This is a genomic window from Streptomyces sp. R44 (assembly GCF_041053105.1).
Taxonomy (GTDB): Bacteria; Actinomycetota; Actinomycetes; order Streptomycetales; family Streptomycetaceae; genus Streptomyces.
Window position 1 is genome coordinate 1,970,760 of sequence record NZ_CP163444.1, and the last position, 55,085, is coordinate 2,025,844.

A 55,085-nucleotide genomic window follows, 5' to 3' on the forward strand; every position below is an offset into this window, starting at 1 on the left:
CGAACCACGCCTGGGCCGAGCGGCGGGGGTACACGCGCAGCCGCAGCGCGCACTTCCTCCGGCTCGACCTGGCGAAGGCCGACCTGCCGCCGCTCCAGGACCCGCCGGCCGGCGTCGAGCTGCGCACGGCCGAGGACTTCGCGGCCGACCCGCGGCCGCTGTTCGAGCTGGACGCGGTGACGACCGCGGACGAGCCGGGCGACGTGGGCGCCGAGCTGGCCGACTACGCGCACTGGCGGGAGACCACCTGGGAGCATCCGCTGCTCGACCGGGCGCTGACGACGGTCGCGGTGGTGGACGGGGTGCCGGCGGCGTTCAGCGCGGCGCAGACGGACGGCCTGGGCCGGTACTCCTCGGGGATGACCGGCACCGCGCCGGCGTTCCGCGGCCGTGGGCTCGCCAAGCTCGCCAAGAACGCCTCGCTGCACCGGGCCAGGGCCGCGGGCTGCGTGGAGGCCTTCACGGGGAACGACGCGGGGAACGGCCCGATGCTGGCGATCAACGAGTGGTTCGGTTACGAGATCGGCGCGACGGAGGTGCGGTATGTCCGGACGATCGGTTGAGATCACCCTGACGAAGGCGGGCCGGACGAAGATCCGGTACCCGGCCGAGGTGCTCACGGAGGAGGGTGCCCGGCTCTCGGTGCGCGCCCCGTGGGCGGCCGAGGGGGTGCGGGACTTCGGCTTCGTGCGGTTCGAGCCGGGTGACGTGTTCGTGGAGCACTACTGGCGCGACCGCTGGTTCACGGTCAAGGAGGTGCGGTCGGCGGACGGCGCCCTGAAGGGCTGGTACTGCGACATCACCCGGCCGGCCGTGATCGAGGGCTCCGCGGTGGTGATCGAGGACCTGGACCTGGACCTGTGGGTGTCGGCGGACGGCAGCGAGGTGCTGCGGCTCGACGAGGACGAGTTCACGGCGAGCGGTCTCGCCGCCTCCGACCCGGAGGCGGCGGCCCGTGCCGTGGAGGCCCTCGACGAGCTGGAGGCGCTCGGCCGGGAGGGCCTGATCGAGCTGCTCGGTCAGCGCGGTTCGACGTCCGCCTGATCGAGCTGCTCGGTCAGCGCAGTTCGACGTCCGCCTGCTCGGCGGCGAGGAAGCCGGGCAGCGGCAGGCCCGACGCGCCGGCCGTGAGCTGCAGCAGGCTCGCCTCCACCCGGGCGGCGCCCGGCTTGTAGGCGGGGTCCTTCACGACGGCGCTGTTGGCCCAGGTGTGGAGGTGTCCGTCGCAGACGGCCCGGGTGCCGCCGATGCCGATGGAACGGCTCCCCTGCTTCAGGGTGGAGCTGACGAAGACGGGCCCCTCGCTGTCGTCGAGGCAGCGGTACGTACCGGAGACGGTGACCGTCGCGTCGGCGGCGAGGGTCCCGTACGCGTCGACGGTGAGGCCGTCGGCCCCTCCCGCGTGGGCGAGAGGGGCGACGGCGGCGGTGAGCAGGGCCGCGGCGGCGAGGACGAGGCGGACGCGCATGGGCGGGGTCCCTTCGGGGGTGGGGGGGAAGACGCTGCCCGCCAGGGATACCGGATCCGGCCGCCGACCGTCCGAATCTCACCCCATCGGGGGCGCGTTGGCGGCCGGTACGCATACCGTCGTACGGTCAGTGCGCGGCGCGCCGGGCGGTCGCCTTCCTCACCAGGGGCCAGGCGAGCAGGACGAGCACGACCGTGTAGACGGTGACCGAGAACGGGGTGTTCACCAGGCCCGTCAGGGAGCCGTCGCTGATCTGGAGGGCGCGGCGCAGCTGCTGTTCGGCGGCCGGGCCGAGGATGACGCCGATGACCGCCGGCAGCACCGGAAGGCCGTAGCGCCGCATCCCGAGGCCGATCAGACCGATGACGAGCAGCACGATCAGGTCGAACGCCTCGCCGCCCACCGCGTACGCCCCGACGGCGGCGAAGAAGAGGATGCCGGCGTACAGGTACGGGCGCGGGATGCGCAGCAGCTTGGCCCAGACGGGCGCGAGCGGCAGGTTCAGCGCGAGCAGCAGCACCATGCCGACGAACAGCGAGGCGATGAGGCCCCACACCAGCTCGGGTTCCCGCTCGAAGAGCAGCGGGCCCGGCTGGATCCCGTACTGCTGGAACGCGGCCAGCATCACGGCGGCGACCGCCGTCGTGGGCAGCCCGAGGGTCAGCATGGAGACGAGCGTGCCGGCGGCGGAGGCCGAGGCCGCGGACTCGGGGCCGGCGACGCCCTCGATGGCGCCCTTGCCGAACTGGTCCTTGTGCTTCGAGAGACGCTTCTCCGTGACGTACGAGAGGAAGGTCGGGATCTCCGCGCCGCCGGCCGGGATCGCGCCGAACGGGAAGCCGATGAGGGGACCGCGCAGCCAGGACTTCCAGGTGCGGCGTACGTCGTCCTTGGCGAGCCAGGGGCGGCCGACCGGGATGGCCTCCCCCGAGGTGCGGCGCAGGTGCGCGGCGACCCAGAGGGCCTCGCCGATCGCGAAGAGACCGACGGCGACGATGACGACGTCGATGCCGTCGGCGAGCTGGAGCGAACCGAAGGTGAGGCGCTGCTGCCCGGTCATCTGGTCGAGTCCGACCAGGCCGATCGTGAGGCCGATGAGCAGCGAGGCGAGGCCGCGGATGCGGGAGGAGCCGAGGACCGAGGTCACCGCGATGAAGGCGAGGACCATGAGGGCGAGGTAGTCGGGGGCGCCGATGTCGACGGCGAGCGCGGCGACGGTCGGGGCGAGCACGACGAGCAGGATCGTGCCGATCATGCCGCCGGCGAAGTGCCCGACGGCGGCGGCCGCGAGGGCCTGTGCGCCGCGCCCGGCCTTGGCCATCGGATTGCCCTCGATGGCGGCGACGACGGCGGCGCTCTCGCCGGGGGTGTTGAGGAGGATCGAGGTGGTGGAGCCGCCGAACATGGCGCCGTAGTAGATGCCGGCGAACATGATGAACGCGCCGGTCGGTTCGAGCCCGTAGGTCACCGGGAGCAGCAGGGCGACGGCCATGGCGGGGCCGATGCCGGGCAGGACGCCGATGGCGGTGCCGAGGAGCACGCCGATGGCGGCCCACAGCAGGTTCGTCGGGGTGAGGGCGGTCCCGAAGCCGTCGAGGAGGGAGTTCAGGGAATCCATGGGTCAGATCACTCCCATCAGCGGTCCGCCGGGCAGCGGGACGCCGAGCAGCTTGTCGAAGACGGCGTAGGTGAGGAGCGAGAGGGCGGCCGCGATCAGCGGGTCGCGGTGGAGGTGGCGGCTGCCGAGGGCGTAGGCCGCGCCCCAGAAGAGCAGGGCGCCGGCGACGGGGAAGCCGAGGGGGCCGATGAGGACGGCGAAGGCGAGGAACACACCGGTGAGGAGCAGGACGGTGCGCCAGTCGGCGGGTTCGGTCAGGTCGATGTCCTCGCCGGCCTCGGCCTCTCCCCGGCCGCCGCGCAGCACGTCGACACTGAGGAGGACGGCGACGGCGAGGAGGCCGCAGCCGACGACTAGGGGGACGGTCGCGGGGCCGACGGGCCCGCGGCCCGCGATGTCGGCGTCGAGGGTGAGGGCGTCGGTGAGGACGAGGATCCCGAGGAGGAGCAGGAGTGCGCCGACGCCGAGTTCGGACCTCCCGCGCAGCAGAGTCTTCACAGTCCCAGCTCCTTGAGGACGGAGCCGACCCGCCGGTCCTGCTCGGTGAGGAAGGTGCCGAACTCCGCGCCGGGCAGGAAGGCGTCGTTCCAGCCGTGGGTCTTCAGCGAGTCGCGCCACTGCGGGGAGCCGTGCAGCCCGGTCACGAGGGCGACGAGCTTCCCGCGCTCGGCGTCGGAGAGGCCGGGCGGGGCGACGATGCCGCGCCAGTTGGTGAACTCGGTGTCGAGACCGGCCTCGCGGAGGGTGGGGGCGTCGAGGCCGGGCACCCGCTTCGGGCCGGTGACGGCGAGGAGGCGCAGCTCCCCCGCCTTGATCTGGTCGAGGTACTCGCCGACGCCGGAGACGCCGAAGCCGACCTTGTTGCCGAGGATGGAGGCGAGGAGCTCGCCGCCGCCGTCGAAGGGCACGTAGTTGACGTCCTTCGGCGCGATCCCGGCGGCCTGGGCCATCAGCATGGGGGCGAGGTGGTCGGGGCCGCCGGGCGAGGAGCCGCCGCCGACGGGCAGCTTGCCGGGGTCCTTCTTCCAGGCCGCGAGGAGGTCCTGGATCGTCCTGTACGGGGATTCCTTGCCGACCACGACGATGTCCTGCTCCTCGGTGAGCCGGGCGATCGGGGTGGTGTCGGCGAGGGTTCTGGGCGTCTTGTTGGTGTGGACGGCGCCGACGACGCCGAGGCCCATGGACATGGCGAGGCGGCCGTTGCCGCGCTCGCCGACGAGCCGGGTGAGGCCGACGGTGCCGCCCGCGCCGGGCAGGTTGAAGACCTCGACGTCGCCGGTGAGTCCGGCCTCCTCGACGTTCTTCGCGGCGGTGCGGGCGGTGATGTCGTATCCGCCGCCGGGGGTGTTGGGGACCATGAAGCGCAGGCCGGGTATCGCGGTGCCGGTGTCGGAGCCGGTGCCCGGGCTGAGCAACGGCGGGCCGACGAGCACCAGGAGAGCCGCCCCGAGGAGGGCGAAGGGGGTGCGCAACCGCACGGGTGCCGCCTCTCAGACAGGAGGGAAATGGGGGTGTGAGGTGGCCCACATGTTGCCCTCGCGTTAAGAAGCTGTCTCTCTTCCGCAATCAACGGACGTTGTGGTCGTTGTGGTCGGGACCTAGCGTGGGTCGGCGTGACGAAGGTGCTGGTCGTGGACGACGACTTCATGGTCGCCAAGCTGCACTGCCGCTACGTGTCGGCGGTGGCGGGCTTCACCGTGGCCGGGGTCGCGCACAGCGGCGCGGAGGCGCTCCGCGCGGCCGAGCGGCTCCGCCCCGACCTGGTCCTGCTGGACGTCTTCCTGCCCGACATGGACGGGGTCCGGGTGCTGCGGGAGCTGCGCGCGGCGGGTCTGGGCATGGACGCGCTCTTCATCACCGCCGCCCGCGACGTCGGCACGATCCGCTCGGCGCTGCGCGCCGGGGCCCTGCACTATCTGATCAAGCCGTTCACCCAGGCCGCCCTGCACGAGCAGTTGCGTCATGTCGCCTCCCTCCGCAGCCGCCTCGACGAGCTCGACGAGGCGCGCCAGGAGGACGTCGACCAGATCTTCGGCACTCGCCCCCGCGGCTCCCGCGAGCTCCCGAAGGGCCTCGCCCCGCACACGGCCGACCTGGTCGACTCCGTCCTCCGCGCCCACCCGGAGGGCCTCTCGGCCACGGAATGCGCCCAAGCGGGCTCCCTCTCCCGCGTGAGTGCCCGCCGCTACCTGGAGTACTTCGCGGAGACGGGCCGCGCGGAGGTCACCCTCCGCTACGGCGGCACGGGCCGCCCGGAACGCCGCTACCGACGGCTGGGGTAGGCACGGCGGCGGTACGGCGGCGCGTGCGGGGCGGCTCGGAATCGGGGCCGCCCGCCGCCCCGTCACCGGAACCCGCTCAGGAACCGGCCGCGTCCTCGCGGAGGGCCCCGCGGATCGCGTCGCGGGCCTCCTCGTCGAGGGACACGTCCTCGGCCAGGGAGACGAGGGCGGCGCGGGCGGAGGGGAGAGCACGGACGGCGACCAGTGCCAGTCCGGCCTGTTCGACGGCCATCCGCCGCCGGATGTAGAGCGCGGCCAGCTCGGGGAACCAGGGGTCGAGGGCGTCGAGGTCGTCGGCGATGCCGCACCAGTACAGGGCCGGTTCGACGACGAATCCGGCGATCCGCCACGCCCAGCGGCCCTCGCGGAAGTCGGTGGTGTCCAGGCCGTCGGCGACACAGGCGGCCTCGACCTCGGCCAGCTGCCCGACGGTGAGGCGGGGCAGGTCCTTCACCTTCTCGCGCAGGATCTCGTGGCAGAACCAGTCGTCCGGCGGGACCTCGTCGTCGGAGAAGAACTTGAGATCCAGGTAGGAGCGCGGCTCCGGCGCGTCCAGCCGGGCGGGCGGCAGGCCGGCCTCCAGGACGCCCCGGACGAGCGCCCACCGTTCCGGGGTCTCCTCGTCGGGCCAGTGGCCCCAGCTCCTCGGGAGCGCCCGCAGGCCCTCGGGGAAGACGGGGGTGCCGTCGGTCATCCGGCCTCCTTCTCGGCGGTCCCGGGCTCTGTTCCTCAGCCACCTCTTACCTGTGCCTTAAAGCCATCCTAAGAATCCCCGACTCCCCTTCTCCACCGGCTTTTCCGCGGCCGGCGGCGGCTAGCGTGCCGGTCGGTCCCCCACCCCGTCCTCACGTCAGGAGCTGTCCCATGACCTCTCGCCGCACGGCGACGGCCGCCGCCACCGCCGCTCTGGTCCTGTCCGGACTCGCCGCCTCTCCCGCTCTCGCGCACGGGTCGATGACCGACCCGGTGAGCCGGGTCTCGGCCTGTTACGCGGAGGGGCCCGAGGCGCCGAAGTCGGCGGCGTGCAAGGCGGCCGTGGCGGCGAGCGGGGCGCAGGCGTTCTACGACTGGAACGCGGTGAACATCGCCGACGCCGCCGGGCAGCACCAGCGGCTGATCCCGGACGGCAAGCTGTGCAGCGCGGGCAACGACAAGTACCGGGGGCTCGACCTGCCGCGGGCCGACTGGCCGGCGAGCGCCATGAAGGCGGGCGCGCACACCTTCCGGTACAAGGGGACCGCCCCGCACAAGGGCTCGTTCGCGCTGTACGTGACGAAGGACGGGTACGACCCGTCGAAGCCGCTGAAGTGGTCGGACCTGGAGGAGCGGCCGTTCGTGACGGTGACCGACCCGGGGATGCAGAACGGCGACTACGTGTTCCAGGGGACCGTGCCGAAGAAGTCCGGGCGCCATCTCATCTACTCGATCTGGCAGCGTTCCGACTCCCCCGAGGCGTTCTACACCTGCTCGGACGTGGTGTTCGGGCAGGACAACGGCGGTACGGAACCGGCGCCGAGCGCCTCCGCGCCGACCGACGAGCAGATCGAGGCCGGCGCGGACGAGTCCTCCGTCGAGCACGGCGGGCACGGGAAGCACGAGGGCGCCGGTGAGGCGGCCGCGAGCACGGCCCCGGCCCGCACGCCGTCCCCCGACGTCCCCGCTCCCGCCGCCGGTTCGGGTTCCGGTGTGGAGCTGGCGGAGACGGGCGGCGACGCCACCACCCCGTATCTCGCGGTCGGTGGCGCCGCCGTGCTCGCGCTCGGTGCGGCGGTGCTCTTCGGGACGGGCCGGCGGCGCCGGACCCGCGGCTAGCCGATCACCGAGAGGCAGGTCGTCGGGGTCGCGTGGGCCGGGTCGAGGGCGTTGGCGACCTCGTGGAAGGTGACCCGGTCCACCGTGCCGATGGCCACGTGCTCGGAGAGGTCGAGCGCGCACTTGTCCTGGATGAGGACGTTGGTGACGTTCGGGCCGGTCAGGAACTGGGAGCGGTACGGGGTGACGACCTCGTCGTACTGGCTCGCGATGACGTGGTAGCGGACCCCGGGCACGGTGTCGCCGCCCTCGTTGAGCCGGGTGATGAAGGCCGAGCCGGCGATCTGGTCGGCGAGGCCCGGGGTGGTGGAGCTGATGAGGTCCTCGGCGCCGGGGAAGTACGGCAGGAGCTTGGTGAGGCCGAGCAGGGTGGTGCCGTGGTTGTCGGGAGCGATGCCGACGAGCGTGTTCACCTTCTCGGCCCCGCCGAGGAACTTGAGGTACCAGCGGGGCATCATGCCGCCCTGCGAGTGTCCGACGAGGTCGGCCTCGGGGGCGCCGGTGGCGGCGAGGACCCGGTCGACGTAGGTGTCGAGCTGTCCGGCGGACGCGGCGATGGGTCCGAGCCCGTTGAAGAAGGGAACGCCCGGCAGCTGGCCGTAGTCGAGGGAGAAGACGCAGTAGCCCCGGTTGACCAGGTAGGGGGCGAGGGCCAGCCAGTTGTCGACGGAGTTGCCGAAGGTGCCGTGGACGAGGACGACGGGCCGCGGGTGCGCGGCGGACGGCTTGCAGGAGAAGTCGTTCCAGCCGCGGCTGGGGGCGGTGTCGGCCTGGGCGGCGGCGGTGGGGGCGAGGGTGGCGGCGGCGGTGAGGAGCAGGACGGACAGCGCTCTGACCGTGCGCTTCCAGGACTTCGCGGACAGCATCGGGCGATCTCCTTGCGGCTCAAGGGGAAGGTGGGGGTGCTGTGCCCTGCGGTCCGGACCACAAGTGGGGATGCTCTCCAGCCAAGCTACGCACGGGTAGCCTCGACTGGGAAGTTACGCGTCGGTAAAAAGTGGTGTGTCGTCACCAGGACGTCGGCAGGGGCGCGTTCAGGCCGCCAGGGAGCCCGGGACGATCGCCCGCGGGCCGTACTTCGCCCTCGCCCGGTCCGCCACCGCCTCGATCCGCCGGGTCTTCTCGTCGGTCGGGTCGAAGGTCAGCTGATGGGTGGCGTGTTCGGCGGGGGCGAGGCCCTCGGCGCGCAGGGCGATGCCCCGTACCCGGGCCCGCTGGAGGCCGAAGGAGTCGTGGATCGTGTACGCGAGCGCGGTGAGCGCCGCCGAGTGGGCGGTCCGTTCGGGCAGGGTGCGGCTGCGGGTCGTGGTGCTGCGGTCGGCGTACCGCACGGTGACCGCGAGTCCCCGGCAGACCTGGTCCTCGGTCCGCAGCCGGGTGCCCAGTTCCGTGGCCAGGGAGAGGAGGGCCCTGCGCTGCTCGGTCCGGTCGGTCTCGTCGTGCGGGAAGGCGCGCTCGGCGGCGATCGATCGGGAGGCCGCGTTCGGGACGACGGGGGTGCGGTCGATGCCCTGGGCCTTCTCCCACAGCTCGCGGCCGGCCTTCGCGCCGACGAGCCGCTGGAGCACGGCGAGCGGCGCGTCGGCGACGCGGCCGGCGGAGTCGAGGCCGTAGCCGCAGAGGGTACGGGCGGTCGCGCGGCCGACGCCGTCGAGGGCGACGACCGGCCGGTCGCGCAGGAAGGCGGCCGGGTCCTCGACGACCAGGGTGACCCCGGGCCGGGCGTCGCGGGCCGCGAGCCGGGCCAGCATCGGGTTGGGGCCGGCGCCGATGACGCAGTCGACGCCGTGGAGGGCGAGGGCGCGGACCCGGATGACCGAGGCGAGTTCGGCGGGGCTCCGGCCGAAGTAGCGCAGCGCGCCGCGCACGTCGGCGAGCGCCTCGCAGGGCGGGGCGGCCTCGACGACGGGGGTGAACTCGCGGAGCAGGTCGACCAGTCGGGGCAGGATCGCCTCGTCCGTCGGCTCCAGGCGGAATCGTACGCAGAGGATCATCCCGCGCTCCCCGGGCTGCTGTGCCACAGCTTCCGCGACGGCGTCGCGGCGCCTTCCCCGGCCGGCCGGAGGTCGGCCCAGGGGTTCATCTCGTAACCGGTGGACATCGTGATCCGGCGGCCGCTGTCGGCGCTCTCGCCGGCGGGCGCCGTTTCGGCGAGCCGCTCCCCCACCGCGTCCAGGCCGCCGGTGGCCCGCAGTTCGACCAGTTCGGCGAGGTTCCAGGCGGCGGAGCCGACGACGCTGAGGCTGCGCGGGCCGCGCCGCTGCACCACGCCCCGGACGAGCAGCAGCCAGGAGTGGAAGACGGTGTGGGCGCAGGCCTCGTGGGCGTCGTCGAAGAAGGCGAGGTCGACCAGGCCGGTGCCGTCGTCGAGGGTGCTGAAGATGACGCGTTTCCCGGAGCGGATGGGCGGGGTCTGGGTGGCGGCCTTGGCGCCCGCGACGAGGACGGTCTGTCCGTGGGCGGCGGAGCGCAGCCGCTGGGCGGAGACGACGCCGAGTTCGCGGAGGAAGGCGTGGTGGTCGCTCATGAGGTGGCGGGAGGCGTCCATGCCGAGGATGCCCAGCTCGGCGCTGAGGCGTTCGGTGTCGTCGAGGTCGGGCAGGCCGACGGGGGCGGTCTTCCCGCCCTGGGCGAGCGGGAGCTGGCCGCCGTGGGAGGCGGCTCCCCGGTGGATGCGGCGGAGTTCGGTGAGGTGGAGCAGCAGGTCACGGCGGTTGGCGCCGAAGGCGTCGAGGGCGCCGACCTGGGCGAGCCGTTCGGCGACGGGGGTGCGCGGGCGGGCCCGCTCCCAGAAGTCGAGCAGGGAGGCGTAGGGCTGTCCGTCCTCGATGCGGGCACTCTCGGTCTCGCTGATGCCGTGGACGTCGGCGAGGCCGAGCCGGAGCCCCCACACCGCAGGGTTCTCGGACACCAGTTCGATACGGTGGGCGGCCGCCGAGCGGTTCACGTCCAGCGGCAGCACCGGCACCCCGCGCCGCCGGGCGTCCGCGAGCAGCAGCCGCTTGGGGTACATCCCGGGGTCGTGGGTGAGCAGCCCCGCGTAGAAGGCGGCCGGGTGGTGCGCCTTGAGCCAGGCCGACTGGTAGGTCGGCACCGCGAAGGCCACCGCGTGCGCCTTGCAGAAGCCGTACGAGCCGAAGGCCTCGACGATCTCCCAGGTGCGGGCGACGACCTCGGGGGCGTATCCACGCGCCGAGGCCCGCCGGCCGAACCAGGCCTCGATCCGGCCCTGCGACTCGGGGTGCGAGAGCCCGCGCCGGACCTGGTCGGCCTCGGCCCGGTCGCAGCCGGTCATGATCCGTACGATCTCGATGATCTGCTCGTGGAAGACGACCACGCCGTACGTCTCCTTCAGGGTCTCCTCCAGGTCGGGGTGCGGGTAGCGGACGGGGGCGCGGCCGTGCCGGGCCTCGATGAAGGGGCGGACCATGTCGGCGGCGACCGGTCCCGGCCGGAAGAGCGAGATGTCGACGACGAGGTCGTGGAAGGTCGCGGGCTGGAGCCGGCCGACCAGGTCGCGCTGGCCCGGGGACTCGATCTGGAAGCAGCCGAGGGTCTCGGTGGAGCGGATCAGCCGGTACGTCTCGGGGTCGCCCTCCGGGACCGCGTCGATGTCGGGCCGGGTGCCGGTGGCGCGCTCGACCTCGGTGACGGCGTGGGCCATCGCGGACTGCATGCGCACGCCGAGGACGTCGAGCTTGAGCAGTCCGAGGTCCTCCACGTCCTCCTTGTCGAACTGGGACATGGGGAACCCCTCGCCACTGGTGGGGACCACGGGGGTGCGGGTGAGCAGCGAGGCGTCCGAGAGCAGCACGCCGCAGGGGTGCATGGCGATGCCGCGCGGCAGTGCGTCGAGCGCCTCGACCAGCTCCCAGAGCCGGCCGAACTTCGCCCCTTCCCGTCGCGACTCCCCTGCCAGTTCGCGCAGTTCGGGCAGTTCGTCGAGGGCGGCGAGCGCGTCCCGGGCGCGGATGTGCGGGAAGGCCTTGGCGATCCGGTCGGTCTCGGCCGGGTCCAGGGAGAGGGCGGCGCCCACGTCCCGTACCGCGTGGCGGACCCGGTAGGTCTCGGGCATGGAGACGGTGGCGACCCGTTCGGTGCCGAAGCGGTCGATGATCGCCCGGTAGACCTCCAGGCGGCGGGCGGACTCCACGTCGATGTCGATGTCGGGCAGGGCGGTGCGGCGTTTGGAGAGGAACCGTTCCATCAGCAGGCCGTGCTCGACCGGGTCGGCGTGGGCGATGCCGAGGAGGTGGTTGACGAGGGAGCCGGCGCCGGAGCCGCGGGCGGCGACCCGGATCCCCATGGACCGGACGTCGTCGACGACCTGGGCGACCGTCAGGAAGTAGGTGGCGAAGCCGTGGTGGGCGATGACGTCCAGCTCGCGGTGCATCCGGTCCCAGTAGTCGCGCCGCTTCTCGTACCCCTTCAGGACCATGCCGGCGGCGGCCCGGGAGGCGAGGACGCGCTGGGCCGTGCGGTGCTCCGCGCCGACGAGGTACGGCTCCGGGAAGTGCGCGGAGCCGATGCCGAGGTCGTCCTCGGGGTCGACCAGGCACCCGGCGGCGAGCTCCGCGGTCCGGTCGAGGAGCCGGTGGGCGGCGTCCGGGCGGAAGCCCGCCGCCTCGACGATCCGCTCGGCCGCGGCCGCCATGCCGTCGGGTCCTTCGGCGCCCTTGAGCCAGGCCTCTCCGCTGTCGAGCTCCTTGCGGGGGTCGATGGGGACGAGGCGGCGGGCGGAGTCGAGGACGTCGGCGACCGGGCCCTGGCCGGGGTCGGCGTACCGGACGGCGTTGCTGAGGACGGGCCGGACGCCCTGCTCGGCGGCGAAGCCGACGGTACGGGCGGCGAGCCGCAGGGAGCCGGGCCCGGTGCCGGTGCGCCCGTGGTGGACGGCCTCCAGGCGGAGCGCGTCGCCGTACCGCTCGCGCCAGGGGGCGAGCAGCCGGGCGGCCCGGTCGGGGCGGCCGGCGGCGAGGGCTCGGCCGACGTCGGAGGCGGGCCCGAGCAGGACGAACAGACCGTCGCCGCCCAGGGCGGCCCTGGGCAGCAGGGGGTGTTCGGCGCCCCCGGCGTGGGCGGCGGTGACCATCGCGCAGAGGGCGGCCCAGCCGGTGCGGGAGCGGGCGAGGAAGAGGGCCCGGGGCGCGGACTCGTCGACGAAGGCCCCGCCCCGGACGGGGACCCGGCGGGCGGATCCCCGGTCGACGGGGGCGGGCTCGGAGGCGACGGTCTCGTACGCGAGGTCCACTCCGAACAGGGGCCGGACCCCCTCCTTCTCGCACGCCTTGGCGAAGCGGACGGCGCCGGAGAGGGTGTCGCGGTCGGTCAGGGCGAGGGCATCCATGCCCCGCTCGGCGGCGCGGGCGGCGAGGCGCTCGGGGTGCGAGGCGCCGTAGCGCAGGGAGTAGCCCGAGGCGGTGTGCAGATGGGTGAAACCTGGCATGGCCGGCGCACCTCCCGCACTCCCGCATCGAATTCGTACAAGTGTTCCTACCCCCTGGAACCAGCGTAGCCTACTTTCGAACATCCGTACGATAACCCGTTCGGGCGCCTCCCACCTGCGGAAACACCCGTCGCCTCGGAGCCTGGGGGGCATGAGCCTCGTCGATGAACTGAAAAGCGCCGTGACCCCCCGAGCCGCCCTGCTCGTCGTCGGCGTCTTCGCCCTCCAGCTCCTGTTCATCACCTCGTACGTCGGGGCCCTGCACAACCCGAAACCCACCGACGTCCCCTTCGGCGTGGTCGCCCCCGGACAGGCCGCCACCGTCCTCGAGGACCGGCTGGAGAAGCTCCCCGGCGACCCCCTCGACCCCCGCGTGGTCGCGGACGAGGCCGAGGCCCGGGACCAGGTCCTGAACCGGGACATCGACGGGGCCCTGATCGTCGACCCGCGGGGCCGCACCGACACCCTGCTCGTCGCCTCCGGCGGCGGGAAGGTGCTCTCCGCGACCCTGGAGGCGATGATCACGAAGCTGGAGGCGGCCAACCAGCGTCTCGTGCGGACCGTCGACGTGGCCCCCTCCTCCTCCCAGGACTTCAACGGGCTCTCCGCCTTCTACCTGGTCATCGGCTGGTGCGTCGGCGGCTACATCTGCGCCGCGATCCTGGCGATCAGCGCGGGCTCCCGCCCCGCGAACCGGGAGCGGGCGATCATCCGGCTTGGGGTGCTGGCGCTCTACTCGGCCCTCGGCGGCCTCGGCGGCGCGATCATCGTGGGCCCGATCCTCGGCGCCCTGCCCGGCAGCGTCGCGGCTCTGTGGGGCCTGGGCACCCTGGTGGTCTTCGCCGTCGGCGCCGCCACCCTCGCCCTCCAGTCCGTCTTCGGGATCGTCGGCATCGGCCTGGCGATCCTGCTCATCGTGATCGCCGGCAACCCCAGCGCGGGCGGCGCCTTCCCGCTGCCGATGCTGCCGCCGTTCTGGCGGGCGATCGGCCCCTACCTGCCACCGGGCGCGGGCACCTGGGCGGCGCGCTCCATCGCGTACTTCAAGGGCAACGGCATGACCGCCTCGATGGTGGTCCTGTCGGTCTGGGCGATCGTCGGCGCTGCCGTCACCCTGGTGCTGTCCTCGGTGAAGCGGACGCCGAAGGCGGAGCCGATCGCCTCGGAGCTGGGCGAGACCCGGGCCTAGAAAAGGGGAGAAGGCCCCCGCCGGCGGCGGGGGCCTTCTCCGTGCCGGGGGCGGCTTCCGAGGGAGGGTCGAAGGTCCTGGAAAGAGCGTCCCTCCGGCCGCCGCGAGGCCGCCGGAGGGACCGTGTCACCAGGGGATCAGTAGACGCTGACCCCGTACGCGCTGAGCGCCTCCGTCACGGGCTGGAAGAAGGTCGTCCCGCCCGAGGAGCAGTTGCCGCTGCCTCCCGAGGTGAGACCGATCGCCCGGCTGCCCGAGTAGAGCGGGCCGCCGGAGTCGCCGGGCTCGGCGCAGACGTTGGTCTGGATCATGCCGTAGACGATGTCGCCGCCGCCGTAGTTCACGGTGGCGTTCAGGCCGGTCACCGTGCCGCTGTGGATGCCGGTGGTGGAGCCGCGGCGGGTGACGGACATGCCGACGGTGGCGTTGGCGGCGCTGGTGATGTCGACGCTGCCGACCGTGCCGGACTTGGTCACCGAGGTGTTGGTGTAGCGCACGATGCCGTAGTCGTTCGTCGGGAAGCTCGACCCGGCGGTGCTTCCGAGCACGGTGGTGTGCGAGGAGTTGGACCACCAGGTCCCCGCGCCGTCGGTGCAGTGGCCGGCGGTGAGGAAGTAGTAGTTCCCCGCGCTGTCCTTGACGTTGAAGCCGAGCGAGCAGCGCCAGCTGCTCGCGTAGATGGCGTCGCCGCCGGAGATCAGCTTGTTGAAGGTGCCGGGGGTGCGCTCGATGCGCAGCGCACCGGCGTTGGCCCCGGCCCGGCGCTTGATCCTGGCGATCTCCGCCTGCGAGACGGTGGAGTCGACGGTGACGACGACCTGTCCGGTGGCGGTGTCGGTGCGCCAGGCGGTGCCGGCCACGTCGGCGGCGAGGACGGCGTCGCCCGCGGCGGAGAGCTGGGTGGCGCTGAACGTCTGCGCGGAGTCGGCGCTGGCGGTGGGGACGCCGAGCGTCGCGGCGGCGGCGACGAGACCGGCGGTGAGGGCGAGCAGCCGGAACTTCTTCGTGGGGGTGGTCACTTCTTGTTCCTCCTGTGGGGGGGGGATCAGTGGGTGTCCGTGCGGGATCGGAAGAGGATCGGGATCAGAAGAGGCTGACGTTGTACTTGGCGAGGGCCTCCGGCACCGGCTGGAAGAAGGTGGTGCCGCCGGAGGAGCAGTTGCCGCTGCCGCCGGAGGTGAGGCCGAGCGCCTTGGTGCCGTCGTACATCGCACCGCCCGAATCGCCGGGCTCGGCGCAGACGTTGGTCTGGATGAGGCCCTTCACGGTGCCGCCGCCGGAGTAGTGGACGGTGGCGTTGAGGCCGGTGACGGTGCCGCCGCGGGTGCCGGTGGTGGAGCCGGAGCGCTTGACGGACTCGCCCACGTAGGCGTCGGCCGCGGTGAAGCCGCCGGGGTGGGTGAGCGAGGTGTTGTCGTAGCGGACCAGGGCGTAGTCGTTGCCCGGGAAGCTGGAGCCGACGGTGGCGCCGATCAGGGTCGACTGGGCCGAGTTGGTGTACCAGGTGTTGGCGACGTTGCCGCAGTGGCCGGCGGTCAGGAAGTAGTACGTGGAGCCGCTGCGGACGTTGAAGCCGAGCGAACAGCGGTAGCCGCCGCCGTAGATGGCGTCTCCGGCGCCGAGGAGCGGCTTGAGGACGCCGGGGGTGCGCTGGACCCGGAGCGCCGTGGCGTCGGCGCCGGCCGCTCTCCGGATCTTGGCGAGTCCGGCGTCGGTGACGGTGGAGTCGGCTGTGACGACGACCCGGCCCGACGCCTGGTCGACGTACCAGGCGGTGCCGCCGACCCCGGCGGCCTCGACGGCGGCGTCGGCGCGGGCGAGCTGGGCGGCTCCGGCGGGCCCGGGCACGGGGGCGGCCTGGGCGCCGGGCAGTCCGAGGGCGGTCGCGGCGGCGAGACCGGCGGCGACGGCGAGCAGACGGGTGCGGGTGTTCCTCACTGTGCTCCTCACAATTCTCCTTCTGGGAAAAGCGGAGGGGCCCGAGGATGGCGGGCCCGTGAGGCGCCATCAGGTGACGTGTTCCTGACATGCACCGCCAGTGATAGTGGCCCTCCCTGAGCGGACGCACAAGACCGCCGTACGCACGGGCGCCCCCGGCCGTCACGGCCGGGGGCGCCCGTCATCCTCACGCCTGGAGAAAAGAGCCTGGTCAGGCCGGGCTCAGCCGCCGCTCCCCCGCGGACACCGCGGTGTCCAGAGTGTTCCCGGGCGGCGGGAAGGGGCAGATGAAGTGGTCGGCGAAGGCGCACGGCGGCAGCAGCGCGCGGTTGAAGTCGACCGTCACCGAGCCGTCCGCCGCCGGGGCCTCGGGCCGCAGGAAACGGAAGCGGTAGCTGTCCCGGCCGCTCGTGGCGTCCGCGAAGACCGCCCACAGGGTCCCGTCGTCCTCGACGGCCACCTGGAGGACGTGCTCGCCGCCGTGCAGCTCGAAGACCAGCTCCCCGGAGAGCCCGAGGCCGCGCTCCCGGCCGTCGGCGTTCTCCACCCGTACGCTGCGCGTCTCCGCGTACGGACGGAAGACGCCGGGCACCACCCAGCGCTCGTCGTACGGGGTGGCCTCGATGCCCCGGAAGGCGCTGCGCGCCTCCGAACCGGGGTCGAAGTCCCGTACGGCCCACAGCCCTTCACGGCGCAGCACCACGAGCCGCCGGCCCGCCGACTCGACCCGGGACTCGTGGATCGGGCCGTGGTCGGCGGTGAGCCGGACCGTACCGGCGAAGGGCTTGCCGTCGACGGTGAGCCCGTCCTCGGCGCCCGCCGTCAGGACCACCTCGTCACCGTCCTCCCGCCACTCGCCGGGAACGGCCGGAAGTCGCCCCTCGGGGAAGTCCGCGAGCCAGTGGGTGCCCGTCAGGGAGAGCGGGCCGTACGAGGAGGCGACCGCCGCCTCGCGCTGCTCGTGCCAGTGCTGCCAGTCCTGCTGTGGATCCGTGCTCATGGTGTTCAACCTTTCCATACGGGCTCGGGAAGCCCGAGGTGCGACCGCAGCGTGGTGCCCGCGTATTCCGTACGGAAGACCCCGCGTTCCTGGAGCAGCGGGACGACCCGGTCGACGAAGTCGTCGAGGCCGCCGGGGGTGAGGTGCGGGACGAGGATGAAGCCGTCGGCGGCGTCCGTGGCGACGAACTCCTCAAGGGCGGCCGCGACCGTCGACGGGGAGCCCACGAAGGACCGCCGGGTCGTCGTCTCGATGACGGTCTGCCGGATCGAGAGCCCCTTCTCCTCCGACAGCGCCCGCCACTTCCTGGCCACCCCGACCGGGTCGGCGACCCGCACCCGGCCCTGGACGAGGGCGGAGTCGGGGTCGGGGTCGACGTCCGGAAGCGGCCCGTCCGGGTCGTAGCCGGAGAGGTCGCGGCCCCAGATCTGTTCGAGCGCGAGGATCGCGTTCTGCGGGGAGACCTGCTGCCGACGGATCTCGTTCGCCCGCTCCCGCGCGTCGCCGTCGGTGTCGCCGAGGACGTACGTCACGCCCGGCATGATCTTCAGCTCGCCGGGGTCCCTCCCGTACCGGGCGAGCCGCCCCTTGACGTCGGCGTAGAACTCGCGCCCGGCATCCAGGGTCGAGTGCCGGGTGAAGATCACGTCGGCGGCCGACGCCGCGAACTCCCGCCCCTCGCCGGAGTCCCCGGCCTGGATGACGACCGGCTGCCCCTGCGGAGACCGCGGTACGGGGAACTCGCCCGAGATCCGGAACTGCGGCCCGCTGTGCGCGAAGGGCCGCGGCTCGCCGTCCGGGGTCCAGGAGTCCCACAGCTCCCGGACGGTGCCGAGGAACTCGGCGGCCCGGGTGTACCGGTCGGCGCGGTCCAGATAGCCGCCGCGCCGGAAGTTCTCGCCGGTGAAGGCGTCGGAGGAGGTCACCACGTTCCAGGCGGCCCGGCCCGCGCTGAGGTGGTCGAGCGAGGCGAGCCGCCGGGCCAGTTCGTACGGCTCGTTGAAGGTGGCGTTGACCGTGGCGGCCAGACCGAGCCGCTCGGTGACGGCCGCGAGGGCGTTCAGGACGGTGATCGACTCGGGCCGGCCGACGACGTCCAGGTCGTGGATACGCCCCGCGTGCTCGCGCAGCCGCAGCCCCTCGGCCAGGAAGAAGAAGTCGAAGAGACCCCGCTCCGCGGTCCTGGCCAGATGCTCGAACGAGGAGAAGTCGATCTGCGAACCGGACCGCGGATCGGCCCAGACGGTCGTGGAGTTGACGCCGGGAAAGTGCGCGGCGAGATGGATCTGCTTCTTGCCCGACACCCCGCTCACGCTCCGGCTCCCGTCGACGCGTACTGACTGACGGGCCGGACGAGCCCCAGATGATCGCGGAGGGTGGCCCCCTCGTACTCCGTACGGAAGAGTCCACGCTCCCGGAGCCGGGGCACGGTCTCCCCGGCGAACCGCGCCAGATCCCGCTCGGGCACGGCCGGCACGAGATGGAACCCGTCGACGGCGCCGCCCCCGTGCCAGCCGGCGATCAGCTCGGCGAGCGCCCCGGGCCCGCCCTCGTACACGTCGAGATCGACGGCCAGCGAGAGCAGGACGCGCAGCTGCCCGGGGTCCCGGCCGTGCGCCCGGGCGGCCCGGTGCAGTTCGGCGCGGAGGGCGGCGGCCTCCTCCGCCGAGGCGGCCCGGATCAGGGCGACGTCGGCGTGGTGGGCCGCGGTGTCCCGGGCGGCGGGGCGGGTGGCGTCGACGACGGTCACCGGATTGCCCTGCGGGGGCCGGGGCACGATCGAGGGCCCCTTGACCGAGAAGGTCGCCCCTTGGAAGTTCACGTAGTGCAGCTTGCGGCGGTCGATGAACCGTCCGGTGGCCACGTCCCGTATCTCGGCGTCGTCCTCCCAGCTGTCCCACAGCTTCCGGGAGACCTCGGCGACCTCGCCGGCCTCCTGCCAGAGCTCGGCGGTGGGGGGCGCGGGGCGCCGGCCGAGGAGCCTTGCCTCGGCCCCGGTCGGGGAGACCGCGATCCGCCAGCCCGCCCGGCCCCGGCTCACCCAGTCGAGGGTGGCGACGGCGGCCTGGACGTGGAAGGGCTCGGTGTGGGTGGTGGTCACGGTCGGCACGAGACCGACGGAGCGGGTCTCGGGGGCGACGCGGGCGAGGACGGCGAGCGCGTCGAGGCCGGGCCCGGCGAAGGAGTCGTCGTGGGTGAGGAAGTCGAGCGCGGCGGCTTCGGCGGCCCGGGCGAGCGCGACGGTACGGGAGGCGCTGTCGGGCCGCCCGGAACCGGCGACGAGCTCGGCGGCGAGGTGAAGTCGGGTTCTGGTCATACGGGTCTCTCTCACTGCAAGGACGGACCGGAGGACGACGACGGCGGGAGGGGCCGGGGCCGCGGAGGCCCCGGCCCCGGCGGACCACCGGCCCCCGGATCCGGGACGGCGCGCGGGGGTCAGTTCTTGGTGCGGGGCAGACCGGCCGGGTTGATCTCCGACTTCGGCACGGCCTCGGTGCTCAGCCCCCACCGCTTGAGGACCTGCGCGTAGGTGCCGTTCTCGATGAGGTGGTCGATCGCGGCGGCGTACGCGGCGACGAGGCCGCTGTCCTTCTTGGTGGTGGCCGCGATCTTCCCCTGGAGTCCGGCGCCCGCTCCGGAGAACTTGCCGACGGCCTCGGTCTGTCCGGCGGAGGCCACGTGGTACGCGACGGTGGGGTTGGGCCCGAGGTAGCCGTCGATCCGGCCGGACTGGAGGGCGAGGTAGTAGTCGGTCGTGTTGTCGTAGTACTTGATGTCGACGCCCTTGCGGCCGGCCTTCTCGTTCTGCTTGGACCAGTCGACGAGGATCTTCTCCTGGTTGGTGCCGCTGCCGACGGCGATCCGCTTGCCGGACACGTCCTCGGGACCCTTCACCGTCCAGCCGGACCCCTTCTTCGCCTCGAAGGCGAGGTCGTCGAGGCGGTAGGTCGCGAAGTCGTACTTGTCCTTGCGCTCCTCGGTCACGGTGACGTTGGAGAAGACGCCGTCGTACTTGCCGCTGTCCAGGCCGACGAAGAGGTTCTCCCAGGAGACGGGGTTGAACTCGGGCTTCAGGCCGAGGGTGTCGGCGACGAGGGTGGCGAGGTCGAGCTCGACGCCGATCAGCGTCTTGTCGTCGGTGGCGCGGAAGGCGAGCGGCGGGTTGCTCTTGGCGGAGACGCCGAGGATCAGGGTGCCTCTCTTCCTGACGGCCTCGGGCAGCTTGCCGGCGATGGCGTCGACCTTGGCGGTGTGGATCCGGTTCTGGTTCGGGCCGACGTTGATGCCGGTGTCCTTCTGGCCCTCCGGCTTGATCTGCTCGACGGCGGCGTCGCCCGAACCGCAGGCGGTGAGGACTCCGAGAGCGGTGAGCGAGGCGAGGGCGGTGAGAACGGCGCGACGGGTCTTCATGGCGGTACAGCTCCTTCGGATGGGTGGGGGTCAGAGAACCTTGGAGAGAAAGGCCCGGGTCCGCTCGTGGCGGGGGCTGTCGAGGACCTCGGCCGGGGAGCCCTGCTCGACGATCCGGCCCTCGTCCATGAAGACCACGGTGTCGGCGACCTCGCGGGCGAAGCCGATCTCGTGGGTGACGACGATCATGGTGGTGCCGGAGGCGGCCAGGTCCTTGATGACGTCGAGGACCTCGCCGACGAGTTCGGGGTCGAGCGCGGAGGTCGGCTCGTCGAAGAGGAGCAGGCCCGGCTCCAGGGCGAGCGCGCGGGCGATGGCGACCCGCTGCTGCTGGCCGCCGGAGAGCTGCTTGGGGTAGGCCGCCGCCTTGTCGGCGAGGCCGACGCGTTCCAGCAGGGCCAGGGCCGTGGCCTCGGCCTCCTTGCGGGGCCGCTTCAGCGCGGAGACCGGCGCCTCGACGATGTTCTCGAGGACGGTCAGGTGCGGGAAGAGGTGGAAGTTCTGGAAGACGAAGCCGATGCGGGTGCGCTGCTTGAGGATCTCGCGCTCGCGCAGCTCGTAGAGCTTGTTCCCGGAGCGGCGGTAGCCGACGAGGACGCCGTCCACGCCGACCGTGCCGCTGTCGACCTTCTCCAGGTGGTTGATGGTCCGCAGCAGGGTGGACTTGCCGGAGCCCGAGGGGCCGAGGACGACGGTGACCTCGCCGGCCCGGACGTCGAGGTCGATGCCGCGCAGGACGTGGAGGGCACCGAAGCGCTTGTGGACGGCCCGGATCTCGACCTTGGCGGTGGTGGCGGCCTCGGCGGACCCGGTGGTCGTGCCGGCGGGGCCGGCGGCGGTCTCGGTGACGGAGCTCATCGGACGCTCCCCTTCGCGTAGTGGCGTTCGACGTAGTGCTGGACGACGGAGAGCGCGGTGGTGAGCAGGACGTACCAGGCGGTGGCGACCATGAGCAGCGGGACGACCCGGCCGTTGCGGCCGTAGACGACCTGGACCTGGTAGAAGAGTTCGCCGATCGCCATGACGGAGACGATCGAGGTGCCCTTGAAGAGCGAGATGATCTCGTTGGCGGCGTTGGGCAGGATCGAGCGCATCGCCTGGGGCAGCACGATCCGCCGCACCTGCCGGAGCCTGGGGATGCCGAGGGAGGCCGCGGCCTCCAGCTGGCCCTCGTCCACGGCGAGCACGCCGCCCCGGACGATCTCGGCCGCGTAGGCCGCCTGGTGCAGGGCGAGTCCGAGGACGGCGGCGCTCATCTCGCCGACGAGGCCCATGGTGTCGAAGGAGAGGAAGCTCGGCCCGAAGGGGATGCCGATGCTCAGTTCCTTGTAGAGGTAGGCCAGGTTGAACCAGAAGAGCAGCTGGACGATGAGCGGGATGGAGCGGAAGGCCCAGATGTAGCCGAAGGCGACCGACCGCAGGAACGGGCTGGCGGACAGGCGCATGAAGGCGAGGACGATGCCGATCGCGAAGCCGAGCGCGGTGCCGTAGAAGGTGAGCTGGAGGGTGACCCAGACGGCCCGGAGGATCGTCTCGGTGGTGAAGAAGGCGGCGAAGACGTCCCATTCCCAGCCGGGGTTGGTGACGAGCCCGTGGGCGAACTGGACGAGCAGCACGGCGGTGGCGGCGACGGCCACCCAGCGCCAGGGGTGACGCACCGGCACGACGACGAGCTCGGGCGCGGTGGGTTCGGGCTCCTTCGTCACGGGGTCGGTGACGGGCGGATCGCTGGTGAGAGACATGGCGGTTCCTCGGAAACGGGGCACGGGGCACGGACGGGAGCGCGGATCAGGCGCTCAGCGGAGCGGGGAGGCGACACTCCCGGTCGCGCAGGAAGGTCAGGGCGGTCCGCGCGGTGGCGTCGTTCTGCCCGAAGGCGGGTGCGCCGGTACGGGGCCGGGCGAAGCCGCTGCCGGTGCGGGCGGTGGTGTGCGGGCCGAGGGCGAAGCGGCGCGGGTGCGGGCGCCCGTCGTGTTCCAGGATCCGGCCGTCGGCGGGGTCGACGACGAGGAGCCCGTCGGTGGTGGTGCGGGTCCCCTCCTCGTGCAGGGCGCGGAGCAGCGGGCTGCCGGTGAGCTCCAGGGTGGGTTCGGGTATCCGGGCCTCGACGAGGGCGCGGGCCTCGGTCCACTCCCCCGGCGCGGCGGCGGAGGCGGCCCGGAAGAGGCCGCGTTCCTCGTCGGTCTCCAGGGTGACCTGGGGGCCGAGGAAGCGGACGACGCCGGCGCGGGAGAGCGCGAGGAGCTGCCGCAGCCGGGGGCCGGGCGGCCCGGAGGCGAGGTAGCTGAAGAAGCCGTGCCACCAGCCGTCGGACTCCAGCCGCTTGCCGAGCCGCAGGAGCTGGCCGTAGACGGAGAGCAGTCCGGCGAAGACGGCGGCGTCGGGGCTGTGGGCGGGGTCGTGGCGGCGGGTCAGGTCGTCGGTGATGTAGTCGCGCAGGCCCTGCTGGAGGGCTTCCGCGGACTCGTAGCGGATGCCGTCGAGGGGGTGGTCGAGGGCGTCGAGGTCGAGCCTGTCGGCGGTGTCGGGGACGGCGGCGGCGACGACCGCGGCGAGCTCGGCCGAGCGCGGCGGCGCCTCCTCGTAGGCCTTCTCGAAGTCGCTCCAGGCGAGGGTGGTGCGCTCGGGATGGGTGGAGAAGAGCCGGTGGTAGTGGGCCCAGCCGAGTTCCTTGTCGATGAGCGGCCAGACGTCGCGCCGGAAGTGGACGGGCCCGGGGCGGGCGAGCAGGGCGTCGGTCTGTTCGGTGCCGAAGAAGCGGGGCAGCGGGGGCCGTTCGCCGTCGAGGACGTAGCCGATCTTCGAGTGGTACGGGACGCCCCGGCGTGATCCGACGTGCAGCACCGGCTCCTTGCCGGAGGGTAGGTAGACGAGCTCGTCGCCCTCGCCCTCGTACCGTCCGCCGCGGCCCTCGGTGAGCAGCACCATCAGGTCGACGAAGGCGAGGCCGAAGCCGCGGACGAGGACGGGTTCGGCGGCGGGCAGGGCGGCGAGGTCGGCGTCGGCGGTGAAGTCGGGCGGGAGGTGGACGAGCCGGTGGCGGGCGGCGAAGTCGGCGAGTTCGCGCTGTTCCCGGTCGGGTTCGGCGTCGAGGTGGCCGACGGTGAGGACGACGAGGTCGGCGAGGAGGGGCACGGCGCCGCCCTCCAGCCAGACCCGCTGGCGTCCGTCGCGGGGGCCGCTGATCCGCAGGACGCTGGTGCGGTGCTCGTGGACGGTGACGGTGGCGGGCAGCGCGTCGCGGGCCCGCTCGTACACCCAGCGCAGATAGGCGCCCTGCTGCGGACGGGTGGGGAAGGTGCGTCCTTCGATGCCGGCCCATTCGGCGAGGGTGGGTCCGGGGCGGACGGGGCCGTCGAGGGCGACGGTCTCGTCGGTGAACATCGTGACGTCCTCGGCCAGGGAGTTCATCCAGAGCAGCGGGGACTGGGCGGTGCGCCAGATCCGGCCGGGGCCGGGCGGGTGCGGGTCGACGAGGTGGACGTCGAGGGGCTCGTCGCCGTACAGCTCGGGCAGGTTGGCGGCGAGCCGTTCGAGGAAGCCGGTCCCCCGCGGCCCGGCGCCCACGATCACGAGGGAGGGGCGCGGGCTCATCGCGCACCGGCCGTTCCGCGGGCGTAGTGCCGCTCGACGTAGTACTGGCCGATGCCGAGGACCGAGGTGACGGCGACGTACCAGAGGGTGGCGACGAGGAGCAGCGGGATGACCTCGTAGGTGCGGTGGTAGATGAGCTGGGTCGAGTAGAGCAGGTCCTGGACGGCGATGACGGAGACGATCGAGGTGCCCTTGAGGGTGCCGATCAGCATGTTCCCGGCGGGCGGGACGATCGCGCGCATGGCCTGCGGCAGCACGATCCGGGTGAGCCGGCGCCACCGGCCGAGGCCGAGGGACTCGGCGGCCTCGATCTGGCCCCGGTCGACGGAGAGGATGCCGCCGCGGACGACCTCGGCGGCGTAGGCGGCCTCGTGCAGGGTGAGGCCGATGACGGCGACGGCGACGGGGCCGAGGAGGTTGACCGTGTTCACGCCGAGGATCTGCGGGTAGAGCACGCCGATGTTGAACCAGAAGAGCAGCTGGACCAGGATCGGGGTGGACCGGAAGAACCAGACGTATCCCCAACTGACCGCGCGGAGAATGGGGTTGGCGGAGAGCCTGAGGACCGCGAGCAGGGTGCCGAGGGCGAAGCCGAGGGCCATGACGAGGGCGGTCAGCCACAGGGTGAGGCCGAGGCCGCGCAGGACGGACGCGGAGGTGAAGTACTCGGCGACGACGTCCCACTGGAAGGCCTTGTTGCGGACGACCGAGACGAGCGCGAGGGCGAGCAGGACGAGGATGACACCGGCGGCGGTCCACTGGCCGGCCCGGCGGGTCGGGACGATGCGCGGGGGCGGTTCGGCCGGTGGGGCCGTGGAGGGGGTCTTGACGAGGGTCGCGGACATGCGAAGGCTCCGTGGATGCCAGAAGGGCGGACCGGACACGGGGGTGCGCCTTCACACGCGCTGAACCGCGGATCCGAGCCCCTCAGCCCGATCCGCCCTTCGAGGCTATGCGGTCAACAGGCCCCGCTGTCAAGGGTGTCCGCACTGTGAGCCGTACGTCTCACCGTGGTTGACGCGGGAACGGATGCCTGTTCCACTGGGGCCATGCATCCGCAGCAGCTGGTCACGCGCTCCCACATCGACTTCGGTCGCGTGTGGTCCTCTTCCTGTTGAGCCGAACCTCTGCTTCTCCCCGCCCGCGTGCTGTAGTCCGCGGCGCCTTCACACCCAGGCCCCCCGTGAGCGCCTGAGCTCTCCCCTCCCCTCGCTCTTCCACGCTGCCTTCCTTCGTCCTGAAGGACCGTCATGACCTTCGCGTTGTCCGTGCACCGGACCACGACCACCGACCCCCTGGCCCGCCCGCTCCTGGACGAGCTGGCGTACGAGTACACGACCCGGTACGGATCCGCGCACGATCTGAGCCGCTACCCGGCGACGGAGTTCGCCCCTCCGCACGGCGCCTTCCTGCTCCTCCTGGAGCAGGGCCGGCCCGTGGCGGGCGGCGCCTACCGCCGCTACGACGACGACACCGCCGAACTGAAGCGGATCTGGACGCACTCGGCGCACCGCAGGCGCGGCCTCGCCCGCCGTGTCCTCACCGTGCTCGAACGGGAGGCCGCCACCCGTGGCTACTCCCGCATCTATCTGACGACGGGGCCGCGCCAGCCCGAGGCCAAGGGCCTCTACCTGGCCAGCGGCTACCGCCCGCTCTTCGACGTGTCCGCCGATCCCGAGTCGATCGGCCCGCTGCCGTTCGAGAAACTCCTGGAGAACCCGAAACCATGAGAACGCGTACGAGTTCCGGCACCGCACGCACCACCCTCGCCTTCGCCCTGATCACCGCGGCCGCGCTCGGCCTCACCGCCTGCTCGGGCGGCGAGCCCTCGACCGCCCCCGCCGGGGCCACCGGAGCGCAGGGCGCTCTTCCGACCGAGGACGTGGTCGGCGCGGTGAAGAAGAACGAGACGGCGGCGAAGCTGCTCCCCGCCGATGTGCGGCAGCGCGGCAGCCTGACGATCGCCTCCTCGGTGGCGAGCCCGCCCAGCTCCGCCTATCTGCCGGACGGCAAGACGGTCGTCGGGGTGGACGCCGACTTCTCGGCCGCCGTGGCGAAGGCCCTCGGTCTGGAGCTGAAGCGCGAGGTGGTGGGCTTCGAGGCGATCCTGCCGGCGCTCGGCAGCGGCAAGTACGACGTGGGCACCGGGAACTTCGGCGTGACGGAGGAGCGGCGCAAGACGATCGACTTCGTCACGTACATCAACGACGGGCAGGGCTTCGCCGCGCGCGCCGACAGCACCCTGAAGGCGGTGACCGACCTCACCCAGCTGTGCGGTCTGAAGGTGGCCGTGAACGCGGGCACCACCTTCGAGCGGACGCTGGAGAAGAACAAGGACCGGTGCGCGCAGGCCGGGAAGCCGGCGTACGAGGTGAACGTCTACAGCGAGGCCGGGGCGATCTGGATGTCGCTCCAGCAGGGCCGCAGCGATGTCGTGATGAACACGATCAACGGTGTGCGGTACGCGGTGACGCAGCAGAAGAACGTGAAGTTCCTCAACGAGTACCGGCGGCTCGACGTCGGCTTCGCCTTCAAGAAGGGCACTCCGCTGGCGCCGGCCTTCCAGGAGGCGGTGAACGGCCTGAAGGCCGACGGGACGTACGACCGGATCCTGAAGAAGTGGGGGGTGACGGCCTCGGGCATCGCGAAGTCGCAGATCTCCCCGCCGGAGATCCCGGCGCCGAAGAAGTAGCGGCGCGCTGGGCCCCGGCGGGGCGGGGTGGCGGACGGGGCGTCAGCAACCGTCGCAGGGACAGCAGCAGTCGCAGCCGTCACAGCCGCCGCAGTCGCAGTCGCAGTCCCGGCAGCAGCCCTCGCGCTTCTTGCGGGACCAGGGGCCCTCGTACTCCTTGGCACAGCAGATCTGGCAGGTGCAGAAGAGCCAGGTGAACATGGCGCACCCGGCGAGGAAGCCGCGCGGCTTGGGGGCCTGGGGCGCGCCGCCGCCGAACTGTGGAGGGAGGCCGCCGGGGCCGCCGGGCCCCATGGGGCCGCCGCCCCCGTAGGGGTTGCCCCCGCCTCCGTAGGGGTTGTAGGGGCCGGCGCCCCCGTTCGCGTACGGGTTCCCCGGCACCGGTCCCTGTCCCGCGCCCGGCGCCCCGTGCGCGCAGCTGGTCGTGCCGAAGGCGCGGTCGACCGAGGTGCGGAGCTCGTGGGCGAGGAGGACGTGGGCGAGCCTGCCGTCGGCGAACTCGGCGTCCTTGAGGGCGAGGCGGATGCCGTGGACGGCGTCGTCGGCGAGGCGGCGGGCCTCCTCGCGGGAGGTGCCGGTGGCGGTGAGCGGGTTCCACGCGCCGCTCTCGGCGTCGGCGGCCTGGTCCTCGACGGCGTCGAGGAGGTGGGCGAGGCGGCCGAAGAGGCGGCCCGCCTCGGCGAGCGGCGCCGCGTTGCCCGGCCGGCCGGCGAGGACCGCGGTGTGCGCGAAGGCGGCCGCGGTCGCCGTCTCGGTCGGCTCGGTGACGGCGAGCAGGGGGGTGCCGCGGCCGGCGAGGGCCTCGATGCCGGTCTGGCGGTCGACGGCGTCGACGAGGACGGCGGTGTCGAAGCCGAGGGCGCGGCCGGTCCTGGCCCCGGCCCGGTCCCAGGAGCGGGCGACGCGGCGGGCCGCGAGGGCGACGGGCCGGCGGGCCAACAGGCCGTCCCGGTCGGCGACGTGGTCCCGTACCTTCGCCGAGGCGAGGACGAGGGAGACGGCGGCGGCGAGCCTGGCGCCCTCGCCGCGGGCGACGGGGGCGGTCCGCATGGCGCGCAGCGCGCAGGGTCCGGCCGTGCGGCGGCTCGCCCGGGTCACCCCGGTCTGAGCCTCCGTCAGGACGGAGACGATGAGCCCGTCGTAGTTGGTGACGACGCGGGCGAACTGCCCGTGGTCGGCGCGAAGGGCCAGGCAGAGGCCGCAGAGATGGGCCATCCACTCGGTCTTGAGTCCGTCGGTGAGCCGATGGGTGCAGGGTCTGACGATTCCGAACAAGGACTCCCCCGTGAGTCGTGGGCCGGGGCGGGCGGCGAGGGTCCGCCGCGCGGCCCCGCGGCATCGTAGCGAGCGGCCCCGTTCACCCGTACGCGCCCATCGTCACCCTTGTGGCCCGACTTTCATATTTTCAGCTACATGGCCCTCCGTCAGGCCCCGCATACCGCAGGTTTCCTGACGAATCGCCAGGAAACGGCCCTCACGTTCTGCACCAGTACCGTCACGAATCCCCTGCGCGGCGCCTATCCACTTGGCGCGCGATCCGCATCATGGACGACGATAGGGATTGCGGAACCACAAGTGACCGCGCTGAAAGGAGGCGTCCATGGGATCGGTGCGCAAGGCAAGTGCCTGGCTGGGACTCGTCGAGGACAACGACGAGCGTTACTACGACGACGAGTACGCCGACGGTGCCGAGGGCGGCGACGCCTGGGTGACGGACCCCCGGGTCCGGGTGGCCACGGACACCGCCGAGGAGCGGGGCCGCCGGATCGCCACCGTCTCCCCGGACGGCTTCCGGGACGCCCGGGGCATCGGCGAGCTCTTCCGGGACGGGGTTCCGGTCATCGTGAACCTGACCGCGATGGAGCCGAACGACGCCAAGCGCGTCGTCGACTTCGCCGCGGGTCTCGCCTTCGGTCTGCGCGGCTCGATCGAGCGCGTGGCGACGCGGGTCTTCCTGCTGACCCCCGCCGACACCCAGATCGTCAGCGGCGAGACGGGCCGGCGTCAGCAGGACGGTTTCTTCAACCAGAGCTGAGCGAGTCCGCCGGCCCGGCCGGGCGCCTCCCGACGAGGTCGGGTCAGAGCACCGGACGCCCCGAGCCGGCGGGCTCGATCGCTTCCCGCGTCGCGGGCACGCGCGGCTCGGCCGCCTCGGGGGAAACGGGGCGCTCCGCCGGAGCGGGTGCCGTCGCCGGCGCTCCCGCCGTGTCCCGGGGCTCCGCATCCCGGTCCGGGCCCTCCTGGGCCAGGGCCGCGTCGAAGGCGTCCTCCGGGTCCACCGGGCATTCCATGATCCGGGGCAGCCGCTGGGCCATCAGCGCGCCCACGAGCAGCAGCGCCGCACTCACGAAGAGCGTGACGTGCAGACCGGTCACGAAGGAGTGCCGGGCGGCCTGGTGCAGGGCGTCACCGGCCGTACCGCCGAGCTGGTCGGCGACCTTGTACGCCTCGCCGAGCGAGTTCGCCGCGGCCCGGCTCGCCTCCGCGGGCACCCCGGGGACCGAGGCGAGCCCGGGGGCGTACGCCGCGTTCATCACACTGCCGAGCAGCGCGATGCCCATGCCCGCGCCGAGCTGGTACGAGGTCTCCCCGATCGCGGCCGCGCCGCCCGCGCTCCGCTGCGGCGCCTCGCTGAGCATCGACTCGTACGCCGAGAAGAGCGTGGTCTGCAGGCCGAAGCCGAGCAGCACGAAGCCCACCGTGAGCAGCAGCGGCCGGTCGTGCTGCCCCATGAGCGTGAGCAGCAGCACCGCGGAGGCGGTGAGCAGGAAGCCCCAGCCGACCATCCGGCGCGGCCCGATCCGGCGCAGGGTGTACGAGCCGGTGGCGCCGGCCGCCATGGCGGCGAAGGTCAGCGGGAGGAGCCGGAGCCCGGTCTCCAGAGGGCTGAGGCCGAGGACCAGCTGGAGGTACTGGACGGCGATGAGCTCCAGGCCGACCAGGGCCAGCATGCCGATGACGATGCAGCCGACCGAGGTGGTGAAGGCGGCCCGGGAGAAGAGCCGTATGTCGATCAGCGGGTGCGGGCGCCGCTTCTGCCGCCGCACGAAGAGGACGAGGAGCGCGGCGCCGAGCAGCAGCGGCCCGGCGGTCGACGGGGCGAGCGGCGGGGCGCCGGCCCCGATGTGCTTCACGCCGAGGACGCAGCCGAGCACCCCGGCCGCGGCCATGAGCGCGCCGAGCACGTCCCAGGGGCCGTCGGTGGCGCCCCGGGACTCGGGGAGGAGGCGCCGGCCGAGGGGCAGGATCAGCGCCATCAGCGGGATGTTGATGAGGAAGACGGAGCCCCACCAGTAGTTCTCGACGAGGAAGCCGCCGAGCACGGGTCCGGTCGCGGCGCCGATCGCCGCGGTCGCGGTCCAGATGCCGATCGCGGTGGCCCGCTCCCGCCGGTCGGGAAAGACCGTCCGGAGGATGGAGAGCGTGGCGGGCATGATCATGGCGCCGCCGACGCCGAGCAGCGCGCGGGCTCCGATGAGGACCCCGGGCTCGGTGGCGAGCGCGGCGACCGCCGAGGCGATGCCGAAGAGCGCGTAGCCGAGGAGGAGGATCCTGCGTCTGCCGACCCGGTCGCCGAGGGTGCCGAAGAGGATCAGCAGCGACGCGCAGACCAGGGGGTAGGCGTCGACGATCCAGAGCAGCGCGGTGGAGCTGGGGCGCAGGTCCTCGGTGAGCGAGGGGACGGCGACGTGGAGGATGGTCGCGTCGAGGGCGACCAGGAGAAGGCTGACGCAGAGGACGACGAGGACGACCCAGCGGTTGGCGCCGGCGCCGACGACGGCACGCGGTCGCCCTTGGGCCGTGTTCGTCCGCTGCATATACGTACCTCCCAGTGAAACTCTCGCGCTCGGCGGGCCCCGACCAGGGCGTATGCCCCCTGGGGCGGCCCGGCATCGACGGGCGAGTGAGCCGTCAGCGTACGCGAGTTCAAGGCCCGAGCGCGTGGTGCAGCTCTCACCCCGGCGGGGCTCGCGGTGTGGCGTACGCCACTCGGAGCGGCCCGCGCGTCGCATGGAATTCCGCACGGACGTCTGTTTGAGGAAATTCCCCGGCGTTCAAACACTCTTCCGGAATCGACCCTCGCGACAATAGGGCTGAAGGTCATCGGATTTCCCGACGGACGCCTGGAATAGACCACCCGGTGAGACCCACTCCACATCACACGATCATCACGAAGGGAGCGGAACGACCGGGTCTGCTTCTCACTCCCTGTAACGTCGATTGGGTGCGTACCGACATCTTTGCCCGGCTGGACCGGGAGCCGGAACCGCCGAAGATAGAGGTCCCGCGGATGACCCGCACGCGTCTCGCCCTCTTCGGCGGGACGTCGGCGTTCTATCTCGCCATCGTCGTGGCCGTCCTGCTGTCGACATGGCTGGTGACCCTCGACTGGAAGATCATGCTCTTCCGGCCGTACCAGCAGTGGCCCGAGATCCACGGTTTCCTCGACTACTACGTCGTCCTCGGCCAGCGCGGCCCCACGGCCGTCATGGTGGCCGCCTGGCTGGGCTGGCGCTCCTGGCGCCAGCACACCCTGCGGCCCCTGCTGTGCCTCGGCGCCGCCCTCCTGCTGCTCAACGTCTCGGTGGGCGCGGTCAAGCTCGGACTCGGCCGCCTCGGACCCCACTACGCGACCCAGATCGGCTCGCCCGAGCTCTTCGCGGGCGGTGACATATTCCCCTCGGGGCACACCGCCAACGCGGTCGTGACCTGGGGCATCCTCGCCTACCTGGCGACCACCCCGAGGGCCCGGCGCTATCTGTCGGCGCTCTCCGCCGTGGTCGCGCTCGGGGTCGGCCTCACCACCGTGTACCTGGGCACGCACTGGCTGAGCGACGTGCTGCTCGGCTGGGCCGCCGGACTCCTCGTCCTGCTCGCGCTGCCCTGGTGCGAGCCGGTCCTCGCGGTGTCGGAGGCCTGGATCCTGGCCGCGCGCGACCGGGTGCGGGAGCGGCTGCGGGACCGCCGCCGGCTGGTGCCCTCGCTGCCCGTGGCCTCCGGTGGGCCGCGCCCGGTCCGGGAACCGGTCCGCGAGCCCGTACGGGAGCCGGTACGGGAGCCCGTGGGGGTGGCCGGCGGCCGGCGCGCCCCGGCGACCCGCGGCTGACACACGTACGGAAGGGCCCCGGCCGGATCGGCCGGGGCCCTTTCGCGTGCGGTCCCGCAGGCCCCTCAGCCGAGCCAGCAGCGGGTGACGGTGCCGTCCTCGACCTCGAAGTTGATGCGCCCGGAGAGGTACTCCATGGTGATGATCGAGCCGGGCGGCAGGGACCGGACGACGCTCCATCCGCGGGTCCTGGCGAGCCGCTCGGCCCCTCCGGCGTCGAGGCCCACATAGGACTCGGGAGCATCGCGGGGCGGTTCGGGAGTGCGCGAAGTGGGTGACATGAACCTCACGTTAGTCCCTCGGCGGTCACGCTTGTGTCACAAGTTCTCGACATAAGTCCGCCCGGTCCGCCGTCCCCTCCGAGGGCTGTTTCCGGCCGTTTCTCCAGTAATTCCGCACGGCATCCATCAGTTCGCACGAAGGGTTCAGAAGTGCGGCCAAGGCGCCTTCAATTCCGCCTTCCCGCAAGCTCGTCCCGAATTGCCTCGGCGACGCGCGCCCGAGGCGCACACTCTTCCCTTACACAATGCTTACGCTGGCCGAACGCCCGGAGACGCGGAGCCGGGACCACGGCGAGGCGGAGGCAGGGATGGGCAACGGGGCAGCGACCGCGACCGTCGAATCGGCCCGGCAACGGCACGGCCGCATCCTGATCGACTGGCTCACCACGACCGACCACAAGAAGATCGGCCACCTGTATCTGGCCACCTCGTTCCTCTTCTTCCTGGCCGCCGGGCTCATGGCGATGCTGATGCGGGCCGAGCTGGCCCGCCCCGGGCTCCAGCTCGTCTCGAACCAGGTGTTCAACCAGGCCTTCACCCTGCACGGAACGATCATGCTGCTGCTCTTCGCGACGCCCACCTTCGCCGGCTTCGCGAACGAGCTGGTGCCGCTGCAGATCGGCTCCCCCGACGTCGCCTTCCCGCGGCTCAACATGTTCTCGTACTGGCTGTTCCTCTTCGGCGGCCTGATGGTCCTCGGCTCCTTCCTCACCCCCACCGGGCCCGCCGCCTTCGGCTGGACCGCCTACGCCCCGCTGAACAGCCTGGAGCGGTCACCGGGCGTCGGTGTCGACCTGTGGATCATGGGGCTCGCGCTCTCCGGCTTCGGCACGATCCTCACCTCGGTGAACTTCCTCGCCACCATCGTCTGCATGCGGGCGCCCGGCATGACGATGTTCCGGATGCCGATCTTCACCTGGAACATCCTCTTCACCACGATCCTGGTGCTCGCCGCCTTCCCCGTCCTCGCGGCGGCGCTGCTCGTCCTGGAGGCCGACCGGCGTCTCGGCGCCCTGGTCTTCCAGCCCGAGAACGGCGGGGCGCTGCTCTGGCAGCACCTCTTCTGGTTCTTCGGCCACCCCGAGGTCTACATCATCGCGCTGCCGTTCTTCGGGATCGTCAGCGAGATCATCCCGGTCTTCTCCCGGAAGCCGATCTTCGGGTACGCGACGCTGGTCGCCGCCACCATGACGATCACCGGGCTCTCGGTGGTGGTCTGGGCCCACCACATGTTCGCGACGGGCGCGGTGCTGCTGCCGTTCTTCTCGCTGCTGTCGTTCCTCATCGCGGTGCCCACCGGGGTGAAGTTCTTCAACTGGACCGGGACGATGCTGCGCGGCTCGCTCTCCTTCGAGACCCCGATGCTCTGGTCCGTCGGCTTCCTGGTGTCCTTCCTCTTCGGCGGGCTCACCGGCGTCATCCTCGCCTCGCCGCCGATGGACTTCCAGGTCACCGACTCGTACTTCGTGGTCGCCCACTTCCACTACACGGTCTTCGGCACGGTGGTCTTCGCGACCTTCGCCGGCTTCTACTTCTGGTGGCCCAAGTTCACCGGCCGGATGCTCGACGAGCGGCTCGGGAAGATCCACTTCTGGACCCTCTTCGTCGGCTTCCACACCACGTTCCTGGTGCAGCACTGGCTGGGCGCGGAGGGCATGCCCCGCCGATACGCCGACTACCTGGCGGCCGACGGCTTCACGACGCTCAACACGGTCTCCTCCATCGGCGCCTTCCTGCTCGGCGCGTCCACCCTGCCGTTCCTCTACAACGTCTGGCGGACCTGGCGGTACGGCGAGAAGGTCGAGGTCGACGACCCCTGGGGCTTCGGGCGCTCCCTCGAATGGGCGACCTCCTGCCCGCCGCCCCGGCACAACTTCGAGTCCGTGCCCCGGATCCGCTCCGAGTCGCCCGCCTTCGACCTCCACCACCCGGAGTTCGCCGCGTACGAACGGATGCGGATCAGCCCTCCGAGCGATCGAGGGCCCGGGACAGGCGGTCCCTCAGCGCCCGCACGGCCTCGGTGAGCTCGGACGGCTCGACCACCTCGAACTCGAAGCCCATGAACATCACGTGGAACACCATCATGTCGAGGGTGCGCGCCCCCGTCCGCAGCAGGCAGGCGTCCTCGCCGTCCGCCGTCAGGACGCCGTCCAGCGGGCCGACGACGGCGGCCGCCTCGGCGAGCGGGACGAAGAGCCGGACGGTCGCCTCCTCCGCGTAGGCGGAACCGGACACCCCCTTCGCCACATAGGCGGCGAGGTCCTCGGCGGGCGGCTCGCGGGGCGGGAAACGGGGACCGTGCGGCGGGGCCGGCTCGATCCGGTCGGCCCGGAACGTACGCCAGTCGCCCCGGTCCAGGTCCCAGGCGACGAGATACCAGCGCCGCTCCGTGCAGACCAACCGGTGCGGCTCGACGGTCCTGCGGGTGGCCGTGCCGCCGTGGTCGCGGTAGGCGAAGCGGAGCCGCTCGCTGTCCCGGCAGGCGTTGGCCAGCTCGGTGAGGACGGCCGGGTCGACGCGCTCGCCGGGGGTACGGAGCAGGGGGACCGTGAAGGCGTTGAGCGCCCCGATCCGGCGCCGGAGCCGGCCCGGCAGCACCTGCTCCAACTTGGCCAAGGCACGCACAGAACTCTCGCCGATGCCCTCGACCCCCTGCCCGGCGGCGGACCGCAGCCCGACCGCCACGGCGACGGCCTCCTCGTCGTCGAGGAGCAGCGGCGGCAGCTCGGCCCCGGCCCCGAGCTGGTACCCGCCGCCCGTGCCGGGACTGGCGTGCACGGGATAACCGAGCTCCCGCAGCCGGCCGACGTCCCGCCGCACGGTCCTCGGGGTGACCCCGAGCCGCTCGGCGAGATCCTCACCGGACCACTCGCGATGGGCCTGAAGCAACGACAGCAGCCGCAGCAGCCGCGCGGAGGTCTCCAACATGCGGGCGAGTCTGCCACGCCCCGTTGTGGGCAGGCGTTCCGCAAGGGGCGGTGCCCACCCCGTTGTGGGCATGCGTTCCGCCGGGGCGGAACGGGTGGGCACAACGGAACGGCGCTCCTGCCGGCGCCAGAGGCTCCCGCGCCTGAACCCGCACCACTGGTGCCGTACAGCAGGTGCTGGTCCAGGCGCGGAACGCGGAGGCGCCGCTGGGCGCGCCGTCCCGTGTGCCCACCCGTCCCGCCCCAGCGGGACGATTGCCCACACGGGGGGGGTGGGCCCCACACGGGCGCGGCCGCGTCAGCGGAGGCGGCGGACGATTCGGCCCGCTCTCGCCTTCTGGGCGTAGATCGCGTCGATCAGGCGACCAAGCCCCCGGTGCACCCGAACCCGCCCCGGCGAGTGGACGCGACGGCTCGCGCCCCGAGCGACCAGCTCCGACCACAGCGCCTCGTGCCGCGCGGCGATCCGCACCGGGTCGAAGCGTTCGGACGCGGCGAGCGCCGCCCGCCCCGCCTTGGCCCGCAGCTCGTCGTCCGAGATGAGCTCGCGCAGCGCGGAAGCGACCGCGGCGACGTCGGCGACCGGCACGAGCCGCCCGTCGACCCCGTCCTCGATGATCTCGCGCGGCCCGTAGGGGCAGTCGGTGGAGACGACGGGCAGCCCGCACCGCATCGCCTCGACGATCGTCATGCCGAAGGACTCCCGCTCGGAGGTCACGGCGGCGATGGAGCCCTTGGCCCATTCGGGTTCCATGGGGGTGACCGAGCCCATGAGGAAGGCCTGCCCCTCCAGGCCGCGCTCCTTGATCTGCCGGGTCAGCGGGGCCCTGAGGTCCTGGACCGCGTCGCCGGAGCCGTAGATCCGCAGTTTCCAGTCGGGATGGTCGGCGGCCACGGACGCGAAGGCGTCGATCAGCACGTCGTACCGCTTGACCCTGGTCAGCCGCCCCGCCGCGACGACGGTCCGCGCCGCGAGGTCGGCGGGCGGAACCGAGGGCGCGGGCACGCTGTTGGGGACGGCCTCGACGCGGACGCCGGGCAGGGCGAGCCGCCGGTACGCGCGGGCGTCGGCCTCGGTGACGGTGGTGACGGCGTCGAGGAGCGCGTACTCGTGGCCGATGTCCCGGCGCAGCCGGTAGCTGTGGCCGTCCAGGATCAGGTGCTCCTGGCCGACGAGGACGGGCCCCCGGCGGGCCTGCCGGGCGAGGTGCACGTTGAGCCCGGGGCGGGTGGCGACGAGGACGTCGGCCTCCACTCCGCGCAGGTATTCGCCGATCCGGGTGTCGGTGAGCGCGCTGTACTGCTTCCAGCGGCCGTCGCCGCGCGGGAAGACCTGGGCGGGACGGTGGAAGTCGGGGTCGTCGCCGTCGTATCCGGGGCTGTCCCGGCGCAGGTCGACGAGGTGGCGCAGGGTCACCCCCGACGGGAGGCCGAGGTGCGGCCGGTCCCGGTGGCGGAACACCGAGACGATCTCGACCTCGTGACGTTCCGCCAGTTCCTCGGCGAGGGTGAACGTGGTCCGGATCGTGCCGCCGTAGTGATAGCCGTTGTGAAGCAGAAAGGAGATACGCATCGCGCCGCCGGTTCCCCCCGGTCAGTCGGTGTTCTTTCGATCGGTCGGTGCCCGACTGTACTGCGGGTCCGCGGCCGCCTTTCACGGACGGTAGCCGAGCTGGGGGACGGTCGCGCAGTTCTCCGTCATGTCTCCCTGGCTCACCCAGCCCCGTCCGTCCTGCCAACGGGCCACGGACAGACAGGTGTTACGGCTGGCGGGCGGCCGGGGCAGCCGCTCGAACCGTACGGGGAGCAGCAGTCCGCGCGCGGTGTACGGCTCCGGACGGTTCATGAACTCCTCGACGCAGCCGCGGGTGAGCGCGCCCCGGGCGAGGCAGGAGCGGGCGGCGTCGGTGAACCACATGGCCGCCGCCCAGCCCTCCAGCTGCCACTGGGACAGCGGCCGGTCCCCCATCGCCGTCCGGAACTCGTGGACCGCCGGCTGCGCGGTGTCCTGGTAGTTGCGGCTGGATCCCGTCACCCACAGCGAGGCCCGGCAGCCGGGCGCCCGGGCGTAGTCGCGGGGGACGGCCGAGGACCAGTTCTGCACGTTCGTCACCTTGGCGGAGACCCGGACCCCGAGCGTCTCCATCGCCTCGCACAGCCGCACGTTGCCGTGGGTGTCCATGGCGTCGAAGACGAGGTCGACGTGCTCGGCCCGCAGATCGGCGGCGACCGCGCGGAAGTTGGGCAGCGCGAAGTCGACCTGTTCCTCGACGACCCGGTAGCCCTCGGTGCGCAGGCCGCGTGCGACGAGCCGGGCGTAGGCGGCGGACGCGGCCTGGTTGTAGGAGACGACGGCGGCGGTCCGCGCGCCCAGCTTCTCGCGGAACCAGTGGTAGACCTCGGTCCCGCCGTACAGCGTGCCGTTCCAGCCGGGCGCGCGGCCGGTGCGCGGGGCGGAGCTGCCGTAGATGCCGTAGAGGTGCGGATAGGTGTCGTAGGCGGGGGTGAGGGGCTGGCCTCCGATGTCGGGGACGCCGGCCCGGGCGACGAGGGGCGCGCCCGCGTAGTTCAGGGCGGTGGTGGCGACGAGGGCGAAGACGCCGCGCTCGTCGACGAGCCGGTGCACGCAGGCGTTGTTGCCGACGCCGCTGCCGCCGTCGTCGCAGGTCTCGACCTCGATCCGGCGTCCGTCGAGGCCACCGCGCGCGTTGAGGGCGTCGAACCAGGCACGGGCTCCGTCGCGCGGGCCGGTGAAGGTCTCCCCGCCGACGGGGCTGGTGGTGCTGGTGATGATCCCGACGCGGAGCGGCTCACCGCCGGAGGGGTTGACGGTGGGCCGCGTCTCGAAGGCGCGCTCCGGGAGCCGGCTGCCGCATCCCGTGAGGAGGGTGAGGAGCACGGCCAGGAGCAGCGCCGCGATCGCCTCAGCAGCCCGGAACGGTGACACCGCTCAGCTCGACCAGGCCGCACAGGGTCTTCATGGAGACCTTCCAGGTGTCGTTCTGGAGGACGGAGGTGCCCTTGGAGCCGGGCAGGGCTGGGGAGCCGCCGACCAGGAGGTCGTAGGTGACGTTCGCGTCGGTGGCCGAGGTGAACTCGATGCCGGTGACCTTCGCGGAGGTCATGGCCGCGTTCTTGTCGGCGGCGAAGGCACCGAGCACGGGCCGCAGCTGCTCCCCGTTCTCCAGGAGCTTCACCTTCTCGGCGACGGGGGTCCTCGGGTCGAAGAACGCCGTCCAGTTCTTGGTGATCTGGGCCTTGGCGGCGACCGGGTCGGCGGGACCGACCGTCGGCGGGGAGGACGAGACCGTGCCGCCCGTCTTCCCGCCGTTGTCGTCGGAGCAGCTCGCGAGAGCGGGCGCCAGGGCGAGGACGGCGACGGTCCCGAGGACCGCGAGGCGGCGGCGTCCACCGAGTCGTACGACAGCCATCTGGTCACCACCGGATGTCGCGCCGGTCCGGAGCCGGTCCGGAGCGGCTGGTGTTTCCAGGGTGAGACGGATCGGGGCATAGTGCAAGGAAAGGGAAGACAAGGGGACGCCAACGAAAGGGCAGGGGGAGGAGACGAGGGAGGCCCCGGTGCCGACATCCCGGATCCTGCTGTGGAGCGGTCTCGCGGCGGCCGCCGGGGGCGCGGTGCTCAGTGCGCTCGGCTGGTACGGGATCTCCGGCGAGCGGTTCGCGGAGCGCCAGCTGCCCTATCTGGCCTCGTGCACGGTGCCGGGGGCGGCGCTCCTGGTGGCGGGCGCGGTCCTCGTGGCGGCGGCCGCGCTGCTTCCCGTACGCCCTCCGGAGCCGAGTCCCCCGCCTCCGGAGGAGACTCCCCGGCCGTCCTCGGACGGCCCCCTCCTGCGGGTCCCGGCGGGGACGCTCGCGCACCGCCCCGACTGCCCGCTGGTGGCGGGCAAGGCGGAGGCCGTGGAAGCGGGGGACGCGGAGCTGGCGCCCTGCCCGGTGTGTGAACCGTGGCCTCCCTGACGTACGAGCTGACGCTCGCCGGCCTCGCGGTCGGCAGCGCCGCCGCGCTCACCGGCATCGGACTCGTCGTCACCTACCGCGCGACGGGCGTGCTGAACCTGGCGCACGGCGCCGTCGCCATGGTCTGCGCGTATGTGCTCCGCCAGCTGGTGGTCGACTGGGGCTGGCCGCTGCCCCCGGCGGCCCTCGTCACGCTCCTGGTCGTGGCCCCCGCGCTCGGTCTGGTCCTCGACCGCGGCGTCTTCCGCCCCCTCGCGCTCCGCGGCTCGAACCCGGCGCAGACCCTGGTGGCGACGATCGGCGTCTTCGTCCTCCTGGTCGGCGGCGCGGTCCTGCTCTGGGGCCCGGGCGCCCGGGCCGACGCGCCGGTGCTGCTCGGCGACGATCCCTGGGCCCAGCTCGCGGCGGTCCTGGCGCTGGCCTTCCTGATGGGGGCGGTGACCCGGTGGACCCGGTTCGGCCGGGAGCTGAGGGCGGTCGTCGACAACCGGCCGCTCGCCGTCCTGGCGGGGATCGACGCGGACCGGGTCGCGGCGGCGGGCTGGGCGTTCGGCTCGTTCACGGCCGGGCTCACGGGCGTCCTGCTCGCCCCGTACGTACGGCTCGACCCGTACGGGATGCCGCTGCTCGTCGTCGAGGTGATCGCGGTCGCGGTGATCGCCCGGATGCGGTCCCTGCCGGTCGCGGTGGGGGCGGCGCTCGCGATCGGGGTGGCCCAGGCCCAGCTGACCCGGCTTCACCCGGAGGGCTGGGCGGGACCGCTGCTCCAGGCCGTCGGGGCGAACCTGTTCGTGGTGGCGCTCCTGGTGGCGGCGCTCGTCCTGCCGGGCGTCGGCGGCAAGGGCCGGGACGCGCTGCCGCCGCCGTCGCGCGCCACGCGCGTGCCGACGGCCCTGTGGCTGGTGGTGGGCGTCCTGCTCCTCCTCCCCCTGGGCCTGGCGGGCTCGGACCTGCACACGGCGATCCAGGTCCCGGCGCTCGCCGTGATCCTGCTGTCCCTCGTGGTGGTGGCGGGCCGGGGCGGGCAGATCGCCCTGGGCCAGGCGGCGTACGCGGGCCTGGGCGCCCTGTTCACCGCGCTCCTGGCGGCAGCGGGGATCCCGACGCTCCTGGCCCTGGGACTCACGGTGCCGATGGTGGCGGTCACGGGCCTGGTGACGGGCCGGCCGGCGATCCGGCGGCACGGCCTGGCGCTCGCCCTGGCGACCCTGGCCGTGGGGGTGGCGGTGAGCCGCTTCGTCCTGACCCAGCCGTACGCGACGGCCGGCGTGACCCTCGGCCGCCCGGCGGGCTTCTCCGACGACCGCGCCTACTACGCCCTGGAACTGGTCGTCCTGGCCGGCTGCCTGGCGTCGGTGGCGGCCCTCCGCCGGGGCCGCACCGGCCGCGCGCTCGCCGCCCTCCGGGACCACGAACCGGGCGCCGAGGCGGCGGGCGTCCCGGTGCCCCGCCTCAAGCTCCTCGCCTTCGTCCTGGGCGCGGCCCTGGCGGCCCTGGGCGGCGGGCTCCTGGGCATGGGCCTGCGCGCCTTCGACCCGGAGCAGTACGACCCGGTGCGCGGCCTGCTCTGGTTCGCGGCGGTCCTGGTCCTGGGCGCGGACAGCCTCCTGACCCCGCTGGCCGCGGCGGCCCTCCTGACGACCCTGGACGCGGGCCCCCAGGCGGGCACGGCGGCGGCCCTGATCGGCCTCCTGGCCACCCTGACGGGCAGGATCCCCCCACTGACGAACCTGCTGCCGAAGGCCCGGAGGGCCGTGGCGGGCGGCGGGAACACCCCCCTCCACGGCCCGCCGCCCGCCGAGGGCGCGGCACCCTCCACGGGAAGACCCGCACCTCGGTCGACAACCCGCACGGGCGGTGCGGGTGGGAACCCCGGACCGGCCGAAGGCCGGACGCACCCCCACGGCCCGCCGCCCGCCGCCCGCCCGGCACCGCCCACGGCACGGGCAGGACCCGCGCGCTCCCCGCACCCGACGCCCCCGCCCGCGCCCTCGTACTCGTCCTCGCCCGGCCAGGGCCTCCGCGTCGACGACCTCACCCTCACCTACCCCGGCGGGGTCACCGCCCTCTCCCACGTCACCCTCGTCCTCGCCCCCGCCCGCGTCACCGCCCTCGTCGGACCCAACGGCGCCGGCAAGAGCACCCTCTTCGACTGTCTCGCCGGGACCCTCCGGCCCCGCCGCGGCCAGGGCCGGGTCACGCTCGACGGCACCGACATCACCGCCCGGTCCGCGCACGCCCGGACCCGCCTCGGCATCGCCCGCACCTTCCAGCGGCTCGCCGTCTTCCCGTCCCTCACCGTCGAGGAGAACGTCCGCCTCGGCGAGGAGCAGAAGAGCCGGCACGGGGACCCGGACGCCGTGGAGCGGAGCCTCCGGCTGTTCGGGCTCGCCGGACCCGTACGGCACCGGCCGGCGGCGGACCTGCCCACCGGCACCCTGCGCCGCGTCGAGCTGGCCCGCGCCCTGGCCGGCCGGCCGCACACGCTCCTCCTCGACGAACCGGCCGCCGGCCTCGACGCCGCCGAGACCGCCGCGCTCGCCCGGATCCTGGCGGCCCTCGCTGCGGACGGCCTGACGGTCCTGGTGGTGGAGCACGACCCCGACCTGGTCGCCGGGATCGCGGACACGGTGCACACCATGGAGGGAGGCCGGATCCTGTCGTGAGCGTCGAGATGGCCCTGCGCGCGGCCAGGGTCCGCTACGGCCCCCTGGAGGCCCTGCACGGCCTCGACCTGCCCGTACCGGCCGGGACGGTCACGGTCCTCCTGGGCCGCAACGGCGCGGGCCGGACGACGGCCCTGCGCGCCCTCGCCGGGACGGTGGGCCTGACGGCGGGCCGGGTGGAGTGGCGCGGGGCGGACGTCACCCGGCTGCCGGCGCACGCACGGGCGCGCCGAGGCCTCTGCTTCGTACCGGACCTGCGGGCGGTGTACGCGGGCCTGACCGTCGCCGAGAACCTCGCCCTCGCCGCACCCGGGGTCCCCGCGCCCGACGCCACCGCCCCGTACCCCGAGCTCGTCGCGCTGCTGCCGAGAACCGCCGGGACCCTCTCCGGCGGGGAGCGCCGGATGCTGGCGCTGTCCCGCGCGCTGCTCTCCCGCGCGCGCGTGGTGCTGGTCGACGAGCCGTCGCTCGGCATGGCCCCGCCGGTCGCGGCCCGTACGTACCGGATGCTCGCCGCGCTCGCCCAGGACCGCGGGGCGGCCGTGGTCCTGGCCGAGCAGCGCGTACCGGACGGGCTGCCGCCCGGCTCGCTCGTGCACGAGCTGCGGCGCGGCTCCCGCGCGTCGAGCGGGGAGCCGGCCGAGTACCGGTGACACCTCAGAGCGGGGCGATCCGCAGCATCGTGCCGACGACGATCCGGTTCGGATCGGCCCCGATGACGCTCCGGTTCGCCGCGTACAGCGCCTGCCAGCCGCCCTTGACCGCGAAGCGGCGGGCGATCGAGCCGAGGGTGTCGCCGGGCTGGACGGTGTGGACCCGCCCGTACAGGCCGTACCGCCGGGAACAGACGGGCCAGGCCCCCCACCCCTGGGTGCGCAGCACCTCCTCGGCGACGGTGATCTGCTGCTGCCGGGTCGCCAGGTCCGCGCGCCGGGCGTACTTCAGTCCGCCGTGCTCGACCCACGTGGGGTGCCAGAACTGGAGCCCGCCGTAGAAGCCGTTGCCGGTGTTGGTGTGCCAGTTCCCGCTGCTCTCGCACTCGGCGACACAGCCCCACGGCCACTGGTCCCGCGCACAGGCGTACGCGGGCACGGCGGCGGCCTCCCGGAGCGCGTCCGGCACGTCCAGGAGCGCCTCGGAGACCTCCTCCCGGGCGACGACCGCAGCGGGCACGTCCCCTGCTCCGGGAGACGCGTCCCGTGCCTGGGCCGCAGCCGGCACGGGGGCCAGCGACAGGAGCGCGGCCGCGGACGCCGCCACGAGGGAACCGGCCGTCCAAAATCGGATCTTCGACATCGGGGAAGGCTAGGCAGCACCCCGGCACCCCCGGCCCGTGCCGCGCGGAACACTGTTCACACCCCACCCGGTCGGAGTCACGCGCCCCCTCGCACACGCCACTGGCAAGTTGCCTCGGTTCCGCGCGTGACCCCGGCCGAGGCTGGCCCGTTGAACTCGTCATGAGACGCCCGGGAACGGCCCGGCGTCCCCCCGTACCGAGTCCAGGGAGCCCCCCGTGCCGCGCATGCTCGACGTCAGCGAGGACGTACGCGCCGAGATCGGCGACGAAGAAGCGGACCGGCTGCTCGCCGGCGACAACGCCCCGGGCAGCTACGACTGCACCTCCTGCCGCACGCCGGGGGACTCCGAGCAGGAGCGCACCAGCACGGTGCTGTTCGTCGGCGAGGAGACCGCGGTCCTCGCGTTCGCCCACGCCAGCTGCATCCCGTCCCAGGTCGTCAAGGTCGAGGAGGCGCAGCTCCAGGGCGCCGTCGCCTCCATCACGGCCTCCGACGCCGCCGACGCGCTCTCCGCCGCCCACCCCGAGCAGGCCGTGCTCGGCGTCACCAGCGGTCTCGTCCTGATCGAGGGCGAGCTGCACCCGGCGCTCGTCGTGGAGCCGACCGCGCCGGTGGCCCGCCCGGGTTCGGACGGCCTCACCGACGAGTTCCTGCCGCTCCTGGCCGAGCAGGGCTTCCAGCCGGTCATGAGCCTGGGCGAGAAGCCGGCGGTGCTGCCGGGCTGGTCGGTCCTGGTCGCCATGGGCCAGCTGCACTCCGTGCTCCAGCCGGGTCCCGGCGGTGCCGGTCAGGCCGCCTGGTGGCAGGCGCACCAGCCGCTCCAGGTCACCGAGGGCTGGCGTGCGGCGGCCAACAAGTCGCACACGGTCCTGGTCTTCGCCGCCCCGGTGGGCTCGATCGGCCAGCAGCCGCGCGAGGACCTGCTGCGCGACGCCCTGGAGAAGGCCGCCGCGAACGGCCGCCTGGTCGCCGCCGCGATGCCGCTGGCCGGCACCTGATGGAAGACGGCCGGCCCGGCATAGGGCGGGCGGGGCTCTCCGGGACGGGGGCGGGGCCGGGCGTGCCGACCGTGCCGCGTCCCCGGAGCGCTCCCCTTTCGGAGAGCCGCCCGCATCCGACGGGCGGCGGTGTCGTTGGCACCTATGTGCACCCATACGACCCGTTCCTCCAGCCGTATCCGAGCCCGATCCCTGCGATGCGCCCCGCGCAGGACGTCACGGCGGGCCCGTCGCCCACGCCGATCTACGACGCCCTGTACTCGGAGTACCGCAGGTCGTTCCGTACGCTGCCGGGCGACCGCAGCGGCGAGGAGGAACTGGGCTTCCGGGCCTTCGGCACCGTCCTGAGCACGGCCTTGTACGGGCAGGGGCACCGGCACGCGGCGGCGTATCCGACGGCATGGTCGGCGCAGCAGCACCCGCCGGCCCAGGCGGCACTGCCACCGGGACCGCGCAGGGGCCTCTAGGGCGGAAGAACGTACGGCGGAGGGCCGGGACCTGAGTCCCGGCCCTCCGCCGTGTCACGTCGTCCTACTTCTTGCGGCCGCGCTTCTCGCGGACCCGGACCGAGATGTGGATCGGGGTGCCGTCGAAGCCGAACTCCTCGCGCAGCCGGCGCTCGATGAAGCGGCGGTAGCCGGCCTCCAGGAAGCCGGAGGCGAAGAGCACGAAGCGCGGCGGCTTGGTGCCGGCCTGCGTGCCGAAGAGGATGCGGGGCTGCTTGCCGCCGCGGACCGGGTGCGGGTGGGCGGCGACGATCTCGCCCAGGAAGGCGTTGAGCCGGCCGGTGGGGATACGGGTCTCCCAGCCGGCGAGGGCGGTCTCGATGGCCGGGACCAGCTTCTCCATGTGGCGGCCGGTCAGGGCGGAGACGTTGACCCGGGGCGCCCAGGCGACCTGCTGCATCTCGGTCTCGATCTCGCGCTCGAGGTAGTAGCGGCGCTCCTCGTCGAGCTCGTCCCACTTGTTGTAGGCGATGACGATGGCGCGGCCGGACTCGACCGCCATCGTGATGATGCGCTGGTCCTGGACCGAGATGTTGTCGGTGGTGTCGATGAGGATGACGGCCACCTCCGCCTTCTCGATGGCGGCCGCGGTCCGCAGGGAGGCGTAGTAGTCCGCGCCCGCCTGGAGGTGGACCTTCTTGCGGATGCCGGCGGTGTCGACGAACTTCCAGGTGACGCCGCCGAGCTCGATGAGCTCGTCGACCGGGTCGCGGGTGGTGCCGGCCAGCTCGTTGACGACGACCCGGTCCTCGCCCGCGACCTTGTTGAGCAGGGAGGACTTGCCGACGTTCGGGCGGCCGATGAGGGCGATGCGGCGGGGGCCGCCCACCGCGTTGCCGAAGCGCTGCTCGGGGGCCTCGGGCAGCTTCTTCAGGACCTCGTCGAGGAGGTCGCCGGTGCCGCGGCCGTGCAGCGAGGAGACGGGGAACGGCTCGCCGAGGCCCAGGGACCAGAGCATGGCCGCGTCGGCCTCGCCGGACTGGCCGTCGACCTTGTTGGCGGCGAGGACGACGGGCTTGCCGGCGCGGCGGAGCAGCTTGACGACGGCCTCGTCGGTGTCGGTGGCGCCGACGGTGGCGTCCACGACGAAGAGGCAGGCGTCGGCGGCCTCGATGGCGTACTCGGCCTGGGCGGCGACGGAGGCGTCGATGCCGAGGACGTCCTGCTCCCAGCCGCCGGTGTCGACGACCTTGAAGCGGCGGCCGGCCCACTCGGCCTCGTACGTGACGCGGTCGCGGGTGACGCCCGGCTTGTCCTCGACGACCGCTTCGCGGCGGCCGATGATGCGGTTCACCAGGGTCGACTTGCCGACGTTCGGGCGGCCGACGACGGCGAGAACGGGGAGCGCGCCGTGGCCGGCCTCCTCGATCGCACCCTCGACGTCCTCGACGTCGAAGCCCTCTTCCGCGGCGAGCTCCATGAACTCCGCGTACTCGGCGTCGCCAAGTGCCCCGTGGTCGTGCTGGTCGTTCATGAAGTCCGTTCCTTGATCATTCGTGGTCGGTGGGTCCCCGGTCACCGGGGCCCACTACTGAAAGTCTCGCTCAGCGCCCGGTGAGGCGCCTGGCGTTTTCCAGGTGGCCGGTGAGCCGCTCCTGGATCCGTACGGTGGCCTCGTCGAGCGCCTTGCGGGTGCGGCGGCCCGATCCGTCCCCCGCCTCGAAGGCGTCGCCGAAGACGACGTCGACGCGGCCGCGCAGCGGAGGCAGCGCCTTGACCAACCGTCCGCGGCGCTCGGTGCTTCCCAGGACGGCGACCGGGACGATCGGCGCGCCGCTGCGGACGGCGAAGTACGCCAGGCCCGCGCGCAGCGAGGCGAAGTCGCCGTCGCCGCGGGTGCCCTCGGGGAAGATCCCGAGGACGCCGCCCTGCTCCAGGATGCCGAGCGCGTTGCCTATCGCGTTGCGGTCGGTGCTCTCCCGGTCCACCTTGAGCTGCCCGATGCCCTCAAGGAAGCTGCCGAGCGGGCCGACGAACGCCTCCTTCTTGATGAGGAAGTGCACGGGGCGCGGGGCGGTGCCCATGAGCATGGGGCCGTCGATGTTGTGCGCGTGGTTGACGGCGAGGATGACGGGGCCGGAGGCCGGCACCCGCCAGGCGCCGAGGACGCGCGGCTTCCAGAAGCCGTACATCAGGCCGATGCCGATCCGGCGGCCGACGGCCGCGCCCTTCGCTGAGGGCAGGGTCACTTGGCGCCCGCCCTCTTCTCCTCGACGAGGGTGACGACGCACTCGATGACCTGGTCCAGGGTGAGGTCGGTGGTGTCGACCTCGACGGCGTCGTCGGCCTTGGCGAGCGGGGAGGTCTTGCGGCTGGAGTCGGCCGCGTCCCGCTTGATGAGGGCTTCCTTCGTCGCGTGCACGTCGACGCCCTTGAGCTCGCCGGAGCGGCGGGCGGCACGGGCCTCGGGCGAGGCGGTGAGGAAGATCTTCAGGTCGGCGTCGGGCAGCACGGTGGTGCCGATGTCCCGGCCCTCGACGACGATGCCGATCTCGGCGCCGCGGGCGATGGACCGCTGGAGCTCCGTGATCAGGCTCCGCACCTCGGGGACGGCGCTGACGGCGCTCACCTTGGAGGTGACCTCTTCGGTACGGATCGGGCCGGAGGCGTCGGCGCCGTCGACGGTGATCGTGGGCCGGGCCGGGTCGGTGCCGGAGACGATGACCGGCTTGGACGCGGCGTTCGCGACGGCCTCGGCGTCGGTGACGTCGACACCGTTGCTGATCATCCACCAGGTGATCGCCCGGTACTGGGCACCGGTGTCGAGGTAGCTCAGCCCCAGCTTGGCGGCGACCGCCTTCGAGGTGCTGGACTTGCCCGTGCCGGAGGGCCCGTCGATGGCGACGATCACGGAATCCACGGTGGGAACACCTTCCTGGGGTGAGCGGTAGGCCCGGCGGGATGCGGGGGACCCCCACAAGGTTACCGAGTCCCCAGCACCCGTTCGGCCCCGCGTGCGGCCTGCGCCCGCTGCCGTGTGGGATGCGCCCGGCTGGGCGGGGCGGCACCCCCGCCCCCCGTGTGGGCAATCGTCCCGCTCGAGCAGGGGGGACCCCCATCGCCCCTTGCGGAACGCCTGCCCACAACGGCGGGAGCGCGGCCCACGGCCGAGGGCTCAGCTCGTGCGGAGGGACCAGCCTCGTTCCTGCAGGGCCGCCCCCAGCGACCCCGCCGCCGACGGTTCCACCATCAGCTGCACCAGACCCGCCTGCTGCCCCGTGGCGTGTTCGATGCGGACGTCCTCGATGTTGACCCCCGCCCGCCCCGCGTCGGCGAAGATGCGGGCCAGCTCGCCGGGCTGGTCGCTGATGAGGACGGCGACGGTCTCGTACACCGCGGGGGCGGCACCGTGCTTGCCGGGCACGCGGGCCCGCCCCGCGTTCCCTCGCCGCAGCACGTCCTCGACCCCCGTCGCCCCGTCGCGGCGCTCGTCCGCGGAGGCGGACTGCAGGGACCGCAGCGCCCGCACCGTCTCGTCGAGGTCCGCGGCGACGCCGGAGAGGACGTCGGCGACGGGCCCGGGGTTGGCGGAGAGGATCTCGACCCACATGCGCGGGTCGGAGGCCGCGATCCGGGTGACGTCGCGGATGCCCTGCCCACAGAGCCGTACGGCGGACTCGTCGGCCTCCTCCAGACGCGCGGCGACCATGGAGGACACCAGCTGCGGGGTGTGGGAGACGAGGGCCACGGCCCGGTCGTGGGCGTCGGCGTCCATGACGACGGGGACGGCCCGGCACAGGGCGACGAGCTCAAGGGCGAGGTTGAGGACCTCGGTGTCGGTGTCCCGGGTCGGGGTGAGGACCCAGGGCCGGCCCTCGAAGAGGTCGGCGGTGGCGGCGAGCGGTCCCGAGCGCTCCTTGCCGGACATGGGGTGCGTGCCGATGTACGCGGTGAGGTCGAGGCCCAGCGTCTCCAGCTCCCGCTTCGGCCCGCCCTTCACGCTCGCCACGTCCAGGTAGCCGCGGGCGAGCCCGGCCGTCATGGCCTCGGCGAGGGTGGCGGCCACGTGCGCCGGCGGTACGGCGACGACGGCGAGGTCCACGGGCCCTTCGGGCGCCTCGTCGGTGCCCGCGCCGAGCGCGGCGGCGGTGCGGGCGCGCGCCGGGTCGTGGTCGCGCAGGTGGACGGTGACGCCCCGGCCCGCGAGGGCGAGGGCGGCGGAGGTACCGATCAGACCGGTACCGATGACGAGCGCTGTTCTCACTGGGCGATGTCCTTGCGCAGGGCGGCCGCGGCGCCGAGGTAGACGTGCGCGATCCGGGACTTGGGCAGTTCGGTCTCGACGTGGGCGAGGAGCCGGACGACCCTGGGCATCGCACCCTCGATGTCGAGTTCCTGTGCGCAGATCAGGGGCACGTCGACGATCCCGATGCGCCGGGCCGCGGCGGCGGGGAAGTCGCTGTGCAGATCGGGCGTGGCCGTGAACCAGATGCTGATGAGGTCGTCGGTGGTGAGCCCGTTGCGTTCGAGGACGGCGGTGAGCAGCTCCTCGACCTGCTCGCGCATGTGTCCGGCCTCGTCCCGCTCCAGCTGGACGGCTCCTCGGACCGCTCGTACCGCCACGTCGTGCTCCTTCGCCTGCGTCAGTGCTCCGTTCAGCCTAGTCAGCGGCGGGGCCGGCGCGCCGCTGCCGCCCGCCCTCCGAGACGAAGCACGACGGAGGGCGGGCGTCCGGAACGGGGGTCAGAGCTGCTGCTGGCGGATGATCTCCTCCAGGGAGGCGCCCTGGGGCAGCGAGCCGCTCGGGGTCAGCTTGTCGACGGCCTGCGGCAGGGACCGGGCGATCTCGTCGGCGGCCTCCTGCGGGCTGACGCCGGCATCAGCCGCGACCTTCTGCAGGGTGTCGTCCGGGAGGGCCTCGGCGATCTGGGCGCCGCTGACGGCCTGGTTCTCGCCGGTGCCGACCCAGGACTGCGTCTGGTCCGTGAGGCCGGACCTGGTGAGCATGTCCAGCAGCCCGCCGAGCGGGTTCGAGCCGTTGGCGCCGCTGCCGGCCTGGCCGCCCATGAGGGCTCCCAGGAGGGAGCCGAGGATGTTGCCGCCGCCCTGCCCGCCTCCGCTGCTGCTGCCGCCGAGGAGACTCCCGAGAAGACTGCCGAGGTCGTTGCCCGCCATGGTCCTGCCTTTCGTCCGGTACGGAAACACGCCCAATGTCACCCGAACCGGGGCGTTCCGCCACTCGGAGTAGGCGGCGAGGGAGGGCAGGCGTGTTGCGGGCCCCGGGGGCGATGCGCGACGAAGCTGGCGGCATGACTACGAGCTCAACGACCCGCCGTACCGTCCTGTTCGCCGCGGCGGCCCTGACGACGGGCTGCGGCTCCGACGGCGGGGGCGACGAGGGTGCGCAGACGAGCGCGCCGGCCACCAGCGAACCGGCCCCGACCGGCACAGCCGCCCCGAGCGGCCCCGCACCCCTGGCCAGGACCTCCGAGATCCCGGTCGGCGGCGGCACCGTCTTCGCCGAGCGGAAGGTGGTCGTGACGCAGCCGGCGGCGGGCGAGTTCAAGGCGTTCTCGGCGATCTGCACCCATCAGGGCTGCACGGTGAACAAGGTCGCGGACGGCACGATCGACTGCCCCTGCCACGGCTCCAAGTACCGCATCGCCGACGGGTCGGTGGCGGCGGGACCGGCTCCCCGTCCCCTCCCGGCCGAGCAGATTATTGTCTCGGGGGAAACGATCACCCTGGCGTAATCTGCCCCGCATGACTCCGGACGAGCTGGTGCGCGAGCACACGATCTACTCCTGCGTGATGGGCTCGCGCGCCTTCGGTCTGGCGACCGAGGACAGCGACACGGACGTACGGGGCGTCTATCTCGCCCCGACGCCGCTCTTCTGGCACTTCGACAAGCCCCCGGCACATGTGGAGGGCCCGGGCGAGGACCAGTTCAGCTGGGAGCTGGAACGCTTCTGCGAGCTCGCCCTGCGCAACAACCCGAACGTCCTGGAGTGCCTCCACTCCCCCGTCGTCGAGCACGTCGACGACCGGGGCCGCGAGCTCCTCTCGCTGCGCGGGGCCTTCCTGTCCCGCCGGGCCCACCAGACCTTCGTGCGGTACGCGGCCGGCCAGCGCCGCAAGCTCGACGCCGACGTCCGTCAGTACGGGCATCCGCGCTGGAAGCACGCCATGCACCTGCTGCGGCTCCTCACCAGCTGCCGCGACCTGCTGCGCACGGGCGAGCTCCGCATCGACGTCGGCGAGGCCCGCGACCGCCTCCTCGCGGTCAAGCGCGGCGAGGTGCCCTGGCAGGAGGTCGAGTCCTGGATGAACCGCCTCCAGGAGGAGGCGGACCGGGCCCACGACACGACCCCGCTCCCGGCCGCCCCGGACGAACCCCGGATCCAGGACTTCCTGACCCGCGCCCGCCGCGCCTCGGCCCTGAACGAGCTCTGAGCGAGCTCTGAGCGAGCTCTGAGCGAGCTCTGAGCGAGCTCCGGGGGCTCGCTACGCGTCCCAGAGCGCGCCGAAGGTGAGCAGGTCGCTGTGGTACTCGACGCGCTCCTCCCACTCCTTCGGCCAGGCGTCCGCGCCGAGGTGGGCGCCGGCGAAGGCGCCCGCGAGGGCGGCGATCGAGTCGGAGTCGCCGCGGGTGCAGGCGGCGCGACGGAGCGCGGTGAGGGGCTCGTCGGGGAAGAGCAGGAAGCAGAGCAGACCGGTCGCGAGGGCTTCCTCGGCGATCCAGCCGTCACCGGTGTACTCACAGGGATCGAGCTCGGGGTCGGCGGTGCGCTGGACGGCGTCGAGGCGCTCCAGGACGGCCAGGCACTCGTCCCAGCCCCGCTGGACGAAGTGGAGGGCGCTGGGGTCCTGGGAGCGGGTCCACAGGTCGCCGAGCCAGTGCTCGTGGTAGCGGGAGCGGTTCTCGTACGCGTACGAGCGGAGCTGTCCGACGAGCCCGGCCGGGTCCACGCCCTGCGCGAGCAGGTACACGGCGCGGGCGGTGAGGTCGGAGGCGGCGAGCGCGGTGGGGTGACCGTGGGTCAGGCCCGACTGGAGCTGCGCGGCACCGGCCCGCTGCTCCTCGCTGAGCCCGGGGACGAGCCCGATGGGCGCGACCCGCATGTTGGCGCCGCAGCCCTTGGAGTGGATCTGGCTGGCGTCCTGCCAGAGCCGGTCGCCGTCGAGGAGCGCGCAGGCGCGCAGGCAGGTGTTGCCGGGGGCCCGGTTGTTCTCCGGAGAGTGGTACCAGGTGACGAACTCGTCCCGGACGGGCCCGGCGAGCCGTTCCGGGGCGAGCACCCCCCGGTCCATGGCGGTGCGGATGCCGCGGGCGAAGGCGAGGGTCATCTGGGTGTCGTCGGTGACGTACGCCGTCCCGTTCCTGACGGGCAGGGCCATCTGCCGCCAGGGTCCGACCTTGGCGAGGATCGACGGCACGTCGTTGAACTCGGTCGGGAATCCCAGCGCGTCGCCGAGCGCCAGCCCGATCAGGGAGCCCGTCGCGGCCTGCTTCGTCGCGTGGCGTCCGAGGTTCATGCGGTTCGTCCTTCTGGTCGCAGGAGGGGCGGGTGGAGGGTGGTGGCCCCGCCTGCCCGGTAGAGAGCGGCCGGTTTCCCCCGTCCGCCGGTGAGGCGCGGCGGCCCTTCCACGGCCTGCACGAAGCCGGGCGTGGTGAGGACCTTGCGCCGGAAGTTGGGGCGGTCGAGTTCGACGCCCCAGACCGTCTCGTAGACCTGCCGCAGCTCGCCGAGGGTGAACTCGGCCGGGCAGAAGGCGGTCGCGAGGCAGGTGTACTCCAGCTTGGCGCCGACCCGTTCGTGGGCGTCGGCGAGGATCCGGTCGTGGTCGAAGGCGAGCCCGCCGTGCGTCCCGTACGGGATCCAGCGGGCCTGGGCCGCGTCGCCGCCGCCGCGCGGTTCCGGGGGGTCGGGTACGAGCGCGGTGAAGGCGACGGAGACCACTCGCATCCTCGGGTCGCGGTCCGGTTCGGTGTAGGTGCGGAGCTGTTCGAGGTGGAGGCCGGCGACGGTGGTCTCGGAGAGTCCGGTCTCCTCGGCGAGTTCGCGGCGGGCGGCCCGCTCGGCCGACTCGCGGGGCAGCACGAATCCGCCGGGCAGGGCCCAGGACCCGGCGTACGGCTCCTGGCCGCGCTCGACGAGCAGGACGTGGAGGCGTTCCTCGCGGATCGTGAGGACGGCGAGGTCGACGGTGACGGCGAACGGCACGAAGGCGTACGGGTCGTAGCCCTCGGGGGCCCGGTGGGCGGTCATCGGCGCTCCGAGGGGGTGTCGGTGAGGTGCGGGCCCTCGGCGAGCAGTGCGTCGACGGCGGCGACGGCGGCCGCGAGCCGCTCCTCGTGGGGGCCGGTCAGGACGGCCGTACGGCGGCCGGTGCGCGCGAGCTGGGTGAGGAAGCGCGCGGTCATCCAGGGCCGCAGCTGCTCCCCGTAGGGCGGAACCGTGCCCTCGGCGTACTCGGATGCGACGCCCCGGTGGTCGGTGAGCAGCCAGAGGTGCTGTCGGCCGTGGGCGGCGATCTCGCCGGTGGCGGGGCTGGTGGTGCCCGTGTACCGCTCGTGCCAGATGGTGGCGGCGAAGGCGTCGGTGTCGCAGAAGAGGACGGGTGAGCCGTCCCGGGCGGCCTCCTCCTCCAGTTCGGCCTGGCGCTGGGCGATGACGGGGAAGTCGGAGGAGCGCGGGGTCGGTTCGAGCGCGCCGAACGCGCTCGCGTACTCCGGTACGCAGCGCGTGCGGGCCCAGACGCCGCCGCGCCGCCGGTAGTGGTCGGCGAGGGCGTGGGCCATGGTCGTGGTGCCGGTGGACTCGGCGCCGAGGACGACGACCCGCCGGGTGAGCGCGGACCGTACCGGCGGCTCCAGGAAGTCCCAGAAGGCGGCGGGGTCCTCGCGGACGGCGGTGTCGGAGAAGGGGTGTACCCGGTCGACGTGGACGGTCTCGGCGCCGAGGCGGCGACCGAGGTCGTCCGCGTGCGGCTCCGAGGTGAAGACGGCGTCGACCCGCTCGGGGCCGGCGTACTCCTCGCCGCCGACGACGAGCACGTCGGGGTGGATCTCGCGCATCCAGGCGACCCGGTCCTCCAGCGGGAGCGTGTCCGTGGTGGAGCCGTGGACGAGCACGGTGAGGCGCTCGCAGCGGTCGCGCGCGGTGCGGACGAGGTGGTGGTGGCCGGCGTGCGGCGGATGGAAGCTGCCGGGGACGAGGCCGTGGCCGTAGCGCCTCATGACGTGACCCCCGCCGTGAGCGGCCTCGCCCCTTCGGCGCGCGTGCGGCGCGTCGGTGGGACGTCGAGACCTGGTCCACCCCCGTGGGCCCAGGTCCACCGGCTGTTCACGGCGGGGCTCACCTCCGATCTCTTTAAGAGTCACCTTGACTATAAAGCGTCCCGGTCGTCACCCACAAGGCCCACCGGGCCCCGGCCCGGTCCAGGACGCGAAGAAGCCCGTGACCGGCGGGCGGTCACGGGCTTCTTCGTACGGCAGGGGCCTTACATGCCGACTTCCTTCATCAGCATGCCGACCTCCGTGTTGGTCAGGCGGCGCAGCCAACCCGACTTCTGGTCGCCCAGGGCGATCGGGCCGAAGGCGGTGCGGACCAGCTTCTCGACCGGGAAGCCCGCCTCGGCGAGCATCCGGCGCACGATGTGCTTGCGGCCCTCGTGGAGGGTGACCTCGACCAGGTAGTTCTTGCCGGTCTGCTCGACGACGCGGAAGTGGTCGGCGCGCGCGTAGCCGTCCTCCAGCTGGATGCCGTCCTTGAGGCGCCGGCCGACCTCGCGGGGCAGCGGGCCGGTGATGGCGGCCAGGTAGGTCTTCTTCACGCCGTACTTCGGGTGCGTGAGGCGGTGGGCCAGCTCGCCGTGGTTGGTGAGCAGGATGATGCCCTCGGTCTCCGTGTCGAGCCGGCCGACGTGGAACAGCCGGGTCTCGCGGTTGGTGACGTAGTCGCCGAGGCACTGGCGGCCGTCCGGGTCCTCCATGGTGGAGACGACGCCGGACGGCTTGTTCAGCGCGAAGAACAGGTGCGACTGGGTGGCGACGGTCAGACCGTCCACCTTGATCTCGTCCTTCTCCGGGTCGACGCGCATGCCCTGCTCGACGACGATCTCGCCGTTGACCTCGACGCGGGCCTGCTCGATGAGCTCCTCACAGGCGCGCCGCGAGCCCATGCCGGCGCGGGCGAGGACCTTCTGCAGCCGCTCGCCCTCCTGCTCGGCGCCGGGGAAGGTCTTGGGGAGCTTGATCTCGGGCTTGCCGGCGTACCGCTCCCGGTTGCGCTCCTCCGTACGGGCGTCGTACTCGCGGGAGCGGGCCGGCGCCGTGCGGCCGCCGCCGCGCTGCGGGGACTGCCGGGGGCCGCCCTTGGCGCCACCGCGCGCGGCGTCGCCACGCCCGCGCTTCGGGGCGTCCGAGGAGCTGTAGCGCTCGTCGTAGGTGCGCTCCTCCGGGCGCGCCTTGCGCGGGCTGGAGCCGGTCGGCCGGCCGCCGCCCTGACCCGGACGGCCTCCGCCGCCCTGCCCGGGACGCCCGCCGCCCTGGCCGGGACGTCCGCCGCCCTGGCCCTGGCGGTCGTCGCGGCCGTTGCCGGCGCCGCGGTAGTTCCCGCGCCCGCCGCCACCGCCGCTGTTGCCGCGGCCGCCGCCGCTGCCGCCGCGGCCGCCGCTGTTGCCACCACGGCTCCCGCCGTTGTTTCCGCTGCTGTTCCTGCCGCTGCTGCTTCGCATCAAAGTTCCGTCTTGTCGTCTACGTCTGCGTCCGGGTCGAACGACGGGACGCCTTCCAGGGAGTCCGGCTCGACCGCCTCGGCCTCGGGGAGGAAGGGGGCGAGCTCGGGGAGTTCGTCCAGGCCGCGCAGGCCCATCCGCTCCAGGAAGTAGTTCGTCGTCCTGTACAGGATCGCACCTGTTTCGGGTTCCGC

Annotated in this window: 54 protein-coding genes (2 of these 54 cut by a window edge); 17 read left to right on the plus strand and 37 right to left on the minus strand. The window is 73.1% G+C overall.

Annotation, left to right across the window (positions count from 1 at the left end):
• A protein-coding gene (locus AB5J54_RS09145; RefSeq protein ID WP_369143401.1) for an N-acetyltransferase family protein crosses the window boundary here: on the plus strand, positions 1–563 show its 3' portion. Its footprint begins 361 nt before the window's first position; 563 of the gene's 924 nt are visible here — the last part of the coding sequence; the start codon falls outside the window, past its left edge; it ends in the stop codon at positions 561–563.
• Positions 544–1,044: a DUF402 domain-containing protein gene (locus AB5J54_RS09150; protein ID WP_369143403.1), complete on the plus strand. Its 501-nt coding sequence runs from the start codon at positions 544–546 to the stop codon at positions 1,042–1,044. Before AB5J54_RS09145 ends, AB5J54_RS09150 begins: the two co-directional genes overlap by 20 nt.
• Positions 1,045–1,057: 13 nt before the next feature.
• Here AB5J54_RS09150 and AB5J54_RS09155 read toward each other — a convergent pair whose 3' ends face one another.
• The 4 genes from AB5J54_RS09155 to AB5J54_RS09170 form a co-directional block, all read right to left on the minus strand.
• A complete protein-coding gene (locus tag AB5J54_RS09155) occupies positions 1,058–1,468 on the minus strand; it encodes a DUF6299 family protein (protein WP_369143404.1) in 411 nt (136 codons plus the stop codon).
• A 127-nt stretch (positions 1,469–1,595) separates the two neighbouring features.
• The gene (locus tag AB5J54_RS09160; RefSeq protein ID WP_369143405.1) at positions 1,596–3,086 is read right to left on the minus strand and encodes a tripartite tricarboxylate transporter permease; all 1,491 of its coding nucleotides are present in this window, start codon (positions 3,084–3,086) and stop codon (positions 1,596–1,598) included.
• 3 nt (positions 3,087–3,089) lie between these two features.
• Positions 3,090–3,584 carry a tripartite tricarboxylate transporter TctB family protein gene (locus AB5J54_RS09165; RefSeq protein WP_369143406.1) on the minus strand — a complete coding sequence of 165 codons (495 nt, stop codon included), beginning with the start codon at positions 3,582–3,584 and terminating at the stop codon, positions 3,090–3,092.
• The gene (locus AB5J54_RS09170; protein ID WP_369143407.1) at positions 3,581–4,564 is read right to left on the minus strand and encodes a Bug family tripartite tricarboxylate transporter substrate binding protein; all 984 of its coding nucleotides are present in this window, start codon (positions 4,562–4,564) and stop codon (positions 3,581–3,583) included. The genes AB5J54_RS09165 and AB5J54_RS09170 overlap by 4 nt, the downstream gene beginning before the upstream one ends.
• Positions 4,565–4,699: 135 nt before the next feature.
• On the opposite strand from AB5J54_RS09170, the gene AB5J54_RS09175 reads away from it, so the two are divergent.
• The gene (locus AB5J54_RS09175) at positions 4,700–5,368 is read left to right on the plus strand and encodes a response regulator (RefSeq protein WP_369143408.1); all 669 of its coding nucleotides are present in this window, start codon (positions 4,700–4,702) and stop codon (positions 5,366–5,368) included.
• Between the two features lie 76 nt (positions 5,369–5,444).
• Here AB5J54_RS09175 and AB5J54_RS09180 read toward each other — a convergent pair whose 3' ends face one another.
• Entirely contained in the window at positions 5,445–6,062 is a 618-nt protein-coding gene (locus tag AB5J54_RS09180) for a hypothetical protein (protein ID WP_369143409.1), read from the minus strand.
• A gap of 170 nt (positions 6,063–6,232) precedes the next feature.
• Here AB5J54_RS09180 and AB5J54_RS09185 point away from each other — a divergent pair, with 170 nt between their 5' ends.
• Positions 6,233–7,180: a lytic polysaccharide monooxygenase gene (locus tag AB5J54_RS09185; protein ID WP_369143410.1), complete on the plus strand. Its 948-nt coding sequence runs from the start codon at positions 6,233–6,235 to the stop codon at positions 7,178–7,180.
• On the opposite strand, the gene AB5J54_RS09190 is transcribed toward AB5J54_RS09185, so the two are convergent.
• The 3 genes from AB5J54_RS09190 to AB5J54_RS09200 all read right to left on the minus strand — a co-directional run bounded on the left by AB5J54_RS09190 (position 7,177) and on the right by AB5J54_RS09200 (position 12,626).
• On the minus strand, positions 7,177–8,046 hold the full coding sequence (locus AB5J54_RS09190) for an esterase/lipase family protein (protein WP_369143411.1): 870 nt from the start codon (positions 8,044–8,046) through the stop codon (positions 7,177–7,179). The two genes, AB5J54_RS09185 and AB5J54_RS09190, sit on opposite strands and share 4 nt — an antisense overlap.
• 168 nt (positions 8,047–8,214) lie before the next feature.
• A complete protein-coding gene (locus AB5J54_RS09195) occupies positions 8,215–9,174 on the minus strand; it encodes a hypothetical protein (protein ID WP_369143412.1) in 960 nt (319 codons plus the stop codon).
• Positions 9,171–12,626, minus strand: a complete 3,456-nt coding sequence (locus AB5J54_RS09200; protein ID WP_369143413.1) for a DNA polymerase III subunit alpha — start codon at positions 12,624–12,626, stop codon at positions 9,171–9,173. The genes AB5J54_RS09195 and AB5J54_RS09200 overlap by 4 nt, the downstream gene beginning before the upstream one ends.
• 151 nt (positions 12,627–12,777) lie before the next feature.
• Between AB5J54_RS09200 and AB5J54_RS09205 the strand changes: the two genes are divergently transcribed.
• Positions 12,778–13,815, plus strand: coding sequence for a DUF3533 domain-containing protein (locus AB5J54_RS09205; RefSeq protein ID WP_369143415.1), 1,038 nt, complete (start codon positions 12,778–12,780; stop codon positions 13,813–13,815).
• A gap of 137 nt (positions 13,816–13,952) precedes the next feature.
• Here the strand turns inward: AB5J54_RS09205 and AB5J54_RS09210 are convergent, their stop codons facing one another.
• From AB5J54_RS09210 to AB5J54_RS09255, 10 genes are all read right to left on the minus strand, one after another.
• Entirely contained in the window at positions 13,953–14,834 is an 882-nt protein-coding gene (locus AB5J54_RS09210) for a S1 family peptidase (protein ID WP_369143416.1), read from the minus strand.
• A gap of 64 nt (positions 14,835–14,898) precedes the next feature.
• Complete coding sequence (locus AB5J54_RS09215; protein ID WP_369143417.1) at positions 14,899–15,765, minus strand: S1 family peptidase; 867 nt, start codon at positions 15,763–15,765, stop codon at positions 14,899–14,901.
• Between the two features lie 199 nt (positions 15,766–15,964).
• A complete protein-coding gene (locus tag AB5J54_RS09220) occupies positions 15,965–16,753 on the minus strand; it encodes a DUF1684 domain-containing protein (RefSeq protein WP_369143418.1) in 789 nt (262 codons plus the stop codon).
• 5 nt (positions 16,754–16,758) lie between these two features.
• Positions 16,759–18,039 carry an NtaA/DmoA family FMN-dependent monooxygenase gene (locus AB5J54_RS09225; protein ID WP_369149269.1) on the minus strand — a complete coding sequence of 427 codons (1,281 nt, stop codon included), beginning with the start codon at positions 18,037–18,039 and terminating at the stop codon, positions 16,759–16,761.
• Positions 18,040–18,062: 23 nt separating this feature from the next.
• Positions 18,063–19,070 carry an LLM class flavin-dependent oxidoreductase gene (locus tag AB5J54_RS09230; protein WP_369143419.1) on the minus strand — a complete coding sequence of 336 codons (1,008 nt, stop codon included), beginning with the start codon at positions 19,068–19,070 and terminating at the stop codon, positions 18,063–18,065.
• 119 nt (positions 19,071–19,189) lie between these two features.
• Positions 19,190–20,164: an ABC transporter substrate-binding protein gene (locus AB5J54_RS09235; protein WP_369143420.1), complete on the minus strand. Its 975-nt coding sequence runs from the start codon at positions 20,162–20,164 to the stop codon at positions 19,190–19,192.
• Between the two features lie 30 nt (positions 20,165–20,194).
• A complete protein-coding gene (locus AB5J54_RS09240; protein WP_369143421.1) occupies positions 20,195–21,022 on the minus strand; it encodes an amino acid ABC transporter ATP-binding protein in 828 nt (275 codons plus the stop codon).
• On the minus strand, positions 21,019–21,906 hold the full coding sequence (locus AB5J54_RS09245) for an amino acid ABC transporter permease (protein ID WP_369143422.1): 888 nt from the start codon (positions 21,904–21,906) through the stop codon (positions 21,019–21,021). The genes AB5J54_RS09240 and AB5J54_RS09245 overlap by 4 nt, the downstream gene beginning before the upstream one ends.
• A gap of 46 nt (positions 21,907–21,952) precedes the next feature.
• On the minus strand, positions 21,953–23,758 hold the full coding sequence (locus AB5J54_RS09250) for an FAD/NAD(P)-binding protein (protein ID WP_369143423.1): 1,806 nt from the start codon (positions 23,756–23,758) through the stop codon (positions 21,953–21,955).
• A complete protein-coding gene (locus AB5J54_RS09255) occupies positions 23,755–24,603 on the minus strand; it encodes an amino acid ABC transporter permease (RefSeq protein ID WP_369143424.1) in 849 nt (282 codons plus the stop codon). The genes AB5J54_RS09250 and AB5J54_RS09255 overlap by 4 nt, the downstream gene beginning before the upstream one ends.
• Before the next feature lie 405 nt (positions 24,604–25,008).
• Here AB5J54_RS09255 and AB5J54_RS09260 point away from each other — a divergent pair, with 405 nt between their 5' ends.
• Both AB5J54_RS09260 and AB5J54_RS09265 read left to right on the plus strand, forming a co-directional pair.
• Positions 25,009–25,488 (plus strand): GNAT family N-acetyltransferase, encoded by a 480-nt coding sequence (locus AB5J54_RS09260; protein ID WP_369143425.1) that lies wholly within the window; start codon positions 25,009–25,011, stop codon positions 25,486–25,488.
• Positions 25,485–26,450 (plus strand): transporter substrate-binding domain-containing protein, encoded by a 966-nt coding sequence (locus tag AB5J54_RS09265; RefSeq protein WP_369143426.1) that lies wholly within the window; start codon positions 25,485–25,487, stop codon positions 26,448–26,450. Before AB5J54_RS09260 ends, AB5J54_RS09265 begins: the two co-directional genes overlap by 4 nt.
• 42 nt (positions 26,451–26,492) lie before the next feature.
• On the opposite strand, the gene AB5J54_RS09270 is transcribed toward AB5J54_RS09265, so the two are convergent.
• Positions 26,493–27,725, minus strand: coding sequence for a DUF5685 family protein (locus AB5J54_RS09270; RefSeq protein WP_369143427.1), 1,233 nt, complete (start codon positions 27,723–27,725; stop codon positions 26,493–26,495).
• A gap of 325 nt (positions 27,726–28,050) precedes the next feature.
• On the opposite strand from AB5J54_RS09270, the gene AB5J54_RS09275 reads away from it, so the two are divergent.
• A complete protein-coding gene (locus AB5J54_RS09275; RefSeq protein WP_351190572.1) occupies positions 28,051–28,485 on the plus strand; it encodes a cell division protein SepF in 435 nt (144 codons plus the stop codon).
• A 43-nt stretch (positions 28,486–28,528) separates the two neighbouring features.
• On the opposite strand, the gene AB5J54_RS09280 is transcribed toward AB5J54_RS09275, so the two are convergent.
• Positions 28,529–30,268 (minus strand): MFS transporter, encoded by a 1,740-nt coding sequence (locus tag AB5J54_RS09280; RefSeq protein ID WP_369143429.1) that lies wholly within the window; start codon positions 30,266–30,268, stop codon positions 28,529–28,531.
• A 407-nt stretch (positions 30,269–30,675) separates the two neighbouring features.
• Between AB5J54_RS09280 and AB5J54_RS09285 the strand changes: the two genes are divergently transcribed.
• On the plus strand, positions 30,676–31,557 hold the full coding sequence (locus tag AB5J54_RS09285) for a phosphatase PAP2 family protein (RefSeq protein ID WP_369143430.1): 882 nt from the start codon (positions 30,676–30,678) through the stop codon (positions 31,555–31,557).
• Positions 31,558–31,622: 65 nt separating this feature from the next.
• Here AB5J54_RS09285 and AB5J54_RS09290 read toward each other — a convergent pair whose 3' ends face one another.
• A complete protein-coding gene (locus AB5J54_RS09290) occupies positions 31,623–31,838 on the minus strand; it encodes an I78 family peptidase inhibitor (RefSeq protein ID WP_369143431.1) in 216 nt (71 codons plus the stop codon).
• Between the two features lie 308 nt (positions 31,839–32,146).
• On the opposite strand from AB5J54_RS09290, the gene ctaD reads away from it, so the two are divergent.
• Complete coding sequence (gene ctaD / locus AB5J54_RS09295) at positions 32,147–33,862, plus strand: cytochrome c oxidase subunit I (protein ID WP_369149270.1); 1,716 nt, start codon at positions 32,147–32,149, stop codon at positions 33,860–33,862.
• Here ctaD and AB5J54_RS09300 read toward each other — a convergent pair.
• From AB5J54_RS09300 to AB5J54_RS09315, 4 genes are all read right to left on the minus strand, one after another.
• On the minus strand, positions 33,798–34,766 hold the full coding sequence (locus AB5J54_RS09300) for a helix-turn-helix transcriptional regulator (RefSeq protein ID WP_369143432.1): 969 nt from the start codon (positions 34,764–34,766) through the stop codon (positions 33,798–33,800). The genes ctaD and AB5J54_RS09300 overlap by 65 nt on opposite strands.
• Positions 34,767–35,063: 297 nt before the next feature.
• Positions 35,064–36,338, minus strand: a complete 1,275-nt coding sequence (locus AB5J54_RS09305; RefSeq protein ID WP_369143433.1) for a glycosyltransferase — start codon at positions 36,336–36,338, stop codon at positions 35,064–35,066.
• 81 nt (positions 36,339–36,419) lie between these two features.
• Positions 36,420–37,712: an ABC transporter substrate-binding protein gene (locus tag AB5J54_RS09310; RefSeq protein ID WP_369143434.1), complete on the minus strand. Its 1,293-nt coding sequence runs from the start codon at positions 37,710–37,712 to the stop codon at positions 36,420–36,422.
• A complete protein-coding gene (locus tag AB5J54_RS09315; protein WP_369143435.1) occupies positions 37,690–38,196 on the minus strand; it encodes a hypothetical protein in 507 nt (168 codons plus the stop codon). The genes AB5J54_RS09310 and AB5J54_RS09315 overlap by 23 nt, the downstream gene beginning before the upstream one ends.
• A gap of 148 nt (positions 38,197–38,344) precedes the next feature.
• On the opposite strand from AB5J54_RS09315, the gene AB5J54_RS09320 reads away from it, so the two are divergent.
• From AB5J54_RS09320 to AB5J54_RS09330, 3 genes are read left to right on the plus strand one after another with little or no spacing between them, the layout of a single operon-like run.
• Positions 38,345–38,743: a hypothetical protein gene (locus tag AB5J54_RS09320; RefSeq protein WP_369143436.1), complete on the plus strand. Its 399-nt coding sequence runs from the start codon at positions 38,345–38,347 to the stop codon at positions 38,741–38,743.
• Complete coding sequence (locus AB5J54_RS09325) at positions 38,731–41,409, plus strand: ATP-binding cassette domain-containing protein (protein WP_369143437.1); 2,679 nt, start codon at positions 38,731–38,733, stop codon at positions 41,407–41,409. The genes AB5J54_RS09320 and AB5J54_RS09325 overlap by 13 nt, the downstream gene beginning before the upstream one ends.
• Complete coding sequence (locus AB5J54_RS09330) at positions 41,406–42,062, plus strand: ABC transporter ATP-binding protein (protein ID WP_369143438.1); 657 nt, start codon at positions 41,406–41,408, stop codon at positions 42,060–42,062. Before AB5J54_RS09325 ends, AB5J54_RS09330 begins: the two co-directional genes overlap by 4 nt.
• A gap of 4 nt (positions 42,063–42,066) precedes the next feature.
• Here AB5J54_RS09330 and AB5J54_RS09335 read toward each other — a convergent pair whose 3' ends face one another.
• The gene (locus AB5J54_RS09335) at positions 42,067–42,705 is read right to left on the minus strand and encodes a transglycosylase family protein (RefSeq protein WP_369143439.1); all 639 of its coding nucleotides are present in this window, start codon (positions 42,703–42,705) and stop codon (positions 42,067–42,069) included.
• 217 nt (positions 42,706–42,922) lie between these two features.
• Between AB5J54_RS09335 and AB5J54_RS09340 the strand changes: the two genes are divergently transcribed.
• Positions 42,923–43,705: a hypothetical protein gene (locus AB5J54_RS09340; RefSeq protein ID WP_369143440.1), complete on the plus strand. Its 783-nt coding sequence runs from the start codon at positions 42,923–42,925 to the stop codon at positions 43,703–43,705.
• Positions 43,706–43,902: 197 nt separating this feature from the next.
• Positions 43,903–44,172 (plus strand): hypothetical protein, encoded by a 270-nt coding sequence (locus tag AB5J54_RS09345; protein WP_369143441.1) that lies wholly within the window; start codon positions 43,903–43,905, stop codon positions 44,170–44,172.
• A gap of 64 nt (positions 44,173–44,236) precedes the next feature.
• Here the strand turns inward: AB5J54_RS09345 and der are convergent, their stop codons facing one another.
• The 6 genes from der to AB5J54_RS09375 all read right to left on the minus strand — a co-directional run bounded on the left by der (position 44,237) and on the right by AB5J54_RS09375 (position 49,326).
• Positions 44,237–45,685, minus strand: a complete 1,449-nt coding sequence (der, locus tag AB5J54_RS09350; RefSeq protein ID WP_369143442.1) for a ribosome biogenesis GTPase Der — start codon at positions 45,683–45,685, stop codon at positions 44,237–44,239.
• 70 nt (positions 45,686–45,755) lie between these two features.
• Positions 45,756–46,442, minus strand: coding sequence for a lysophospholipid acyltransferase family protein (locus AB5J54_RS09355; RefSeq protein WP_369143443.1), 687 nt, complete (start codon positions 46,440–46,442; stop codon positions 45,756–45,758).
• Positions 46,397–47,071, minus strand: coding sequence for a (d)CMP kinase (gene cmk / locus AB5J54_RS09360; protein ID WP_369143444.1), 675 nt, complete (start codon positions 47,069–47,071; stop codon positions 46,397–46,399). The genes AB5J54_RS09355 and cmk overlap by 46 nt, the downstream gene beginning before the upstream one ends.
• 255 nt (positions 47,072–47,326) lie before the next feature.
• Complete coding sequence (locus AB5J54_RS09365) at positions 47,327–48,415, minus strand: prephenate dehydrogenase (protein WP_369143445.1); 1,089 nt, start codon at positions 48,413–48,415, stop codon at positions 47,327–47,329.
• Positions 48,412–48,774 (minus strand): chorismate mutase, encoded by a 363-nt coding sequence (aroH, locus tag AB5J54_RS09370; protein WP_369143446.1) that lies wholly within the window; start codon positions 48,772–48,774, stop codon positions 48,412–48,414. Before aroH ends, AB5J54_RS09365 begins: the two co-directional genes overlap by 4 nt.
• Before the next feature lie 120 nt (positions 48,775–48,894).
• Positions 48,895–49,326, minus strand: a complete 432-nt coding sequence (locus AB5J54_RS09375; RefSeq protein WP_369143447.1) for a YidB family protein — start codon at positions 49,324–49,326, stop codon at positions 48,895–48,897.
• 134 nt (positions 49,327–49,460) lie between these two features.
• On the opposite strand from AB5J54_RS09375, the gene AB5J54_RS09380 reads away from it, so the two are divergent.
• Together AB5J54_RS09380 and AB5J54_RS09385 are read left to right on the plus strand one after the other, a co-directional pair.
• On the plus strand, positions 49,461–49,904 hold the full coding sequence (locus tag AB5J54_RS09380) for a Rieske (2Fe-2S) protein (RefSeq protein ID WP_369143448.1): 444 nt from the start codon (positions 49,461–49,463) through the stop codon (positions 49,902–49,904).
• Positions 49,905–49,914: 10 nt separating this feature from the next.
• The gene (locus AB5J54_RS09385) at positions 49,915–50,604 is read left to right on the plus strand and encodes a nucleotidyltransferase domain-containing protein (RefSeq protein WP_369143449.1); all 690 of its coding nucleotides are present in this window, start codon (positions 49,915–49,917) and stop codon (positions 50,602–50,604) included.
• A gap of 51 nt (positions 50,605–50,655) precedes the next feature.
• On the opposite strand, the gene AB5J54_RS09390 is transcribed toward AB5J54_RS09385, so the two are convergent.
• The 5 genes from AB5J54_RS09390 to scpB form a co-directional block, all read right to left on the minus strand.
• A complete protein-coding gene (locus AB5J54_RS09390) occupies positions 50,656–51,687 on the minus strand; it encodes an ADP-ribosylglycohydrolase family protein (RefSeq protein WP_369143450.1) in 1,032 nt (343 codons plus the stop codon).
• Positions 51,684–52,421: an NUDIX domain-containing protein gene (locus AB5J54_RS09395; RefSeq protein WP_369143451.1), complete on the minus strand. Its 738-nt coding sequence runs from the start codon at positions 52,419–52,421 to the stop codon at positions 51,684–51,686. The genes AB5J54_RS09390 and AB5J54_RS09395 overlap by 4 nt, the downstream gene beginning before the upstream one ends.
• Positions 52,418–53,392: an AAA family ATPase gene (locus AB5J54_RS09400; RefSeq protein WP_369143452.1), complete on the minus strand. Its 975-nt coding sequence runs from the start codon at positions 53,390–53,392 to the stop codon at positions 52,418–52,420. The genes AB5J54_RS09395 and AB5J54_RS09400 overlap by 4 nt, the downstream gene beginning before the upstream one ends.
• Positions 53,393–53,655: 263 nt before the next feature.
• Positions 53,656–54,891: a pseudouridine synthase gene (locus tag AB5J54_RS09405; protein WP_369143453.1), complete on the minus strand. Its 1,236-nt coding sequence runs from the start codon at positions 54,889–54,891 to the stop codon at positions 53,656–53,658.
• A protein-coding gene (gene scpB, locus AB5J54_RS09410; protein ID WP_369143454.1) for an SMC-Scp complex subunit ScpB crosses the window boundary here: on the minus strand, positions 54,891–55,085 show its 3' end. Its footprint extends 399 nt past the window's final position; 195 of the gene's 594 nt are visible here — the last part of the coding sequence; its start codon lies off the right edge, out of view — the gene reads right to left on this strand; it ends in the stop codon at positions 54,891–54,893. Before scpB ends, AB5J54_RS09405 begins: the two co-directional genes overlap by 1 nt.

Excerpts from the sequence above, each read along its gene's own strand:
- AB5J54_RS09275 (WP_351190572.1), top strand. The coding sequence starts at position 28,051 with ATGGGATCGGTGCGCAAGGCAAGTGCCTGGCTGGGACTCGTCGAGGAC.
- der (WP_369143442.1), bottom strand. The coding sequence starts at position 45,685 with ATGAACGACCAGCACGACCACGGGGCACTTGGCGACGCCGAGTACGCG.
- AB5J54_RS09395 (WP_369143451.1), bottom strand. The coding sequence starts at position 52,421 with ATGACCGCCCACCGGGCCCCCGAGGGCTACGACCCGTACGCCTTCGTG.
- AB5J54_RS09385 (WP_369143449.1), top strand. The coding sequence starts at position 49,915 with ATGACTCCGGACGAGCTGGTGCGCGAGCACACGATCTACTCCTGCGTG.
- AB5J54_RS09195 (WP_369143412.1), bottom strand. The coding sequence starts at position 9,174 with ATGATCCTCTGCGTACGATTCCGCCTGGAGCCGACGGACGAGGCGATC.
- AB5J54_RS09305 (WP_369143433.1), bottom strand. The coding sequence starts at position 36,338 with ATGCGTATCTCCTTTCTGCTTCACAACGGCTATCACTACGGCGGCACG.
- AB5J54_RS09315 (WP_369143435.1), bottom strand. The coding sequence starts at position 38,196 with ATGGCTGTCGTACGACTCGGTGGACGCCGCCGCCTCGCGGTCCTCGGG.
- AB5J54_RS09155 (WP_369143404.1), bottom strand. The coding sequence starts at position 1,468 with ATGCGCGTCCGCCTCGTCCTCGCCGCCGCGGCCCTGCTCACCGCCGCC.
- AB5J54_RS09335 (WP_369143439.1), bottom strand. The coding sequence starts at position 42,705 with ATGTCGAAGATCCGATTTTGGACGGCCGGTTCCCTCGTGGCGGCGTCC.
- AB5J54_RS09255 (WP_369143424.1), bottom strand. The coding sequence starts at position 24,603 with ATGTCCGCGACCCTCGTCAAGACCCCCTCCACGGCCCCACCGGCCGAA.
- AB5J54_RS09380 (WP_369143448.1), top strand. The coding sequence starts at position 49,461 with ATGACTACGAGCTCAACGACCCGCCGTACCGTCCTGTTCGCCGCGGCG.
- AB5J54_RS09230 (WP_369143419.1), bottom strand. The coding sequence starts at position 19,070 with ATGACCAGAACCCGACTTCACCTCGCCGCCGAGCTCGTCGCCGGTTCC.
- AB5J54_RS09250 (WP_369143423.1), bottom strand. The coding sequence starts at position 23,758 with ATGAGCCCGCGCCCCTCCCTCGTGATCGTGGGCGCCGGGCCGCGGGGG.
- AB5J54_RS09200 (WP_369143413.1), bottom strand. The coding sequence starts at position 12,626 with ATGCCAGGTTTCACCCATCTGCACACCGCCTCGGGCTACTCCCTGCGC.
- AB5J54_RS09405 (WP_369143453.1), bottom strand. The coding sequence starts at position 54,891 with ATGCGAAGCAGCAGCGGCAGGAACAGCAGCGGAAACAACGGCGGGAGC.
- AB5J54_RS09345 (WP_369143441.1), top strand. The coding sequence starts at position 43,903 with ATGCGCCCCGCGCAGGACGTCACGGCGGGCCCGTCGCCCACGCCGATC.
- AB5J54_RS09245 (WP_369143422.1), bottom strand. The coding sequence starts at position 21,906 with ATGTCTCTCACCAGCGATCCGCCCGTCACCGACCCCGTGACGAAGGAG.
- AB5J54_RS09265 (WP_369143426.1), top strand. The coding sequence starts at position 25,485 with ATGAGAACGCGTACGAGTTCCGGCACCGCACGCACCACCCTCGCCTTC.
- AB5J54_RS09400 (WP_369143452.1), bottom strand. The coding sequence starts at position 53,392 with ATGAGGCGCTACGGCCACGGCCTCGTCCCCGGCAGCTTCCATCCGCCG.
- AB5J54_RS09260 (WP_369143425.1), top strand. The coding sequence starts at position 25,009 with ATGACCTTCGCGTTGTCCGTGCACCGGACCACGACCACCGACCCCCTG.
- AB5J54_RS09160 (WP_369143405.1), bottom strand. The coding sequence starts at position 3,086 with ATGGATTCCCTGAACTCCCTCCTCGACGGCTTCGGGACCGCCCTCACC.
- AB5J54_RS09190 (WP_369143411.1), bottom strand. The coding sequence starts at position 8,046 with ATGCTGTCCGCGAAGTCCTGGAAGCGCACGGTCAGAGCGCTGTCCGTC.
- ctaD (WP_369149270.1), top strand. The coding sequence starts at position 32,147 with ATGGGCAACGGGGCAGCGACCGCGACCGTCGAATCGGCCCGGCAACGG.
- AB5J54_RS09235 (WP_369143420.1), bottom strand. The coding sequence starts at position 20,164 with ATGAAGACCCGTCGCGCCGTTCTCACCGCCCTCGCCTCGCTCACCGCT.
- AB5J54_RS09290 (WP_369143431.1), bottom strand. The coding sequence starts at position 31,838 with ATGTCACCCACTTCGCGCACTCCCGAACCGCCCCGCGATGCTCCCGAG.
- AB5J54_RS09185 (WP_369143410.1), top strand. The coding sequence starts at position 6,233 with ATGACCTCTCGCCGCACGGCGACGGCCGCCGCCACCGCCGCTCTGGTC.
- AB5J54_RS09180 (WP_369143409.1), bottom strand. The coding sequence starts at position 6,062 with ATGACCGACGGCACCCCCGTCTTCCCCGAGGGCCTGCGGGCGCTCCCG.
- AB5J54_RS09390 (WP_369143450.1), bottom strand. The coding sequence starts at position 51,687 with ATGAACCTCGGACGCCACGCGACGAAGCAGGCCGCGACGGGCTCCCTG.
- AB5J54_RS09300 (WP_369143432.1), bottom strand. The coding sequence starts at position 34,766 with ATGTTGGAGACCTCCGCGCGGCTGCTGCGGCTGCTGTCGTTGCTTCAG.
- AB5J54_RS09280 (WP_369143429.1), bottom strand. The coding sequence starts at position 30,268 with ATGCAGCGGACGAACACGGCCCAAGGGCGACCGCGTGCCGTCGTCGGC.
- AB5J54_RS09240 (WP_369143421.1), bottom strand. The coding sequence starts at position 21,022 with ATGAGCTCCGTCACCGAGACCGCCGCCGGCCCCGCCGGCACGACCACC.
- AB5J54_RS09150 (WP_369143403.1), top strand. The coding sequence starts at position 544 with ATGTCCGGACGATCGGTTGAGATCACCCTGACGAAGGCGGGCCGGACG.
- AB5J54_RS09375 (WP_369143447.1), bottom strand. The coding sequence starts at position 49,326 with ATGGCGGGCAACGACCTCGGCAGTCTTCTCGGGAGTCTCCTCGGCGGC.
- AB5J54_RS09220 (WP_369143418.1), bottom strand. The coding sequence starts at position 16,753 with ATGAGCACGGATCCACAGCAGGACTGGCAGCACTGGCACGAGCAGCGC.
- AB5J54_RS09205 (WP_369143415.1), top strand. The coding sequence starts at position 12,778 with ATGAGCCTCGTCGATGAACTGAAAAGCGCCGTGACCCCCCGAGCCGCC.